58 protein-coding genes and 1 tRNA gene (1 of these 59 running past the window's edge) are annotated in these 55,394 nt (G+C 64.6%); 34 read left to right on the plus strand and 25 right to left on the minus strand.

Annotated elements, in window-relative coordinates; all coding sequences use genetic code 11:
* The coding region (locus tag DL899_RS14005; RefSeq protein ID WP_162685584.1) for a transposase at nt 1-302 on the plus strand (302 nt) is incomplete at its 5' end.
* Between the two features lie 109 nt (nt 303-411).
* Here the strand turns inward: DL899_RS14005 and DL899_RS14010 are convergent.
* From DL899_RS14010 to purB, 5 genes are all read right to left on the minus strand, one after another.
* Complete coding sequence (locus DL899_RS14010) at nt 412-2,319, minus strand: acyltransferase family protein (protein WP_162685585.1); 1,908 nt, start codon at nt 2,317-2,319, stop codon at nt 412-414.
* Nucleotides 2,320-2,387: 68 nt separating this feature from the next.
* Nucleotides 2,388-3,449, minus strand: a complete 1,062-nt coding sequence (locus DL899_RS14015; protein WP_111734992.1) for an IS630 family transposase — start codon at nt 3,447-3,449, stop codon at nt 2,388-2,390.
* 579 nt (nt 3,450-4,028) lie between these two features.
* Nucleotides 4,029-5,126: a flagellar motor switch protein FliG gene (locus tag DL899_RS14025; protein WP_111735055.1), complete on the minus strand. Its 1,098-nt coding sequence runs from the start codon at nt 5,124-5,126 to the stop codon at nt 4,029-4,031.
* A 122-nt stretch (nt 5,127-5,248) separates the two neighbouring features.
* Complete coding sequence (locus DL899_RS14030) at nt 5,249-5,410, minus strand: chitin-binding domain-containing protein (RefSeq protein ID WP_111734994.1); 162 nt, start codon at nt 5,408-5,410, stop codon at nt 5,249-5,251.
* 79 nt (nt 5,411-5,489) lie between these two features.
* Nucleotides 5,490-6,797 carry an adenylosuccinate lyase gene (gene purB, locus DL899_RS14035; protein ID WP_111734995.1) on the minus strand — a complete coding sequence of 436 codons (1,308 nt, stop codon included), beginning with the start codon at nt 6,795-6,797 and terminating at the stop codon, nt 5,490-5,492.
* Between the two features lie 81 nt (nt 6,798-6,878).
* Between purB and DL899_RS14040 the strand changes: the two genes are divergently transcribed.
* Both DL899_RS14040 and DL899_RS14045 read left to right on the plus strand, forming a co-directional pair.
* Entirely contained in the window at nt 6,879-7,292 is a 414-nt protein-coding gene (locus DL899_RS14040) for a DUF6314 family protein (RefSeq protein ID WP_239494713.1), read from the plus strand.
* Between the two features lie 195 nt (nt 7,293-7,487).
* A complete protein-coding gene (locus DL899_RS14045) occupies nt 7,488-8,255 on the plus strand; it encodes a heme-dependent oxidative N-demethylase family protein (RefSeq protein ID WP_111734997.1) in 768 nt (255 codons plus the stop codon).
* Here DL899_RS14045 and DL899_RS14050 read toward each other — a convergent pair.
* From DL899_RS14050 to DL899_RS14065, 4 genes are all read right to left on the minus strand, one after another.
* On the minus strand, nt 8,243-8,950 hold the full coding sequence (locus tag DL899_RS14050; RefSeq protein WP_162685586.1) for a hypothetical protein: 708 nt from the start codon (nt 8,948-8,950) through the stop codon (nt 8,243-8,245). The two genes, DL899_RS14045 and DL899_RS14050, sit on opposite strands and share 13 nt — an antisense overlap.
* A 123-nt stretch (nt 8,951-9,073) precedes the next feature.
* Nucleotides 9,074-9,958, minus strand: coding sequence for a hypothetical protein (locus DL899_RS14055; protein WP_111734999.1), 885 nt, complete (start codon nt 9,956-9,958; stop codon nt 9,074-9,076).
* A gap of 298 nt (nt 9,959-10,256) precedes the next feature.
* Entirely contained in the window at nt 10,257-11,663 is a 1,407-nt protein-coding gene (gene glnA / locus DL899_RS14060; protein WP_111735000.1) for a type I glutamate--ammonia ligase, read from the minus strand.
* Between the two features lie 48 nt (nt 11,664-11,711).
* Nucleotides 11,712-12,050 carry a P-II family nitrogen regulator gene (locus DL899_RS14065; protein WP_111735056.1) on the minus strand — a complete coding sequence of 113 codons (339 nt, stop codon included), beginning with the start codon at nt 12,048-12,050 and terminating at the stop codon, nt 11,712-11,714.
* Between the two features lie 175 nt (nt 12,051-12,225).
* Between DL899_RS14065 and DL899_RS14070 the strand changes: the two genes are divergently transcribed.
* Complete coding sequence (locus DL899_RS14070) at nt 12,226-13,767, plus strand: NAD(P)H-hydrate dehydratase (RefSeq protein WP_111735001.1); 1,542 nt, start codon at nt 12,226-12,228, stop codon at nt 13,765-13,767.
* A gap of 68 nt (nt 13,768-13,835) precedes the next feature.
* On the opposite strand, the gene DL899_RS14075 is transcribed toward DL899_RS14070, so the two are convergent.
* Nucleotides 13,836-14,324: a Hint domain-containing protein gene (locus DL899_RS14075; protein ID WP_111735002.1), complete on the minus strand. Its 489-nt coding sequence runs from the start codon at nt 14,322-14,324 to the stop codon at nt 13,836-13,838.
* A gap of 165 nt (nt 14,325-14,489) precedes the next feature.
* On the opposite strand from DL899_RS14075, the gene DL899_RS14080 reads away from it, so the two are divergent.
* Nucleotides 14,490-14,574 (plus strand) — tRNA-Leu (locus DL899_RS14080).
* Between the two features lie 38 nt (nt 14,575-14,612).
* Here the strand turns inward: DL899_RS14080 and DL899_RS14085 are convergent.
* Nucleotides 14,613-15,689, minus strand: a complete 1,077-nt coding sequence (locus DL899_RS14085) for a Hint domain-containing protein (RefSeq protein ID WP_111735003.1) — start codon at nt 15,687-15,689, stop codon at nt 14,613-14,615.
* Between the two features lie 221 nt (nt 15,690-15,910).
* Between DL899_RS14085 and tig the strand changes: the two genes are divergently transcribed.
* Nucleotides 15,911-17,242 carry a trigger factor gene (gene tig, locus DL899_RS14090; protein WP_111735057.1) on the plus strand — a complete coding sequence of 444 codons (1,332 nt, stop codon included), beginning with the start codon at nt 15,911-15,913 and terminating at the stop codon, nt 17,240-17,242.
* A gap of 86 nt (nt 17,243-17,328) precedes the next feature.
* Here the strand turns inward: tig and DL899_RS14095 are convergent, their stop codons facing one another.
* From DL899_RS14095 to rpsF, 4 genes are all read right to left on the minus strand, one after another.
* Nucleotides 17,329-18,711, minus strand: a complete 1,383-nt coding sequence (locus tag DL899_RS14095) for a hypothetical protein (RefSeq protein ID WP_111735004.1) — start codon at nt 18,709-18,711, stop codon at nt 17,329-17,331.
* 240 nt (nt 18,712-18,951) lie between these two features.
* Entirely contained in the window at nt 18,952-19,572 is a 621-nt protein-coding gene (gene rplI, locus DL899_RS14100) for a 50S ribosomal protein L9 (protein ID WP_111735005.1), read from the minus strand.
* Between the two features lie 12 nt (nt 19,573-19,584).
* On the minus strand, nt 19,585-19,812 hold the full coding sequence (gene rpsR / locus DL899_RS14105; protein WP_005852865.1) for a 30S ribosomal protein S18: 228 nt from the start codon (nt 19,810-19,812) through the stop codon (nt 19,585-19,587).
* A gap of 28 nt (nt 19,813-19,840) precedes the next feature.
* On the minus strand, nt 19,841-20,194 hold the full coding sequence (gene rpsF / locus DL899_RS14110) for a 30S ribosomal protein S6 (protein WP_111735006.1): 354 nt from the start codon (nt 20,192-20,194) through the stop codon (nt 19,841-19,843).
* A gap of 250 nt (nt 20,195-20,444) precedes the next feature.
* On the opposite strand from rpsF, the gene DL899_RS14115 reads away from it, so the two are divergent.
* Nucleotides 20,445-20,945 (plus strand): hypothetical protein, encoded by a 501-nt coding sequence (locus DL899_RS14115; protein WP_111735007.1) that lies wholly within the window; start codon nt 20,445-20,447, stop codon nt 20,943-20,945.
* A gap of 177 nt (nt 20,946-21,122) precedes the next feature.
* Nucleotides 21,123-21,695 carry a YceI family protein gene (locus DL899_RS14120; protein ID WP_111735008.1) on the plus strand — a complete coding sequence of 191 codons (573 nt, stop codon included), beginning with the start codon at nt 21,123-21,125 and terminating at the stop codon, nt 21,693-21,695.
* A gap of 84 nt (nt 21,696-21,779) precedes the next feature.
* Here DL899_RS14120 and DL899_RS14125 read toward each other — a convergent pair whose 3' ends face one another.
* Entirely contained in the window at nt 21,780-23,009 is a 1,230-nt protein-coding gene (locus DL899_RS14125; protein WP_111735009.1) for a cytochrome b/b6 domain-containing protein, read from the minus strand.
* Nucleotides 23,010-23,172: 163 nt separating this feature from the next.
* On the opposite strand from DL899_RS14125, the gene fabD reads away from it, so the two are divergent.
* The 23 genes from fabD to DL899_RS14240 all read left to right on the plus strand — a co-directional run bounded on the left by fabD (nt 23,173) and on the right by DL899_RS14240 (nt 43,129).
* Nucleotides 23,173-24,114 (plus strand): ACP S-malonyltransferase, encoded by a 942-nt coding sequence (gene fabD / locus DL899_RS14130; protein WP_111735010.1) that lies wholly within the window; start codon nt 23,173-23,175, stop codon nt 24,112-24,114.
* Nucleotides 24,115-24,130: 16 nt separating this feature from the next.
* Nucleotides 24,131-24,868, plus strand: coding sequence for a 3-oxoacyl-[acyl-carrier-protein] reductase (gene fabG, locus DL899_RS14135; protein ID WP_111735011.1), 738 nt, complete (start codon nt 24,131-24,133; stop codon nt 24,866-24,868).
* A gap of 244 nt (nt 24,869-25,112) precedes the next feature.
* Entirely contained in the window at nt 25,113-25,346 is a 234-nt protein-coding gene (locus DL899_RS14140; RefSeq protein WP_111735012.1) for an acyl carrier protein, read from the plus strand.
* Nucleotides 25,347-25,543: 197 nt separating this feature from the next.
* A complete protein-coding gene (locus DL899_RS14145; protein ID WP_111735013.1) occupies nt 25,544-26,287 on the plus strand; it encodes a 1-(5-phosphoribosyl)-5-[(5-phosphoribosylamino)methylideneamino] imidazole-4-carboxamide isomerase in 744 nt (247 codons plus the stop codon).
* Nucleotides 26,288-26,404: 117 nt separating this feature from the next.
* Nucleotides 26,405-27,664 (plus strand): beta-ketoacyl-ACP synthase II, encoded by a 1,260-nt coding sequence (fabF, locus tag DL899_RS14150; protein ID WP_111735014.1) that lies wholly within the window; start codon nt 26,405-26,407, stop codon nt 27,662-27,664.
* A complete protein-coding gene (gene mltG, locus DL899_RS14155) occupies nt 27,664-28,824 on the plus strand; it encodes an endolytic transglycosylase MltG (protein WP_111735015.1) in 1,161 nt (386 codons plus the stop codon). The genes fabF and mltG overlap by 1 nt, the downstream gene beginning before the upstream one ends.
* A 225-nt stretch (nt 28,825-29,049) precedes the next feature.
* Nucleotides 29,050-29,379, plus strand: coding sequence for a hypothetical protein (locus DL899_RS14160; protein WP_111735016.1), 330 nt, complete (start codon nt 29,050-29,052; stop codon nt 29,377-29,379).
* Nucleotides 29,327-30,670 (plus strand): DNA-packaging protein, encoded by a 1,344-nt coding sequence (locus DL899_RS14165; protein ID WP_476705488.1) that lies wholly within the window; start codon nt 29,327-29,329, stop codon nt 30,668-30,670. Before DL899_RS14160 ends, DL899_RS14165 begins: the two co-directional genes overlap by 53 nt.
* 94 nt (nt 30,671-30,764) lie before the next feature.
* The gene (locus tag DL899_RS14170; RefSeq protein ID WP_111735017.1) at nt 30,765-31,967 is read left to right on the plus strand and encodes a phage portal protein; all 1,203 of its coding nucleotides are present in this window, start codon (nt 30,765-30,767) and stop codon (nt 31,965-31,967) included.
* On the plus strand, nt 31,957-32,196 hold the full coding sequence (locus DL899_RS14175) for a GTA head formation protein, RCAP_rcc01685 family (RefSeq protein ID WP_111735018.1): 240 nt from the start codon (nt 31,957-31,959) through the stop codon (nt 32,194-32,196). The genes DL899_RS14170 and DL899_RS14175 overlap by 11 nt, the downstream gene beginning before the upstream one ends.
* Before the next feature lie 27 nt (nt 32,197-32,223).
* Nucleotides 32,224-32,778, plus strand: coding sequence for an HK97 family phage prohead protease (locus DL899_RS14180; protein WP_111735019.1), 555 nt, complete (start codon nt 32,224-32,226; stop codon nt 32,776-32,778).
* Nucleotides 32,779-32,813: 35 nt separating this feature from the next.
* Nucleotides 32,814-33,995: a phage major capsid protein gene (locus tag DL899_RS14185; protein WP_111735020.1), complete on the plus strand. Its 1,182-nt coding sequence runs from the start codon at nt 32,814-32,816 to the stop codon at nt 33,993-33,995.
* Between the two features lie 162 nt (nt 33,996-34,157).
* Nucleotides 34,158-34,757 (plus strand): head-tail connector protein, encoded by a 600-nt coding sequence (locus DL899_RS14190; RefSeq protein WP_111735021.1) that lies wholly within the window; start codon nt 34,158-34,160, stop codon nt 34,755-34,757.
* On the plus strand, nt 34,754-35,095 hold the full coding sequence (locus tag DL899_RS14195) for a head-tail adaptor protein (RefSeq protein WP_111735022.1): 342 nt from the start codon (nt 34,754-34,756) through the stop codon (nt 35,093-35,095). Before DL899_RS14190 ends, DL899_RS14195 begins: the two co-directional genes overlap by 4 nt.
* Complete coding sequence (locus DL899_RS14200) at nt 35,092-35,505, plus strand: DUF3168 domain-containing protein (RefSeq protein ID WP_111735023.1); 414 nt, start codon at nt 35,092-35,094, stop codon at nt 35,503-35,505. The genes DL899_RS14195 and DL899_RS14200 overlap by 4 nt, the downstream gene beginning before the upstream one ends.
* Before the next feature lie 24 nt (nt 35,506-35,529).
* Nucleotides 35,530-35,943, plus strand: a complete 414-nt coding sequence (locus DL899_RS14205) for a phage major tail protein, TP901-1 family (RefSeq protein WP_111735024.1) — start codon at nt 35,530-35,532, stop codon at nt 35,941-35,943.
* Nucleotides 35,944-35,957: 14 nt separating this feature from the next.
* Complete coding sequence (locus DL899_RS14210; protein WP_111735059.1) at nt 35,958-36,281, plus strand: gene transfer agent family protein; 324 nt, start codon at nt 35,958-35,960, stop codon at nt 36,279-36,281.
* The gene (locus DL899_RS14215; protein WP_111735025.1) at nt 36,278-36,481 is read left to right on the plus strand and encodes a rcc01693 family protein; all 204 of its coding nucleotides are present in this window, start codon (nt 36,278-36,280) and stop codon (nt 36,479-36,481) included. The genes DL899_RS14210 and DL899_RS14215 overlap by 4 nt, the downstream gene beginning before the upstream one ends.
* Nucleotides 36,474-37,136 carry a phage tail tape measure protein gene (locus DL899_RS14220; protein ID WP_111735026.1) on the plus strand — a complete coding sequence of 221 codons (663 nt, stop codon included), beginning with the start codon at nt 36,474-36,476 and terminating at the stop codon, nt 37,134-37,136. Before DL899_RS14215 ends, DL899_RS14220 begins: the two co-directional genes overlap by 8 nt.
* Nucleotides 37,137-37,152: 16 nt before the next feature.
* Nucleotides 37,153-37,785, plus strand: a complete 633-nt coding sequence (locus tag DL899_RS14225) for a DUF2460 domain-containing protein (protein WP_111735027.1) — start codon at nt 37,153-37,155, stop codon at nt 37,783-37,785.
* On the plus strand, nt 37,782-38,672 hold the full coding sequence (locus DL899_RS14230; protein ID WP_111735028.1) for a DUF2163 domain-containing protein: 891 nt from the start codon (nt 37,782-37,784) through the stop codon (nt 38,670-38,672). The genes DL899_RS14225 and DL899_RS14230 overlap by 4 nt, the downstream gene beginning before the upstream one ends.
* Entirely contained in the window at nt 38,669-39,112 is a 444-nt protein-coding gene (locus DL899_RS14235; RefSeq protein ID WP_111735029.1) for an NlpC/P60 family protein, read from the plus strand. Before DL899_RS14230 ends, DL899_RS14235 begins: the two co-directional genes overlap by 4 nt.
* A gap of 3 nt (nt 39,113-39,115) precedes the next feature.
* On the plus strand, nt 39,116-43,129 hold the full coding sequence (locus DL899_RS14240) for a baseplate multidomain protein megatron (RefSeq protein ID WP_111735030.1): 4,014 nt from the start codon (nt 39,116-39,118) through the stop codon (nt 43,127-43,129).
* A gap of 6 nt (nt 43,130-43,135) precedes the next feature.
* Here the strand turns inward: DL899_RS14240 and DL899_RS14245 are convergent, their stop codons facing one another.
* Nucleotides 43,136-43,474, minus strand: coding sequence for a TraR/DksA family transcriptional regulator (locus DL899_RS14245; RefSeq protein WP_111735031.1), 339 nt, complete (start codon nt 43,472-43,474; stop codon nt 43,136-43,138).
* 84 nt (nt 43,475-43,558) lie between these two features.
* On the opposite strand from DL899_RS14245, the gene cysE reads away from it, so the two are divergent.
* Nucleotides 43,559-44,386, plus strand: a complete 828-nt coding sequence (cysE, locus tag DL899_RS14250) for a serine O-acetyltransferase (protein ID WP_111735032.1) — start codon at nt 43,559-43,561, stop codon at nt 44,384-44,386.
* A 67-nt stretch (nt 44,387-44,453) separates the two neighbouring features.
* Here cysE and DL899_RS14255 read toward each other — a convergent pair whose 3' ends face one another.
* The 6 genes from DL899_RS14255 to DL899_RS14280 all read right to left on the minus strand — a co-directional run bounded on the left by DL899_RS14255 (nt 44,454) and on the right by DL899_RS14280 (nt 50,182).
* Nucleotides 44,454-45,164, minus strand: coding sequence for a hypothetical protein (locus DL899_RS14255; protein ID WP_111735033.1), 711 nt, complete (start codon nt 45,162-45,164; stop codon nt 44,454-44,456).
* Between the two features lie 174 nt (nt 45,165-45,338).
* Nucleotides 45,339-45,671, minus strand: a complete 333-nt coding sequence (locus DL899_RS14260) for a carboxymuconolactone decarboxylase family protein (RefSeq protein WP_111735034.1) — start codon at nt 45,669-45,671, stop codon at nt 45,339-45,341.
* A gap of 151 nt (nt 45,672-45,822) precedes the next feature.
* Nucleotides 45,823-47,157, minus strand: coding sequence for a pyruvate dehydrogenase complex dihydrolipoamide acetyltransferase (locus DL899_RS14265; RefSeq protein ID WP_111735035.1), 1,335 nt, complete (start codon nt 47,155-47,157; stop codon nt 45,823-45,825).
* Nucleotides 47,158-47,228: 71 nt separating this feature from the next.
* A complete protein-coding gene (locus DL899_RS14270) occupies nt 47,229-48,674 on the minus strand; it encodes a pyruvate dehydrogenase complex E1 component subunit beta (RefSeq protein ID WP_111735036.1) in 1,446 nt (481 codons plus the stop codon).
* A gap of 16 nt (nt 48,675-48,690) precedes the next feature.
* On the minus strand, nt 48,691-49,701 hold the full coding sequence (gene pdhA / locus DL899_RS14275) for a pyruvate dehydrogenase (acetyl-transferring) E1 component subunit alpha (RefSeq protein WP_111735037.1): 1,011 nt from the start codon (nt 49,699-49,701) through the stop codon (nt 48,691-48,693).
* Between the two features lie 181 nt (nt 49,702-49,882).
* Nucleotides 49,883-50,182 (minus strand): FtsB family cell division protein, encoded by a 300-nt coding sequence (locus DL899_RS14280; protein WP_111735038.1) that lies wholly within the window; start codon nt 50,180-50,182, stop codon nt 49,883-49,885.
* 136 nt (nt 50,183-50,318) lie between these two features.
* Here DL899_RS14280 and DL899_RS14285 point away from each other — a divergent pair, with 136 nt between their 5' ends.
* Nucleotides 50,319-51,953: an acyl-CoA dehydrogenase family protein gene (locus DL899_RS14285; RefSeq protein ID WP_111735039.1), complete on the plus strand. Its 1,635-nt coding sequence runs from the start codon at nt 50,319-50,321 to the stop codon at nt 51,951-51,953.
* 109 nt (nt 51,954-52,062) lie between these two features.
* On the opposite strand, the gene DL899_RS14290 is transcribed toward DL899_RS14285, so the two are convergent.
* Both DL899_RS14290 and DL899_RS14295 read right to left on the minus strand, forming a co-directional pair.
* Nucleotides 52,063-52,494: a c-type cytochrome gene (locus DL899_RS14290; protein ID WP_111735040.1), complete on the minus strand. Its 432-nt coding sequence runs from the start codon at nt 52,492-52,494 to the stop codon at nt 52,063-52,065.
* A 102-nt stretch (nt 52,495-52,596) separates the two neighbouring features.
* Entirely contained in the window at nt 52,597-54,135 is a 1,539-nt protein-coding gene (locus DL899_RS14295; protein ID WP_111735041.1) for a trimethylamine methyltransferase family protein, read from the minus strand.
* A gap of 407 nt (nt 54,136-54,542) precedes the next feature.
* Between DL899_RS14295 and cysS the strand changes: the two genes are divergently transcribed.
* Nucleotides 54,543-55,394 carry the 5' portion of a cysteine--tRNA ligase gene (cysS, locus tag DL899_RS14300; protein WP_111735042.1) on the plus strand. 522 nt of this gene lie beyond the right edge of the window, so the window shows 852 of its 1,374 coding nt (coding positions 1-852); it begins with the start codon at nt 54,543-54,545; its stop codon lies beyond the right edge, outside the window.

Here is a 55,394-nt window from a genome sequence, read left to right on the forward strand (position 1 = left end):
TGGCCGATAACCTGCCCAGTCCAAAAGTGCTGCTGGCAGATCGCGGATATGACGCCAACAGCATCAGGGCGGGTATGGAAGAGCGCGATGTCCTGCCGGTCATCCCGATGCGCAAGTCACGAAAAAAGGGCTTTGGTGTGGCCCGTTCGCTCTATCGCCTGCGCAACCTGGTCGAGCGGTGCTTCAACAAGCTCAAGAACGCCCGACGCGTCGCAACACGCTACGACAAGACGGCCAAAAGCTTCTTGGGCTTCATCGATATTACCTCTATCCGCCTTTGGCTCCGTCATTTGTCAACATGAGCTAGGGCGCCAAGAAGGAGCAGGAATCGCATTCGGCGGCCAACATCCAGCGAGTGAATTATATTGCCAACGACAGGAAAATCTTGAACTTGGAGGCCAGAAACACGCTTTAAAGTCCTGAAGCCTGCAATTTCCCGGTGAGATATGCATCGGCAGATGAGCCAAAATGGTGACTGTCGCGAAAAAATGGCCTCCCGTCAGTGTTGCTGACACGACAGGTCTCTTCACTATCATCGCACCAGAGCTGACCAAGCTGTATAATGTATGCCCCCATATCTGCCATGGCATCGGCGAATGCTTTGTCCTTGTGTTGCACGGCTTCATATTCTATTTTGGTTTCCTTCAGGCAATCCGCTATCGTGGCCGGGCTTGTAAAGGTATTGATAAAATTTCCACATTTAGATTCAACTCGCGGATGCGAGCCGATTATAAATATCTGTCCGGACTGCTTCGAGAAATGACTAACCGTCTTTTCCACGAGAACACGCCATTCTTCCGGAGAATAGGCTGAATTATTTTTTCCGGGTAGGTTGATGATGTCTCCTCCATAAGAGTCCCACGCCTGAGAAAAGACAATCCTTTCATACGGTCCTGTTAATTCAAATAATTGCGTCCGAAGCTCGTCGCAGGATATGTCCGAAAAGGAATCTTCGTATTCGGCAGATTTGAGCAGCACGCACCCCCCGCGCGAGATTACGTCGATCTGATCGGCATCATAGCCCCAGTATTGCGACAGAGGCAGTACGTATTGTTGCAGTAGACTATCTCCGAAGAACAGTATTTTCCCCTCGGAGGAGGCACCTTTGTAGATCCCTCTATTGAAATTATTGTGAAAGCTTGAAGACAGAGATTCCGAGATCGAATACGCATATGGGTTCAGGATAGAAAGCCGCTGAGGCAAACCTTGGCTCTTTGCCGTCCACAAGCCTAGGGCACCCATCGACAGAATTATGGATACCAGTGAGATAATAGCATCCCCCCCGCGGCGGGTCTTTGCCATGCGTCTTATCGGCGTCTCAATGAACAGGTAGGTCAGGTAGGAGAGGCAGAAACCCAGCGCCATAACGATGAGCAACATGGTCAGTGGATCGATAGAAGGATTCCACAGAGTCATGAAAGAGATGATTGGCTGATGAAAAAGATACAAGGGATATGACACCAGCCCTATGGTCACAAGAGCCCTCTGGGACAAGAGCCTGCCGACTGATGTCTCTCCAGAATAGACAATAAGAACAAGGGCGGGGACCACAACTAACAAGGCGTTAATCCCCGGAAACTTCACCTTTTCGCTAAGCAAGACCGACAACACCAATATAGTGGCTAGAGACAGGAATGTGATCACCGAGCGAAACTGGGGCTTGATGAGAGGCACGCTTTTCCTGTTGATCAGATACACGGCCACCACCGCCCCCGAGAGAAGCTCGAACGCGCGAAACTGGGGCATAAAATAAGAAGCAACATCCCGCGACGATGCGCCATACTCTGAAATGATAATAGACACCGAGAGGAGCGTGAGGAGCGATGGCATCAGGTTTCGCTTGAAGACCGTATAGACAAGCAGAAGAATGAACGGCCAGACAACATAGAACTGCTCTTCAACGCCTAGCGACCACATATGCAGCAATGGCTTGTAGGTTTCATCTTGGACAAAATAATTTGCACCACCCGCATCATGCAAATTCTTGATGCCAAAGGCGGAGAAGAAGATATCCTTTCCCAGACTGTCGAATTCCTGGGGCCCGTAAAACAAGAAAGCGAGTATGTAGGTGACAAGCAAGGTTATGAACAGTGCGGGCAAGAGCCGAGCAAACCTGCGGCGGTAGAATTTGGCGAAACTGAACCGGCCACTTTCCAGAAGCTCCCTGTAGATCAGGCTTGTGATCAGGAAGCCACTGATAACAAAAAAAACGTCTACTCCGATAAAACCACCGGGAAGCCAGTCATTCTGAACGTGAAAAACGATAACCAGTATGACTGAAATAGCCCGTAAGCCGTCAATTTCTTTGGAATAATTCAAGATAATATCCGATTTAACCTCTGTCCGATTTATGGGACTTGCCCCGCTTTAATATGGATATACCGCGCTCACCCCAAAACCCGAAATTTTTCGTGAGTGCCGACGCGGAAGCTGTCTGACACGTGATCGCGGAATGCTTTCCACTGATTGGGAACCGTTTCTCGAAAAAACCGCAGGATCGCATTCGCGAACTGCTTTTGCGTCGGGTAGTATTGGTTGTGGGTCACGCATTGGTGCATGATGGCCCATAATCGTTCGATCGGGTTCAGGTGCGGGCAATAGGGCGGCAGTTGGATCAGGTGGATGCGGCAACCTGACCGCGCCAGGAAGTCTCGAGCGTCTGGCCCTTTGTGGTAAGCGGCGTTGTCCCAGATCACGTGGATTAGGCGTTTGTCCGGATTGCGTGCCTCGATCTTGGAGAGAAGCTGCGCGGCGCTGACCCCGCCCACGGTGGTCGGCTCGACAAAGGGCGCATCGAAGGTCTCTAAGTTGAGCGCGCCATGGATGTTCACGCGCCCGCGCCCTGCGGTGATTGTCACGGCGGGATTTGAACCTGCTTTCACCCAGCCGTAGCTAGGCTTTGTCTGGTATTCGGGATGCACCGCATCCGCGAAGTAGACGGCCTCATCAGCACCCAAGCCGTTCAGCAGCCGCTCGTACAGAGCGATGAATTCGGCCTGTTTTTCGACGGATGCAACGCGTGGGAGCCCGTTCGGCTTCCGATACTCATACCCCAGTCGGGACAAGCGCTTGATGCAGCCGGAATGGGAGTAGTCCAAACCAAACCGACCTGAGATATGCGCCCTGATCTCCGCTGTAGAGCGGCAGAAACGCCCATCCAGCCAGACGGATAGGGCCACCTCCTGAGCCGACGTCATACGTGACTGCCCCCCTTTCCCCCCGTCGGTCGAAAGCGCGTCCCAGCCACCTTCGCGGTAGGTTTTGTACCAACCCCGAATGGTATCATCGTCCAGGTAGAGAAACTCCGCTATGGCTTGGCAGGACTTCCTGTCATCAAGCAACAAGATCGCATTCGCACGACGCGCAATGCCATGGTCTTCGCGCTGACTGCGCATGCAAGCGAAAAGCTCACGTCGCTCTGAAGGAGAGAGAAAACCGGCACGGATCATGACCTTACTTGAATCGCTCACAACTGAAGCGTCAACCTAGGAAATTCGGGTGATCCATGACACGGTGTATAAATCGAAAATTTCTTACTTTGGCAAGTCCAACTTCGACAGTTCAGCGCCAGTTTTGAGCATGCATTTGAGATTTTATCGTTACGTTTCGGGTCTTATAGTAGTCTGCCTTCGCAAATTTTCAATTCATGTCGTCACACGCGATATGAGCTACTCCCCATCGGTTGGACAGGATCTGGCGTAATTCAAGCTACTCTTTGCATCTGCTGATCGGGGTTGGTTGTTTCATTTCTCTGCCAATAGACCACGGCTGGCGGTCTGCCGCCAAGGGCCGAGTGCGGGCGTTGGCAACAAGGGTCGGCTCTGCCTGCGCGCGCGCTTTCTGTCGCTGCGTCTCTTTCAGGCCACCGAGTCCACCATCGATGCCTGGAACGGCCCCGTTGCCGGGCAGGGGCGTATCAGCCCCCTCTGCGCCTGCCCGTGGATCGAGAAGGTCTGCGCATAGATGCATCGGTATGACGGGGCTGATTTGGCGCGGCCCGCCCCAAGGGGCTGCGGGTGCGGCACCCGCTATCCGTTATCGTCGTCGCTGCGCTCGTCGGGCGTGAGCAGGTGGATTTCGCCCCGGGCCTGCAGGGTGCGGGCCGCCCCGACCACCGCCGACATCGCCGCTTCGCCCTCTTTCGTGGTGACCTTGCCGCGTTCCTCGATCTCTTCGCGCAGGGCATCGCTCATGCGCCGGGAGAGTTTGTCGAGGATGAGGTCCGCTGCTTCAGCCAGTTCGCCCCCGCTGGCACGCGCGGCCGACAGGGCCGCGACCAGGTCGGCGCGGGGCAGGTGGCGCGTGACGGCGGGGATGTCGCTGGGGTTCAGACGGCGTGGGATGTCGGCGAAGGTAAAGATCGCCTTGCGCACGAGGCGGGCAAAGTCCTGGTCGGTTTCCTCGAGCCCGGCGAGCACATCTTCGCGCGTCGCAGCCCGCGAATAGTTGAGAATTTCGCCGACCCGCTGTTCGGGCCCTTCGTCAAAGGCGGTCTTGGGCATCTCATGCAGTTGCGTCGCCAGAGCCAGGCCGATGCGATCGACGGCATCGGGGGTGGCCGCCCCGGTTTGCGAGACCGCATAGGCGATGCGTCGTGCCGCTGCGCCGGGCAGGCGGCCCAACAGGTCGGCGGCGCGGGTGACATCGAGCTTGGACAGCAGGATCGCCGCCACCTCTGGGCTTTCGGAACGCAGGATGTCCAGCAACGTGTCGGTATCGGCGTTGCAGACCTGACGCCAGGGATCGCCGAACTGGCGAACGCCGGACTCCTTGCGCAGGCGCGCGGCGGTCTGCGGGCTGATGCAGCCATCAAGCGCCAAGAGCGCCCCGGCGACGCCGCTGGGAAAGGTCAGGCCTGTCGCCTCTATCTCGGCGGCAAATTCGGCGACGACATCGGCCAGGGTGGCGCGGTCGACATAGCGCATGGCGCCCATCTGCGTTGTCAGCGCCTCTTGCAGCGGGTCGGGCAGATCGGCAAGCGGCACCTCGGTTCCCTCGCGCAGCAGAAACCGCACGACGATCGCGGCCTTCTGCCGCCGTGTCAGGCGCGCGGCGGCGGATTTGGGGCACGCTCCGGCAACGGCCCGCCCGGAGCCGGAAAGAGGGGCGATTTCGGTGGCTGGCATCGCGATACCCTGCTTGTTTCCCAAGCCACGTTAGGGACCGACGGTAAAGGAATGCCTAAACGCGAAACGGGCGGTCGTGATGACCGCCCGCCCGCTGCGGAGGAGTATGCCGTCGCCCCTAGTCAACTGGAGGTCTGCGGCACGCAGGCATTGCTATCGGGGTTGTAGGTGCTGCCTTCGGCGCAGGACATGGCCTGCTTGTCGTGGAAGGCGCAGCCGGCATAGGCCGACACCGCCGATGCGGCCATGATCGCCGCCGAAATCAGCACGGTTTTCATGTTCATGTCGATCTCTCCCTGCTTGACGCAAGTGCCATCATACCACGAAACGCCCCGAAACAGGAAAGTTTGCGGAATCGAAGACTCAGCTTTCCCCGAACACCCGCTTGAAAATCGTGTCGACATGGCGGGTGTGATAGCCGAGGTCGAATTTCTCTTCGATTTCCTTGGGGCTTAGCGCGGCAGTCACGTCGGGGTCATTCAGCAGCTCGGTCTTGAAGTCGCAGCCCTGTTCCCAGACCTTCATCGCGTTGCGCTGCACCAGGGAATATGCGTCCTCGCGGCTGACGCCGGCCTGGGTCAGCGCCAGCAGCACCCGCTGGCTCATCACCAGGCCGCGGAAGCGGTGCATGTTTTCCAGCATCCGGTCGGGATAGATCACCAGCTTGTCGATCACCTGGGTCAGGCGCGCCAGCGCGAAATCCAGCGTAACGGTGGTGTCGGGGCCGATGTTGCGTTCGACCGAGGAATGCGAAATGTCGCGTTCGTGCCAGAGGGCCACGTTTTCCAGCGCCGGGATAACCGCCGCGCGCACCAGCCGGGCCAGGCCGGTCAGGTTTTCGCTCAGCACCGGGTTGCGCTTGTGCGGCATGGCAGAGCTGCCTTTTTGCCCCTTGGAAAAGAATTCCTCGCCTTCCAGCACCTCGGTGCGCTGCATGTGACGAACCTCGATGGCGACGTTCTCGATCGACGAGGCGACCACTGCCAGCGCCGAGAAAAACGCGGCGTGGCGGTCGCGCGGGATGACCTGGGTCGAAATCGGTTCGGGCTTGAGCCCCAGCTTGGCGCAGACATGTTCCTCTACGCGCGGGTCGATATTGGCGAAGGTGCCGACCGCGCCCGAGATGGCGCCGGTGGCGATCTCGTCACGGGCGGTGCGCAGACGCGCAAGGTTGCGGTCCATCTCGGCGTAAAAGCGCGCGAAGGTCAGCCCCATCGTGGTGGGTTCGGCGTGGATGCCGTGGCTGCGCCCGATGCGCACGGTCATCTTGTGTTCGAACGCGCGGCGCTTGAGCGCGGCGAGCAGCGCCTCGACATCTTTGATCAGGATATCGGCGGCGCGGGTGAGCTGAATGTTGAAGCAGGTATCCAGCACGTCAGAGCTGGTCATGCCTTGGTGGACGAAACGCGCCGCGTCTGCGCCGACGATTTCGGACAAATGGGTCAGAAAGGCGATGACGTCGTGCTTGGTGACGGCCTCGATTTCGTCGATGCGGGCGACGTCGAATTCGGCGTCTTTCGCCTTCCACACGGCCTTGGCGTTTTCCTGCGGGATCACGCCCAGATCGGCCATTGCGTCACAGGCGTGGGATTCGATTTCGTACCAGATGCGGAACCTGGTGGCGGGTTCCCAGATCTGAACCATCTCGGGACGGGAATAACGGGGTATCATGGGCGCGTCTTTCCGGTTTGTGTCGCTGTTGCGCGCGGGTTTAGACTTATGCCGGGCAAGCGGCAAGGAGGCAGGCGGGCAGTGACACCGGAACTGGCTAATTTCAGGGGTACCTGGCGGATTTCGCGACGTGTCGTCGCGGCCAATGGCCCGAACGCGCGGTTTTCCGGGCTGGCGGAGTTCACGGCGGACGAGTCAGGGCTGATCTGTGACGAAACCGGAGAGTTGCGGCTGGACGGGCAGACCCCGGTCAGGGCCGAGCGGCGCTATTTGTGGCGGCCGGGTACCGCCGGGACGATCGAGGTGCAGTTTGCCGACGGGCGGCCGTTTCACCGGTTCGATCCGGGCGCCGGCACGCCCTGTGCGCGCCATGACTGTGCGCCCGATGTCTATGAGGTGCGCTATGATTTTCGCCGCTGGCCGGTCTGGTCGAGCCGCTGGCGGGTCAGGGGATCGCACAAGGATTACGCTATGATGACGATCTGCCAGCGGTAGCGACGGTGAAAATGTTACCGTGTCCCTGTCGCCATGTTCTTGACAAATTGTGCTGTCAGGGTTGACACTGTCCCTAGTGGCAGTTCCGGCCGTTCGCGGCCAAACGCAGAGAAGAACCAACTAGAAGCGGTGCAGCCCGGCTGTGCCGCTTCCTTTCGTTTTGCGGCCCGTGGGCGAGCGTGGCAGATTGGTGCCATGACCGAGATCGTACAGACCGAAACGCCCTATGATCCCGATGTATCCAGGGGCCTGCCGGGCATGGCGCCGCTGGCGGTAGAAGACTGGCTGCTGAGTGATGAGGCTTTTGCCGCGCAGATGGCCGAGCGCGCGCGCCTGTTGCACGAACGGCGGAACGACGTTCTGGCGGTGATGCCGGGGGCCGAAGCCGCCTGCGACGAATTACTTGAGACGGTGCTGGGCTGGCTGGCGGATCATGGTCGGGGATATGTCGTCGGGGACAGCGCCGTGCGGCGCCCCGACGGGGTGAAGGTGACCATCGACCGCACCGACCCGCTGGGTACGCTGGGGAACCTGGTGCAGGAGGACCTGTGTCTGATGGAACGGCACGGCGGCGACGAGCATGTGCTGACGGCGGCGGTGCTGTGCTTTCCGGCAAGCTGGCGGCTGGCGGACAAGATCGGTCGCCCGTTAAGCGAGATCCACGTGCCCGTGCCGGAATACGATGCCGGGCTGGCGCGGCGGGTGCAGCGATTGTTCGACGGGGCGCAGGTGGGGCGGCCGATGTGGCGGTTCAACCGGCTGAACTATGCCGAGGCTGACCTGTTCCAGCCGGTTTCGCGGCGGCAGCCCTCGGTATCGGGGGATGGGCAGCCCTATCCTTTTCTGAGAACCGAGCGGCAATGCGTGCTGCGCCTGCCCAGGACGCGCGCCTGCGTCTTTTCAATCCACAGCTATGTGCTGCGGCGGCAGGGCGCGCCTGGTGTTGGCGGTCAGACGGACTGAGCCGCCATCGGGAAGATGTCGCGCAGCATCGTATAGGTGAACATCGCCGCGCCCAGTGCCGGGACGTAGAGACACAGCGATAGTGCCAGGGTGTGCACGGTCAGGCGCAGCGGCTCGGTCGGTTCAGCGCGTTCAAGCCGAAGGTTGGCCAGCGGATTGAAATTTTGCAGACGCTCCCAGGGATAGGACCATGTGCCCTCTTCCTGCTCGTCGGCATTGGCGGACCAGCCGCCGAAATGTGCGTCGTGATTGCCGGCCGGTACTTCGCCGATATCCACCTGAAGCAGGTCGAAGGTGGTGCCGATCAGGCCGGCGCTGACGGGTTGGTGCGCCTCGCCGTGCAGGATGGCGGTGTAGGGCAGGTATTCGCGGGTGCGTTCGGCGATACGGTCCGCGAGATAGCGATAGGACCGCGGATCGATTTTCGACTCGGTTTTCTTGCCCGGGGGCGGACCCACGGCGACAACCAGGTGCGAGGCCTGGCCCCGTTCACGCCCGGGCAGCCAGCCCAGCCCAACGCGCACGCTGTCACGGTCGATCAACGCGATGTCGTCGTTGTCCCATGTCAGGGCGCGGGTGTTGGAGTCGGCCATCTTGAAAGCGATGTCGAACTCCTCGACTATGTCTTGGAAAGCGACGCTTGGGGGGCGGCGAAACTCCATCGCTACAACCGATCCGTAACCTTGCTTGTCCATCTTGTAGACCCTCCAGACGCGAAAAACTCGCGCATATTCAAGATTAACTATGAAAATTCGAAACTACTTGGGGCAAATTAAGGCGGATTTGTGGTTGATTGCATAATCCGCCCGCACGTCCGGTCAGCCGATAAGGCCCTGAATCGTGTTCATTGCGTTCGCCATCGTCCCGTAGGACTGCAGCGCGATGAAAGTGCCCGTCAGGGCGGCGGTCTGCGAGGCAAGCCGCAGGTTTTCGCCCTTGGCGAGATTGAGTATCAGCAACATTATCCCCACGGGCAGCGCAAACAGGGCCACCGCAAAGGAAATCAGCCATGCCGACAGGCGCAGAGGCGCCGCGGTCTCGATGTCTTCCATGTCGCGGGCCTGGGCCTCGGCCGCGGCCTGTTCGGCCACCACGTCGGGGTCGATCCAGTCCTCGGTGAATACCTTGCGCAGCCGGTCCGGCGTCGTGGCGTTGCCAAAGATCGCCGGGTCCTGGTCGCTGATGCGACGCTGCAGGGTGTCGTTGGTTTCCTCGATGTCCGGCAGCGGCTTGTGGCTGATCACGCGGCGCGGACGAATCTTGCCGCCGGCCGCCTGACGCTGTGGGGTCAGCCCGACGGCGCGGGCAAAATCGGCCGACGAAAGCAGGACATCCGATCCGGTCCACTTAACAAAATCGGGCGCCAGCAGTTCGTGCAGTTTCTGCAGCGTCCGCGCAAGCACCGAGTCGCGCTTGAACCGTGTCATGTGCGCGTCTTCCCGCGCTGCCAGGCGCACCGACAGAAAAGCCGGGGCGGGGGCGGGCAGGGTCGCAAAGGAGATGTCCTCTTCGGCTGACAGTGTCAGTTCGATCTGGTCCGTGATCACCCGCGCCCGGGTGTCGGAAAGGATGTGCGTCCCGGTGATCCGGTGGCCCAGGCCCTCGATGCATCCTGCCGCATGGTTGGCGATCTCGACGATGTCGAGGTCGCGGCAAGAGGTGAAGACGAGTCCTGCAATTGCCTGTTTGATGCCTGTGGTCATTTTTTTTTCTCGTTCGCGGACTGTTTCTAAGTCAACTGATTGCACCTGTTATCGCCCCGAATGTCGGGCGCAGTTTGTTGCAAATGTGAAACCAATGGGGCAATTTGTCCGTGAATTGGTGATTTTCCACACGGGCACCGAGGTGCCGTGACTGGTATATAAAGGTATGATAAATAGTCATGTTTTTGTTGTTTCCGCCTCGCGCGCCATTGTTGCGGCAGGCAGAACAGCAAGAAAACAGGGGCGCCCCGGTGGGACGCCCCTGTGAAATTTTCACCGTTTTGGCGGCGGGTCGGAATCAGCAGCTGTAGTAGAGCTGGAACTCGACCGGGTGTGGGGTCTGCTCGTACTGAACGATCTCTTCCATCTTCAGCGCGATATAGCCGTCGATCTGGTCGCGGGTGAACACGTCGCCCGCCAGCAGGAATGCGTGATCGCCGGCCAGCGCGTCAACTGCCTCGCGCAGCGAGCCGCAGACGGTGGGGATGCCTTCCAGCTCTTCGGCCGGCAGGTCGTAGAGGTTCTTGTCCATCGCCTCGCCCGGGTCGATCTTGCTCTTGATGCCGTCCAGGCCGGCCATCAGCAATGCCGAGAAGGCCAGGTAGGGGTTGGCGGCGGGGTCGGGGAAACGGGCCTCGACGCGCTTGGCCTTGGGGCTTTCGGTCCAGGGGATGCGCACGCAGCCTGAGCGGTTGCGCGCCGAATAGGCCCGCAGCACCGGCGCCTCGAACCCCGGAACCAGGCGCTTGTAGCTGTTGGTCGTGGGGTTGGTGAAGGCGTTCAGCGTCTTGGCATGCTTGAGGATGCCGCCGATGAAATACAGCGCCTCCTGGCTGAGGTCGGCATACTTGTCGCCGGCGAAAAGCGGCTTGCCGTCCTTCCAGATCGACATGTTGACATGCATGCCGGACCCGTTGTCGCCCGCGATCGGCTTGGGCATGAAGGTCGCGCTCTTGCCATAGGCCTGAGCGACGTTCTGGATGATGTACTTGTACTTTTGCAGCTCGTCGCCCTGGCGGGTCAGCGTATCGAAGATCAGCCCCAGCTCGTGCTGGCACGACGCCACCTCGTGGTGGTGCTTGTCGACCTTCATGTTCAGTCGCTTCATCGTCGACAGCATCTCGCTGCGGATGTCATGGGCGTCGTCGGTGGGGTTCACCGGGAAATAGCCACCCTTGAGGCCGGGCCGGTGGCCCATGTTGCCCATCTCGTATTCGGTATCGGTGTTCCACGATCCGTCCATCGCATCGACCTCGTAAGAGACCTTGTTGATGCTGTTGGAAAAACGCACGTCGTCGAAGAGAAAGAATTCCGCCTCGGGTCCGACAAAGAACGCATCACCGATGCCCGAGGATTTCAGATAGGCCTCGGCTTTTTCGGCGGTGCCGCGCGGGTCGCGGTTGTAGGGCTCGCCGGTGTCGGGCTCGACCACCGAGCAATGCACGCAAAGCGTCTTTTCGGCATAGAAGGGGTCGATATAGCCGCTTTCGGTATCGGGCATCAGCTTCATGTCCGAGGCTTCGATCGACTTCCAGCCGGCGATCGACGATCCGTCGAACATGAAGCCCTCTTCGAGAAAGTCCTCGTCGACCTGATCGGCCATCACTGTGACGTGCTGCAACCGTCCGCGCGGGTCGGTAAACCGGATGTCGACATAGTCGACTTCCTCATCACGGATGGTCTTGAGCATATCCTGTGCGCTCATTGTGTTTCGTCCTTTTGACTTGGTGTAACTCCGGCGGGGACCGCCGGTTCAGAGAGCTTCGGGACCGGTTTCGCCGGTACGGATGCGGATTGCCTGTTCTACCGGGCTTACGAAGATTTTGCCATCGCCGATCTTGTCGGTCTTGGCGGCTTCGATGATGGCCTCGATGGCGGGCTCAACCTGATCGTCGTCCAGGACGACCTCGATCTTTACCTTGGGCAGGAAGTCGACGACGTATTCGGCGCCGCGGTAGAGTTCGGTATGGCCCTTCTGGCGGCCGAAACCTTTTACCTCGATTACCGAGAGGCCCTGAACACCGACCTCCTGCAACGCTTCCTTGACCTCGTCGAGCTTGAACGGCTTGATGATTGCTTCGATCTTCTTCATCTCTCCGGCCTCCTTTGTGGCGGGCATGTGTTTCCACGGCGTTCGACCATTTCTATGTCCGTGGCACAATCGGATAGGGTCGGTCGGGCGCGGCGCGGCGCATGCGTCGCAGAAAATGCACATGATTTGGGCGAAGTGCCCGGAAATTATGCGAAACTGAATCGGAGGGCAGGTGATGGCCGAGTTGCTGACAGCGGCGCAGATGCGGGCGCTGGAGACCGCAGAGATTGGCTCGGGCGCGGTAACCGGGCTGGAATTGATGGAGCGCGCGGGCCGCGGCGTGGTCGAGGCCGTGTTCGAGGAGTGGCGCGACCTGGCGGCGGCGCCGCACCGGGCGGTTGTGCTGTGCGGGCCGGGCAACAATGGTGGCGACGGCTTTGTCGTGGCGCGGCTGCTGAAGGAATGGGGGTGGGCGGTGGAGGTGCTTCTCTACGGCGACTCGGAGAAGCTGCCGCCGGATGCGAAGGTGAACCATGAACGGTGGTGCGCCCGGGGCGGCACGGTAGCTGCCTGGGGCGACGGGACGGTGTTTGCGCCCGGCGGTGATGCCGCGCTGCTGGTCGATGCGCTCTTTGGTACTGGTCTGGGGCGGCCGGTTGAGGAATTCGATGCTTTTGCCCGCGCCACGCAATCGGGGCATGTGCGGGTGGTGGCGGTGGATATTCCCAGCGGGCTGTGCGCCGATTCGGGGCGCTATCTGCGCCGTGGCGACGCCCCGGCAGCGGAGTTGCGGGCCGACCTGACGGTGAGTTTTCATTCCGAAAAGCTGGGCCATCGTCTGGCCGAGGGGCCGGCGGCCTGCGGGCGCGTGATGGTCAAGGATATCGGGTTGCGGCGCGCGGCCGAGGGGGCGGTGCGCATGATTGATCGGCAGGCAGGGCAGGCGGCCTGTGCGCGGGAGGGTGACCACAAATACACCCACGGTCACGCGCTGGTGCTGACGGGCGGGGCAGGGCGGACCGGCGCGGCGCGGTTGGCGGCGCGCGGGGCGCTGCGGATCGGGGCGGGGCTGGTGACGCTGGGTGTGCCGGGCGCGGCCCAGCAGGAGGTGGCGAGCCAGATCACCGCGCTAATGCTGCGCCGGGTGGATGATCACGCGGCGCTGGCGGGCTTGCTGGAGGACGACAGGCTTAACGCGCTGTGCCTTGGGCCCGGGCTGGGGGCCGAACGGGCGCGCGATCTGGTGCCGGTGGCATGCGGTGCGCCGCGCCGTGCCGTGGTGCTGGATGCCGATGCCCTGACCGCGTTCGAGAAAGAGCCGCAGTCCCTGCTCGGCATGTTGCATGACGGCTGCGTGCTGACGCCCCATGCCGGTGAATTCGCGCGGCTGTTTCCGGATATCGCTGGCCAGTTGAATGCGATGCCCACAAAGGGCCCCGCCTATTCCAAGGTGGACGCTGCGCGCGAGGCGGCAAAGCGCGCGGGGTGTGTGGTGGTTCTGAAGGGGCCCGATACGGTGATCGCGGCGCCTGATGGGCGGGTCGTCGTCAATTCCGCCGGTTACGAGCGGGCAGTGCCATGGCTGGCCACGGCGGGCACGGGCGACGTGCTGGCGGGGTTCATCACCGGGCTTCTGGCGCGCGGGTTCACGCCGATGGAAGCGGCGGAATCAGCCGCGTGGCTGCATGTGGAATGCGCGCGCCGTTTTGGCCCCGGGCTGATCGCCGAGGACCTGACCGAGACATTGCCGGGTGTTTTGCGGGAATTGTGCGGGTGATTGGTGGAAACCCCGGGGCCGAAGCCCCGGAATTTCCACGTCTCCCGGAGGGAACGGGATAAAGCGGTTCAGGTCGAAGCGAACCGGACAAGCGTGCTGGCGACCTCGAGCCCGTCGACATAGAGAACATGCGGCGTGTCAAATTCGAGGTCATGAAGCACCATCGGCGCGGGGTCGCGCAGGGTGACGAACTCACCATCCACCAGCCGTTCGGCCGGCACCAGCGCCTGTGGCGCGCCAAACAGCGTCTCTGCGCGCCAGTCGCGCACCAGCACCGGCTGGCCGGCGGCAAGAATGGCGTCATGGTCGGGGCGGTTGTGGCCCAGCGACCCGGCGCGCACATGGACCGAGCGCGCCACGATCCGCCGAATGCGGACACGGCGCAGCACGGCGGTGCCGCTGTCGCGGGTGATGACGCGGGCGCCCGGACGAAGGTCAGAGACCTCACGTTCGCCATCGAGCGTCATGATCAGGGATGCCCCGGGTATGCCTGTATCCCGACGGGTGTCGAAGTAAGAGAGATCGACCCCGCCTTGCCGAACGAATGCCGGTTTCATGTGCGGTTCCTGCTGCTTTTCGCCTCTGTTTTTTCACCACAATATGTCAAGTTTCTGTAAATGTCGCGTAATTTCTGCGGCGTTGCCCCTGGCGGCACGGGTTGCGTGGGCGGCGGAGTTTTTGCTCGCATCGGTGCGCGCGCTTTGCTATTGACCCGCTTCGATGCGGGTGTGGCGGAATTGGTAGACGCACCAGATTTAGGTTCTGGCGCCGCAAGGCGTGGAGGTTCAAGTCCTCTCACCCGCACCACGCCCCACCCTCGGGTGTGTCGTCTAGGGCAAAGGGCCTCAGGCATTGCGGCCAGCGGGGGTGATGAGTTGCGCCTCCCATTCCTTCATCAGCGGGCGCGCGGCCTGTAGCGGCGCGTGCTCGGCCAGGTCGGGGAAAAGGGCCAGCAGCTCTTCGCGCGCGGCGCAGGGCAGGGTGTTCAGCGTCATCGGGCCGGGCAGGAAGCTTTCGGCCGCCAGCCCGTCGGCAAAGACGATCTCGTGCCGGTCGAACAGCAGGTGGATATAAGTGACGGTATCGACATCCCAGGCCGGGGCGATGGTCTGGTGATTGACCAGGTGACTGGCAGCGATCAGGTATTCGGATTCGCCGAAATGCAGCTCTGCCCGCCAGCCGCCGAGCAGCAGCCGGTGCTGCGGCGACAACAGCATGTCGCGGTCGGGCAGCCCCGGTCCCAGCGCCCCGGCGCGCAGGCGGATCGGGCGCAGATGCGGCGCCTTGGCCAGCCGCCGGGCATCCAGCGTCACCCGGCCCAGCCAGCGGATTTTCTGCGCGCCGTGGCCCTTGGTCCTGACCTTGTCACCCACTTTCAGCGTCTCGACCGGAACGCGCCCGCGCGGTGTGGCGATCAGCGTGCCGGGGGTGAAGCAGGGCACCACCAGGTCGTCGATGGGAATGGCGGGCTGACCCGTGGCGCCAGGGCCTTCGTGCGCGGAAATCACTGTCAGCGTTTCGCCCACGGGCGGCCAGCCCTGGGGTGGGCCGACGAACGCCAGGCCCTCGATCGTGCCATAGGACGGCGAGGAGTTGTTGACGTTGAAGGCTATGGCCTCGTAGGTGTTGCCGTCGCTGTCCTCCATGACGATGCGATATTCGGCCTCGACCCCGGTGTTGTTTGAATAGCTGGTGCCGTCGATGGTCTGGCGGCCCTGCAATGCCTGGTTGGAATCGTTGTCGTCGAAATTGGTGTCACTGCCGTTGTCGCGGATCGACACCTCGAGCCAGTCATTGGACAAAAGCGTAATGGTCTCACCCACCAGGTGAGCGCCGTCGCCCTGCGTGACCCCGTCAAGGCTGACACCGCCGCTGACGGCGATGTTGGATGCCTCGAGGATCCAGACCGAGTATTGTGCCATGTCATCTGCTCGTTTCGCCCGTGTGCCGGGCGATCATTATGATTGGCAATGGTTATACATTTCTTGCCGGCAACGATCAATCGAGTGCGGAATCACCGGCCGGCGGCCGTGACAATCCGGTCGCTTTGCGCTTGCACGGCGGGGGGGACACACCTAGAAGGGCCCGTGATTTTGACCGCCGCGGGCGCCCCCGCGGCCTTGATGCAATGGATGAGGACGACATGCAGGTCACCGAGACCCAGAACGAAGGCCTGAAACGCGCCTACAAGATGGTGCTGACGGCGCAGGAGCTGGACGACAAGGTTGTCGAAAAGCTGAAAGAGGCCCAGCCCGATATCGAGATGAAGGGCTTTCGCAAAGGCAAGGTGCCGCTGCCGCTGTTGAAGAAACAGTTCGGCGCACGCGTCCTGGGCGAGGCCATGCAGGAGGCCGTCGATGGCGCGATGAGTGCGCATTTCGAGGAAAAGGGCGAACGCCCGGCCGGTGAGCCTCAGGTCAAGATGACCAACGAGGACTGGAAAGAGGGCGACGACGTCGAGGTCGAGATGGCCTATGAGGCGCTGCCCGAGGTGCCCGAGGTCGATTTCAAGAAGATCAAGCTGGAACGCCTGGTCGTCAAGGCCGACGATGCCGGTGTCGACGAGGCGTTGAAGAACTTGGCCGAGAGCGCCCAGAACTTCGAGGATCGCCGCAAGGGCAGCAAGGCCAAGGATGGCGACCAGGTGGTGATCGACTTCGTTGGCCGCCTGGATGGCGAGCCGTTCGAGGGCGGCAGCGCCGAGGACTTTCCGCTGGTGCTGGGCTCTGGCAGCTTCATCCCCGGTTTCGAGGAACAGCTTGTCGGGGTGAAGGTGGACGAGGAAAAGGTTGTGCCCGTGACCTTTCCAGAGGATTACCAGGCCGAGCACTTGGCCGGCAAGGAAGTGGAATTTACCTGCACCGTCAAGGCGGTAAAGGCGCCGGCCCCGGCCGAGATGAACGACGAGCTGGCAAAGAATTACGGTGCCGACAGCCTGGATGCGCTCAAGGAGCAGATCCGTGAACGGCTGGACCAGGAATATGCCGGTGCCGCGCGGGCGGTGATGAAGCGCCGTCTGCTGGATGCGCTGGACGGGGTGGTGGAGTTCGAACTGCCGCCCAGCATGGTCGAGGCCGAGGCCAAGCAGATCGCCCACCAGCTGTGGCATGAGGAACATGCCGACGAGCAAGGCCATGACCACCCCGAGGTCGAGCCGACAGAGGAACACACCCGCCTGGCCGAGCGCCGGGTGCGGCTGGGCCTGCTGCTGGCCGAGATCGGCCAGAAGGCCGAAGTCGAGGTGACCGACGCCGAGATGACGCAGGCGGTGATGAACCAGGCACGCCAGTATCCGGGGCAGGAGCGCGAGTTCTTTGAGTTCGTGCAGCAGAACCCGCAGATGCGCCAGCAGCTGCGCGCGCCCATCTTCGAGGACAAGGTCATCGACTATATCGTCGAACTGGCCCAGGTGACCGACAAGGAAGTCAGCAAGGACGACCTGCAAAAAGAGGTCGAGGCGCTGGACGACGAATAAGGCGGAAACGCCTTGCCGGACAGATCAGGGGCCGCCCGGGCATTTCGGGCGGCCCTTTTTTGTTGATTGGCCCTTTGAAGTGGGCGTCAATGCCGGGTTTGCGTTTCTGGTCTGGCTTCTGCCCAGTTTTCCGACGGCACCTCTGTCGGCTCGTTTTCTCCTGCGCTGTCATCACTGGTGATGCTTGACTTCACAGGCTTGGGCGGCGGCGGTTGCCATGCGCGCAGGTGCTGCCCTACCAGATCATAGAAAGCGGGAACGATACGTTCGACATCTTCTATGAATGTGCGGTTGCCGGCGAAACGCTTGCCAAGGCGCTCGACGAGACGCACCTCGAATGTATGAGGCGTTGCATCCTTGTTGTCGGATTGCAGAGCCTCGGGGTCTTCACGCAAGACTGAAAGCGCGGCATCGGTTGCGGGGGCTCTCCCCGGCCAGTGTGCCAATATGAGGATGCGGGGATCGTCTTCTATGAGCATGCGCAACAGCCAGTTGACGCGCGCCTTGGTTGATTTCCTGTCTTGGGGGGCTTTGATGCGCATGGAAGCTGAAACAGTTCTCAGAGCCAGATCAGCCTTTACCTCGATGTCGCCCGCACTGTCCGGAATACGAAAGGCAGAGATCAGGCTCCGATCCGCTACCAGATTGTTTATTCCGTTTTTGATCCGTGCGGCAGGATCGTCCCTGAGTTTGCGCTCTATTACCGTTTCCACGGGTTGACCAACGTGGCGGGACAATTGCAGACACAGATCACGTTCCTCCTCGAACCAACATGCAACGCCCTCTTCCACCTCCTGGGAAGTTTTCTTGAGGGTCGCGTTATTGGTGATGGCCTGGTTAAGGTCTTTCCAACCTTTGCCCATCTGTGTGAAACGCTGAATGCCGGTGCTTGGATGGTTAAAGAACCGGCGGATTTCATCGAGAAGGAAGGCTTGTTCTGTGTCCTCGACCGCGCGTTTGTAGGCCAGGATTTCGCACTGCGTGGCAATCCATGTCCAGGACCAATGGAACAGATCGACCTTTCGCAAGAGTGTTTTTGGCACTGAGACAGGCGAATGATCCGCGCGAGCGACAAACTCGTTTGAAATGGTGATAACTGCGTCCAATCCGTTGGTGCGCGCCATCTCCAGATATCTTTGGACCTGATCTTCATCTAGTCTGGCCGTTCCGATTTTGGCCTCGACCAGCGCGCTCCAGCTCTTTTGTCCCGTCGAAACGATTATTAGCCCATCCGGGCGGTTCATGGCGTTGTCAGCCTCTTTCAGGACGACCTCTGTGAATGCTTCAATCTTCGTCCGTTTACCGACCCGCAGTCCAACCGTTGAGAATATCTCGTGAGCAAGAGATGGGATCTGTGGAAGCAGCGATAAAAATATCGACGCAATTCGTTGCTCGCGATTGGTGTCAGCAAGAACCGGAATAAGGCGTGCCGCATCTCCGCACTTTAGAAAACCGGGTAGCTCTGTCATGTTGTCCCTCCCCCCGAGATAGAAGGAAGCGTAGTGACTTATACTGTGGCCAGTCAACTTTTGGCTGAATCGGAGGGGGCCAGGCTGGTTTTACGGGTGAGATCGGTCTTTGCTGGGGGGGGCTGGTTGAGTTTCAATCAACCATGTTCCCGCAACCCGATCCCCACGAAAAAGGCCGCGCAGGGTTTGCGCGGCCTTTCGATTTCTTTGGCAAGGGTGCCCGCAGGGGCGGTGCCTTGCTTATTCCTCGTCGTCTTCGGGCAGCACCTCTTCGACCGTTTCGGCCAGATCGTCGTCGTCGGCAGCGGCAGAGCCGATGTCGTCGAACAGTTCTGCGATCTCGAAATCGGCGGCCTGCTCTTCTTCGGCGGCGGCTTCCTGAATGGTCTTGCCGCTGGCCTGCAGCTCGGCCTCTTCGGGCGAGCGGGCGATGTTGAGGGTGATCGTGACCTCGACCTCGGGGTGCAGGGTCACGGTGATGGTGTGCAGACCCAGATACTTGATCGGGCCGGGCATGACCACCTGCTTACGATCGACGGTAAAGCCGCCCTCGGTCGCCGCATCGGCGACATCGCGGGTCGTGACCGAGCCGTAGAGGGCGCCGCTGTCGGAGGCCTGGCGAATCACGATGAACTTTTGCCCATCGAGGGATTCGGCCATTTTCTCGGCCTCTTTACGGGTTTCGAGGTTGTTGGCCTCAAGCTGCGCCTTGTCGGCCTCGAAGCGGGCGATGTTGGCCTCTGACGCCGACAGCGCCTTGCCCTGCGGCAACAGGTAGTTGCGCGCAAAGCCCGACTTGACGTCGACGACTTCGCCCATCTGGCCCAGCTTGGCGACGCGTTCGAGAAGGATGACTTGCATGTGGTTTCCTCCTTACTTCACGGCGTAGGGCAGCAGGGCGAGAAAGCGGGCGCGCTTGATTGCACGGGCCAGCTCACGCTGCTTCTTGGCCGAGACGGCGGTGATGCGCGAGGGCACGATCTTGCCACGCTCGGAAATGTAGCGCTGCAGCAGGCGGGTGTCCTTGTAGTCGATCGCGGGCGCGTTGTCGCCCGAGAAGGGGCAGACCTTGCGGCGGCGGAAAAACGGTTTTGCGGCCATGATTTACTGTCCTTTCTTCAAGCGGCGTTCAGCGACGGTCGCGGCGGTCGCCACGTTCTTCGCGCTTTTGCATCTGCACTGACGGCCCTTCCTGGTGGGCGTCGACCTTGATCGTCAGCACGCGCATGACGTCGTCGTGCAGGCGCATCAGGCGTTCCATCTCGTGCACGGCCGGCGCGGGTGCGTCGGTCCGGAGAAAGGCATAGTGGCCCTTGCGGTTCTTGTTGATCTTGTAGGCCATCGTCTTGACGCCCCAATACTCGCTCTCGACGACCTTGCCGTCATTGTCCGCGAGGACGGTGCTGAAATGTTCGACGAGACTTTCGGCCTGCGCGCTGGACAGGTCCTGGCGCGCGATAAAGACATGCTCGTAAAGCGGCATGCGATCTCCACTTCTATCAAGGCGCATTTCAAAGGCGGGCCCGTGATCCTTTCGCGGCCCATCCACGAGAGACTGCGCGGTTCACAACGTTTGCGAAAGGATTGGGGCGTATACGACGGATCGGCCACTGGGGCAAGGGCCGGTTGCACGGCACGAACATGCCGGGAATTCGCCCCCGGGCCGCCCCATTGCGGGCGGTTTTGGCTGCGATGCTTCGAAGTGATCCGATACCCGGAATGGAGCCGTCATCATGACCGCATTGCCCGATCTGGCCAAGGAATTCGAGGCGTTCGATCGCCGTGTAGAACTGCGCGAGCAGGTGGGAACCGCAGCCGGACAGGGAGGATTGTGGAAAACCGGCCTGATCCTGTGTGCCGGGCTGTCGCTGTTGCTGGCCGCGGCGGGCATCTGGGCGTTTCCGTCAGCGGACAACGCCGAGCGTCTGGTCAGGCTGGGCGCGTCGCTGGGCCTGTTCGGGGCCGGCGCCGTGGTGCTGAGCTTTCTTGACACGGGCAATCAGCGCGCACGGGCGGAAATCGATACCAGGCGGCAGGAGATCCGCACCTATGATATCGATTCGCGCGGGACCGTGTTCCTGACCGGGCGCTACGGGTTTGACCAGCTGTCTGACATCAGCCTGCGCGACGGCACCTTTCAGGCCCGCGACGCAGAGGGCCGGATCGTGGTTTCGGTCCCGGTAAAGGGGCGCGCCCGGGTTCAGGCCATCCAGCGGGTCCTGTCGCAGGGCTGAGCGCCCGCTATATCGTATCCCTGACACCATTCCGTGACGTCCTGTGACAGCACCCCCGGTTGGCGGGTGCTGTTCTTTTCTCAACAGTGGGTGTTGAACACTGCCGGATTGAAATATCGTGCCCAGCCGCTAGTTTCGACGGTATTCTTTCGAACGCACCCAACAGGAGACTGCTCGATGAAAACGATTTTGACGGCCGCGGCGCTGGCCCTGATAGCCGGCGGCGCCGTAGCCGCCCCCGAGAAATATGTGCTGGACCCCAGCCACAGCCAGGTGGTGTTCAGCTATGAGCACCTTGGATTTTCGACCACCTACAACATGTTCGGTGGCTTCGAGGGCGAGATCATGTTCGACCAGGAAGACCCGGCCAATTCGTCGGTCGAGGTGGCAATGCCGGTGATGTCGATGTTTACCGGCTGGCAGGAACGGTTCGAGCATTTCATGTCCGATGATTTCTTCGGTGCGGCCGAGGGTGACATGATCACCTTCGCCTCGACCGGCATCGAGGTGACGGGCGACACCACCGCCCTGATCACCGGCGATCTGACAATGAACGGCGTCACCCAGCCGGTGGTGCTGGATGCAACGCTGAACAAGTCGGGCGATCACCCGATGGCCGGCAAGCCCTGGGCGGGCTTCGACGCCACCGCGACGCTGAAGCGGTCGGATTTCGGGCTGGATAAGTTCGCCCCGGCGGTGAGCGACGATGTTCAGGTGATGATCTCGATCGAGGCCGGCAAGGCTGAATAACCGCGCCTCTGATGCGTAGTGATGCGGCGGTCCGGCTGGTCCCGGCCGCCGCTATTCGTTTCGCGGCTTTCCAGCAGCCTCCGGTCAGCGCCGTTCGGCGGTAAGCTGAAAGGCGATGTCGACGGCAAAGCCAAGTGTGCCTTCGTCCTTTGTGCCCAGCCCAATGCCGAAATCGCGCCGGTCGACGCCGAACTGCCCCTCGGCCCTGGCGGTGTCGTTGTCGAGCACGAGCGAGAAGGGCATTTCGACCGGGACAGTGTTGTCCTTGATGGTCAGCGTGCCACGCGCGACGTGGCCGCCCTGCGCCGTATCGTCGACCAGCAGATCGGCCGTGAAGGTGGCGGTGGGGTGGGCGCCGGCGTCGAAGTATTCCGGTCCCATAGCCTGTTCCGTGACCGACCCCAGCGTCAGCGACGGGATCGAGACGGTGACCGTGACTGCGCCGTGGCGGCCATCGGCATCGGGTGTTTCGGAATAGGTTATGTCGGCCGTCCAGTCAGCGAACTGCCCGCTGACGGTCGAGCCCATCTGCGTGACCTCGATCGAAAGCGTGCCGTCGGTGACCTGCCATTCGCCTTGCGCCTCTGCCAGGGCGGGCTGTGGGGCAGCTCCCTGCGGCGCGAACCAGCCAAGCGCCGTGGCCCCGCCCAGGATGACCGCCCAGACGGTGAGGGCCGCCAGCAGCGGTAATGTGTGTCCGGGCTGGCGGGCGGTCGGTTCGCCGTCGCCCTGGCCCGGCAGCATCCGGCGCAGGGTGGCATCGCGGTCGATGACGTGGTGCTTGATCGCGCCGAGTATGTGCAGCGTCAGCGCGCCGATCAGCATCCATTGCAGCAGGTAATGCGTGGTGCCTGCGATGCCGGCGATGGTTTCGTCCTTGGGCACGAAAGGCAGCGACTGCCCGAATGGCCACCAGATGGGGGCAAAGCCGGTGGTCGCGGCGTGATGTACCCAGCCCGACAGCGGCACCGCGACGAGTGACCCGTAAAGCAGCCAGTGCACGCAGACGGCCAGGAATGCCTCTGCCGGGCGGTCGCCGTTGATCAGTCCCGGTCGGGGCTGGGACAGGGCCCAGAGGATGCGCGCGAGCGCCACGAAGAATATGGTGACGCCTATCGTCTTGTGAATCGAAAATAGCAGCGCGGTGCGCGCCGCCATGGCCTCGGTCGCGGCGATGGCGGGGTCGCGCAGGTCATGGGACATGTCGTTGGCGATCAGGCCCAGCGGTATCACGGCAAGGATCAACAGCGCCGTGAGCCAGTGAAAGCCCTTGGTGACGGCGCCATAGCCTTTGTCGGTGTTGCTCAGGGTCATGTTCGTTCGCTCCGGTTCGATGGCCGCGCAAGGCTAAGCAACCGGGCGGCAGAGACAACCACAATCGGTGCACAGCCGGCGTGCGTTCATGTGGGCGGGCGTTGCCATGTGGGCGCCGGCGCGGTATCGGGGGGAAACGCCAAGGAAGGGATTACAAAGAGATATGAGCCGAGCATTCGTATTTCCGGGCCAGGGGGCGCAGACGGTGGGCATGGGCCGGGATCTGGCCGAAGCCTATCCCGCTGCGCGGGCCGTTTTCGACGAGGTGGACGAGGCGCTGGGCGAAAAGCTCAGCACGCTGATCTGGGAAGGGGCGCAGGACGATCTGACCCTGACCGAGAACGCGCAGCCGGCGCTGATGGCGACCTCGCTTGCGGCGCTGCGGGCGCTGGAGGCCGAAGGCGTGGGGCTGGCGGCCGCCGCGATGGTGGCGGGGCATTCGCTGGGCGAATATTCCGCGCTGGCCGCCGCCGGCGCGCTGAGCGTGGCCGACACGGCGCGGCTGTTGCGCATTCGCGGGCGCGCCATGCAAGAGGCCGTGCCGGTGGGCGAGGGCGCGATGGCGGCGCTGCTGGGGCTAGATTTGGCGGCGGCGCAGGCCGTGGCCGAAGAGGCCGCCGAGGGCGACGTATTGCAGGCTGCCAATGACAACGATCCCGGACAGGTCGTGGTATCGGGTGCGCGCGCGGCTGTCGAACGTGCGGTGGAAGTGGCCAAGGCGCACGGCGCCAAGCGCGCGATGCTGCTGCCGGTCAGCGCACCGTTCCATTGCGCGCTGATGGAGCCCGCCGCGCGGGCGATGGAGGCGGCGCTGGCGGATGTGACGATTGTGGCGCCGGGTGTGCCGCTGGTGGCCAATGTGCGCGCCGAGGCGGTGAGCGACCCCGACACCATTCGCGCGCTGCTGGTCGAGCAGGTTACCGGCGCGGTCCGGTGGCGGGAATCGGTTGAATATATGGGCGGCGCCGGGGTGACGGAAATCTGGGAAATCGGCGCTGGCAAGGCGCTGAGCGGCATGGTGCGGCGCATCGACCGGAGCATCGCCACCCGTGCGGTGGGCACACCGGCGGACGTGACGGCGGCAGCCGAAAGCCTGCAAGGCTGATCAAGGGAGCACAGGAATGTTCGATCTGACGGGAAAACGCGCGCTGATCACCGGCGCGTCGGGTGGCATCGGCGGCGCGGTGGCGCGGGCGCTTCATGGCGCCGGGGCCGATGTGGGGCTGAGCGGCACGCGGCTGGAGCCGCTGCAGACGCTGGCTGCCGAACTGGGAGAGCGCGCGCATGTGCTGCCCTGCGACCTGGGCGATGGCGCGGCGGTCGATGCGCTGCCCAAACAGGCGGCCGAGGCGATGGGCGGACTGGATATCCTGGTCAATAATGCGGGCATCACCCGCGACCAGATATTCATGCGCATGTCAGACGAGGACTGGCAGTCGGTGATCGACGTCAATCTGACCGCCGCGATGCGGCTGTGCCGCGCGGTGATGCGCCCGATGATGAAGGCGCGCTGGGGGCGGATCGTCAATATCGGCTCGGTCGTGGGGACCACCGGCAACGCGGGCCAGGCCAACTATGCCGCCGCCAAGGCCGGGATGGTGGGCATGACCAAGGCCATTGCGCAAGAGGTCGCAAGCCGTGGCATCACCGCCAACACGGTGGCGCCCGGGTTCATCGCCACGGCGATGACCGACAAGCTGAACGATGACCAGAAACAGGCAATCAACGCCCAGATCCCCGCCGGCCGGATGGGCACGCCACAGGAAATCGCCGCGGCGGTGCTGTATCTTTCCAGCCCCGAGGCGGCATATGTGACCGGCGCAACGCTGCATGTGAACGGTGGCATGGCGATGATCTGAACCCTGCCGGCGGGCGCTCTCCGATACCGCCCCTGCGACAGGGAAATGATTTGCCAATCCTGCGCCATGTGCTATAGGCGGCGCAGTTTTAAACCGGGGCCGGGGCGGTGTTCCGTTTGGCCGACATCCGGTGGGCCAGGCCCGAAAAGCCGCCCGGAGGGGCACAACCTAAGGCCGCTTCCCGAAAGTGGGGCAGGGGCGGAATACGGGCCATGTTGCCCGATACAAGATGAGGAATGACAACATGAGCGATATCGCCGACCGCGTGAAGAAGATCGTTGTAGAGCACCTGGGTGTGGAAGAGGACAAGGTTACCGAGAACGCCTCTTTCATCGACGATCTGGGCGCCGACAGCCTCGACACGGTCGAACTGGTCATGGCCTTCGAAGAAGAGTTCGGCATCGAGATCCCCGATGACGCCGCCGAGACCATCCAGACCTTTGGCGATGCCGTAAAGTTCATCAAGGAAGCGTCGTAACCGCGACGCGACCCGAAGAACGGTTTCAATACCCCCGCCAGCAATGGCGGGGGTTTTTTGTTGCCGTTTTTCGCCGTCGAGGCCGCGAACGGACCCGATCATGCCGATTTGGTGTTATACTGCCGGGCATCGCACCGCCATCGTTCCGGGCGGAACCGTGCTGTGCGGTCTTTCCGAATCAAGGGGGGGCATTCGACATGATCATCTATCCCACATTGGAGCTTTATTCAGGCAAGGTTGTCTCGCTCAGGCGCGGGCGGCTGGAAGAGCCGGTGATCTGGCATGTCGACCCGGTAGAGACCGCGCGCAGCTATGCCGCCGCGGGGGCCGAGTGGCTGCATGTCACCGATATCGACGCGCTGGCGGGTGGGGACGGCAACGCAGAGTTGATCGAACAGATCATCCGCGCCGCCGGTATCCCGGTGCAGCTGGGCGGCGGCTTTCGCTCGCGCGAGATGATCGAGAGCTGGATCAACAGGGGCGCGGGCCGGATCGTTGTCGGCACCCTGGCGACGCATGACCCCGACCTGGTGCGTGAACTGGCCAAGCGGCACCCCGACCAGATCGTGCTGGCGGTCGACGTGTTCGAGGGGGCAGTGATGACCGAGGGCTGGCGCACGAAAGGCGCGTTCGACCCCGAATCTTATATCGCCGCCTTCGACGGTGCGCCGCTGGCGGGGGTGATCGTCACGGATATCGACGCGGACATCGCCGATGCCGATGCCAGCCTGGCGGTGATCAGCGGTCTGGCCGCCGCCACCCGCCACCCGGTCATCGCGCGCGGTACGGTACGCAGCGTCGATGACGTGGCGCGGCTGAAATACGTCCAGAACATCGCCGGCACGCTGGTCGGGCGGGCGTTGCTGTCAAAGGATGTCGATCTGAAGCAGGCGCTGGGGGTCGCGGCAAGCGATTCGGAACCGGTGGCGGAGTTCCTCTGATCCCGCGCGGCCGGCGGATTGCGGTCATTTGTGCAGAGCGTGAGGTTGCGCACGGGCTTGCCCACCGGGGTCAAGGCACGGTAAGAGCAGCCGATATGGTCAAAAGAGGGCTGCAGTATGCGTCGTGTCGTTGTCACGGGTCTGGGGTTGGTGACGCCGCTCGCCGACGGGGTGGAAGAAACCTGGCGTCGGTTGCTTGATGGCCAGTCGGGTGCGGGTCCGATTACCCGTTTCGATGCCAGTCGCGTCATCACCAAATACGCCTGCGAGGTGCTCTTTGGCGATGGCAGCGATGGCACCTTCAATCCCGACACGTATATGGAGCCCAAGGAGCGCCGCAAGGTCGGTGATTTCATCCTGTACGGGGTCGCGGCCGCCGACCAGGCCGTGCGCGATGCCGGCTGGACCCCCGAGGACGAGGAAAGCCGCCTGCGCACTGGCGTGATGATCGGTTCGGGCATCGGCGGGCTGGATTCGATCGCGGAAACCGCAATCCTGATGCACGAACGCGGGCCGCGACGGGTGTCGCCCTTTTTCATTCCCGGCGCGCTGATCAACCTGGTCAGTGGGCAGGTCAGCATCCGTTATGGTTTCAAGGGCCCCAATCACGCAGTTGTGACCGCCTGTTCGACCGGCGCGCACGCCATCGGCGATGCCTCGCGGCTGATCCAGCACGGCGATGCCGATGTGATGATTGCCGGTGGCGCCGAGGCGGCGATCTGTGAGATCGGAATCGCCGGGTTCAACGCCTGCAAGGCGCTGAGCACCAAGCGCGTCGACGACCCGCAGGCCGCCAGCCGCCCCTATGACGTGGACCGCGACGGGTTCGTCATGGGCGAAGGCGCCGGCGTAGTGGTTCTGGAAGAGCTGGAACATGCCCGCGCACGCGGCGCGAAGATCTATGCCGAGGTGCTGGGGTACGGGCTGTCGGGCGACGCCTATCACATCACCGCGCCCAGCGAGGACGGCAATGGCGGGCTGCGGGCGATGCAGGCCGCGCTGCGCAATGCCGGGCTGGAACCGGGCGAGGTGGATTACATCAACGCGCATGGCACATCGACCATGGCCGACACGATCGAGCTGAAGGCCGTCGAGCAGATGCTGGGAGATGCGGCAGCCAAGGCGACGATGACATCGACCAAGTCGTCGACCGGGCACCTGCTGGGTGCGGCCGGCGCGATCGAGGCGATCTTTTCGATCCTGGCGATCCGTGACCAGGTGGCGCCGCCGACGATCAACTTGGACAACCCGGCGGTCGAGACGCCGATCGACCTGGCGCCCAACGTCCGGCGTGACCGCAAGATCGCGGTGGCGATGTCCAACAGCTTTGGCTTTGGGGGCACCAATGCCTCGCTCTGCCTGGGGGCGCCACGCTGATGTGGCGAAATATCGCCTCGAACTTTTTGACGTTCCTGGTGGTTCTGGTGTTCCTGCTGGGTGGGGTGATCGTCTGGGGACAGAACCGGTATGTATCCGAGGGTCCGCTCGAGGCGTCGATCTGCCTGCGGGTGGATCGTGGCAGCAACATGCGGGTGGTGTCGCGCGAGCTGGAAGAACGCGGTGCCATCGGCAGCGGGGTTCTGTTTCGTGTCGGTGCCGGATACAGCGGCAAGGAAGACCTGCTGAAGGCCGGCAGCTGGCTGATCCCTGAGGGTGCCAGCATGGCCGAAGTGGTCGATATCGTCACCCGCGGCGGGGCGAGCACCTGCGGGACCGAGGTGGTTTATCGCATCGGCATCAATCAGGTGCGGGTCGATGTGCGCGAGCTGGACCCCGAGACCGAATCCTATATCGAGGTGGCGGCGTTCGACCTGCTGGACGAAGAGACTTCGCCGCCGTCCGCCTATGAAAAAGTGACCACCGAGCCCGACACGCGATTTCGTATCAACGTCGCGGAAGGGGTGACAAGCTGGCGCGTGACGACGGCGTTGCAGGCCGTCGGCGTGCTGTCGGGCGAGGTTGACGGCATCCCGCCCGAAGGCAGTCTGGCGCCCTTTGATTATGAGGTCGAAAAGGGCGATGACCGCGCCGCGCTGCTGGAGCGGATGACCGAGGTGCAAAAGACGCGCCTTGCCGCCGCATGGGAGGCGCGCGATCCCGACCTGCCGCTGGAAAGCCCGGCCGATGTGCTGATCCTTGCATCGCTGGTGGAAAAGGAAACTGGCGTGGCGTCGGAACGCAGGCAGGTGGCCAGCGTGTTCATCAACCGGTTGAGGCGTGGCATGCGGCTGCAGACTGATCCGACGGTGATCTATGGTATCACCAAGGGTCAGGGGGTGTTGGGCCGGGGGCTGCGGCAAAGCGAGCTGCGCCGCGCAACCCCTTACAATACCTATGTGATCGAGGGCTTGCCGCCGACGCCGATCGCCAATCCGGGCGAGGCCAGCCTGATGGCGGCGGTGAACCCGGACGATACCGATTACCTGTTCTTTGTCGCCGATGGCAGCGGCGGACACGCCTTTGCCGAAACGCTGGACGAGCATAATCGCAACGTCGCTCGCTGGCGCGAGATCGAAGCCGAACGCAGCGCCCAGTAAGGCGCTGCGCGGGGCGGGAATGCCCACGCCAATCCTTAAGAAAATCCAATCAAAACGGGCGCTTGGGTTGTTCAACTCAAGCGCAACACATTGACTTTTCCGGAGTATTCGCGCATAGGTTGAGTGCTTGTATAAAAAGACCCGGCGCGGTGCAGAGGCTGCCATCAGGCAGGTAAAGCACACCGGCGGGCAATCGAAAAACGCACGCGGCACGAGCGGGAAGGCATGATTCTGATCACACCAGACGAGGGGCCCACTGGGCTTTCCTCTTCCATCAGCGCTGTCGAGACGCAACTGGCGGATATGCGCGCCGAGATGGAAGAGATCTACGACCGGATCAAGCGGGGCGACCTGGGGGCGTTGAAAGACGCGACCAGGGCCATCGAGGAGATACGGAAATGGCTGAAAATTGCGCTGGAAGCGGAGGTGCAGCTTGAAAAACGCAAATCTCGCGAAGGGGGTGTTGCCCGTGATTTCGCCATCGACTTTGACGCCGCGCGGGCTGCGGTCCGCGGCCGCCTGGATCGTCTCAGAGGGGCGGGCGGCGGAGGATGAGTTTCTGAACGGGCTGGACGAGGGCGCGTTGCTGGCGCTGCCCTATATCTTTGATTTCTGGGCGATGGAGCACCAGTTGCCGCCTGAGGGCGAATGGCGCGCCTGGGTGATCATGGGCGGGCGCGGGGCTGGCAAGACCCGCGCCGGGGCCGAATGGGTGCGCGCCCAGGTCGAGGGGGCCAGACCGCTGGATGACGGGCGCTGCCGTCGTGTGGCGCTGATCGGTGAAACGCTGGACCAGGCGCGCGATGTGATGGTGTTCGGCGAAAGCGGCATACTGGCCACGTCGCCACCCGACCGGCGGCCCGAATGGCAGGCGACGCGGCGGCGGCTGGTCTGGCCCAATGGCGCCACCGCGCAGATATTTTCGGCGCAAGATCCAGAGAGCCTGCGCGGCCCGCAATTCGACTGTGCCTGGGCCGACGAGATGGCCAAGTGGAAAAAGGCGGGCGAGGCCTGGGACATGATGCAATTCGCGCTGCGGCTGGGCGATAACCCGCAGGTCTGCGTGACGACCACTCCGCGCGGGGTAAAGGCGCTGAAGGACCTGCTGGCGCGCGACAGCACAGTGGTGACAAGCGCGTCGACAGAGGCCAACGCCGCCAATCTGGCGCAGTCCTTCCTTGAGGAGGTGCGCGCGCGCTATGCCGGTACCCGCCTGGGGCGGCAGGAGCTGGATGGCGTGTTGGTCGAGGATACCGAGGGCGCGCTGTGGACCGGGGCGGTGCTGGATGCCTGCCGGGTTGCGGCGCCGCCGGAGCTGGACCGCGTGGTGGTGGCGATCGACCCACCGGTGACGGGTGGCCCAAAGTCGGACGAATGCGGCATCGTGGTCGCCGGGGCGGTGACGTGCGGGCCGGTGCAGTCGTGGCGAGCCTGGGTGCTGGCCGATTGCAGCGTTGCCGCCGCCAGCCCCGCCGGCTGGGCCAGAGCCGCGATCCGGGCGATGGAGCGGTTCGGCGCCGACCGGCTGGTGGCCGAGGTCAACCAGGGCGGCGACCTGGTCGAAGAGGTGATCCGCCAGGTCGACCCGCTGGTGCCGGTGCGCAAGGTGCGCGCCAGCCGGGGCAAGGCGGCGCGGGCCGAGCCTGTGGCGGCGCTATATGAACAGGGGCGGGTGCATCACTGCGGCGATCTGGGCGCGCTGGAGGAGCAGCTTTGTGCGATGACCGCGCAGGGCTTTGCCGGGCGTGGCAGCCCTGACCGGCTGGATGCGCTGGTCTGGGCGCTGAACGATCTGATGATCGAACCGGCGGCCAAGTGGCGCCGGCCGCGGGTGCGCGCGGTCTGATAAAGTTTTCGTAAACCTTTCAACGTCTGATGCCCATCAAGCGCGGTCAGAGTGCAGCGCCGCATGAGGCATGGAAACGAGGAGACCCCCGGAGATGATCTTGGATTTCTTCCGTCAGGGCAGGGTGGCGCCGGAGCCGCCCGAGCAGAAGGCCAGCGCCACCGGGCCGGTCGTAGCCTGGCACGGCGCCGGCCGCGTGGTCTGGAGCCCGCGGGACACGGTGACGCTGACGAAGACGGGGTTTTCCGGCAACCCGGTCGGATTTCGCTGCGTCAAGATGGTGGCAGAGGCCGCCGCGGCGCTGCCGCTGGTGCTGCAGGACAGTACTGAGCGCTATGCCGAGCATCCGCTGCTGAGCCTGATCGCGCGGCCGAACCCGGCGCAGGGCCGGGCCGAGCTGTTCGAAGCGCTTTATGCGCAACTGCTCTTGACCGGCAATGCCTACCTGGAGGCGGTCGGCGGTGCCGAGGGGCAATTGCCGCTGGAGCTGCATGTGTTGCGCTCGGACCGGATGAGCGTGGTGCCAGGGCGCGATGGCTGGCCGGTAGGGTATGAATACGCCGTTGGCGGGCGCAAGCACCGTTTCGACATCGGCGAGGGGCCGGCGCCGGTCTGTCACCTGAAGAGCTTTCACCCCCAGGACGATCATTACGGGCTGTCGTCCATGCAGCCGGCGGCGCAGGCGATCGATGTGCACAACTCGGCGGCGCGCTGGTCCAAGGCGCTGTTGGACAATGCCGCGCGACCCTCGGGCGCGATCGTCTATCGCGGGGCCGAGGGGCAGGGCAGCCTGAGCCCCGACCAGTACGACCGGCTGGTGAGCGAGATGGAAAGCCACCATCAGGGCGCGCGCAATGCCGGGCGGCCGATGCTGCTGGAAGGGGGGCTGGACTGGAAGCCGATGGGGTTTTCGCCCTCGGACATGGAGTTCCAGAAAACCAAGGAAAGCGCCGCGCGCGAGATCGCGCTGGCCTTTGGGGTGCCGCCGATGCTGTTGGGGATTCCGGGCGACGCCACCTATGCCAACTATCAGGAGGCCAACCGCGCCTTTTACCGGCTGACGGTGTTGCCGCTGGCGGCGCGGGTTACGGCACGGATGGCGGAGTGGCTGGTCCGGTTTACCGGCGAGGCGCTGGAACTGGGCCCCGACCTGGACCGGGTGCCGGCGCTGGCGACCGAGCGCGATGCGCAGTGGCGCCGCGTGGCCGCTGCTGATTTCCTGACCGGGGCGGAAAAGCGCGCATTGCTGGGTCTGCCGGCCCTGGCAGAGGGCGACGAGGCCGCAGATGCCCGATGACAGGCGGCGCGAACGCTATGGTTTCGAGTCGTTCGAATGCGCCCCGGCGCTGCGGTTGGAGGCGCAGGAGCGGTTCTTTGCCCTGCAGCACGATGCGCTGGTGCAGCGTCTGGACAAGATAGAGATCTCGCTGGAGCGGCTGGAACGCCGGTTATGGCTGGCGGTTTTCGGGGCGGCGGCGGCGCTGCTGGCGCAGGCGGTTCTGCCGCTCTTGACGGCGAACCCCTGAGACGGGCCGAGAGAAAGGAAAGACGGGATGAACACGGATTGGCAGCTGGAGCGGAAATTCTGCCGCTTTGAAGGAGAGCTGGCGGTGACCGACGACAGCGTGATCGAGGGTTATGCCAGCTTGTTCGGCAGCCGCGATCGCGGCGGCGACATCGTCGAAAAGGGCGCCTATGCCCGGTCGCTGGCGCGGCTCGCGGCCGAGGGGCGGCAGGTCAAGATGCTATGGCAGCATGACCCGGCCCAGCCCATCGGCGTGTGGAACGAGGTGCGAGAGGATGACAAGGGCCTGTTCGTCAGGGGGCAGCTGCTGGAATCGGTGGCGCGGGCGCGCGAGGCGGCAGCACTGATCGCGGCGGGGGCCATTGACGGGCTGAGCATCGGCTATCGCACCATCCGGGCGGTGAAAAACGGCGAGGGCCGGCGGCTTTTGCGGGAACTGGAGCTGTGGGAGGTGTCGCTGGTGACCTTTCCGATGCTTCCCAGTGCGCGGGTGAGGGCCAAGGGCGACCCCCTGGCCGACGATGCCCTGCGCGAGCTGGCTGCGGCCCTTAGGGACGCGCGCCGGGAGTTGGTGCGACTGTAGGCGCGCCGTAACTATCAAGAGAACGGAAAAGAGCGATGAGCAAGACCGAGACGAATTCTCGGGCCGGGGAAGATCTGTCTCCGGTCGCTGAGGTCAAATCCGCCGTGGCGGGTTTTATGAAGGAACTCAAAGGCTTTCAGGCCGACATTCACAAGCGGTTTCAAGAACAGGAAGACGAGATGACAAAGATCGAACGCAAGTCCCTTTCCCTGCGGCGCCCTGTGCTGGAGGCTGGCGCCGACCTGGAGGCGCCGCACCGCAAGGCATTCGACGCCTATCTGCGCTCGGGCGATGACGATGCGCTGCGCGGGCTGGAGATGGAGACCAAGGGCCTGAGCACCGCCGTTGCCGGCGATGGCGGCTACCTGGTCGATCCCGAAACCGCCCAGCGGATCAAGAGCGTGCTGTCGTCGACCGCGTCGATCCGGGCCATCGCCAATGTCGTGCGGGTCGAGGCGACGTCCTATGACGTGTTGATCGACCACAGCGAGATGGGCCACGGCTGGGCCACGGAGAGCGGCAGCGTGAGCGAGACCACCACCCCCAGCATCGACCGCATCTCGATCCCGCTGCACGAGCTGAGCGCGTTGCCCAAGGCCAGCCTGCGTTTGCTGGACGACAGTGCCTTTGACATCGAGGGCTGGCTGGCGGGCCGCATCGCCGACAAGTTTGCCCGGGCCGAGGCCGACGCCTTTGTCAACGGTGACGGCATCGACAAGCCAACCGGGTTTCTTACCCATCCGGGGGTGGACAACGACGTCTGGAGCTGGGGCAATCTGGGCTATGTGCCGACCGGTGCGGACGGGGCCTTTGACGGGGCCGATGCCATTGTCGACCTGGTGTATTCGCTGGGGGCGGAATACCGCGCCAATGCGGCATTCGTGATGAACTCGAAAACCGCGGGCGTTGTGCGCAAGCTCAAGGATGCCGATGGCCGGTTCCTGTGGTCTGACGGGCTGGCCGCGGGCGAACCGGCGCGCCTGTTGGGGTACCGTGTGCTGATCGCCGAGGACATGCCCGATATCGCCAGCGACGCCATGGCGATCGCGTTCGGCGATTTTTCCTCTGGCTACACCGTTGCCGAGCGGCCCGACATGCGCGTGCTGCGCGACCCATTCAGCGCCAAACCGCACGTGCTGTTCTATGCCACCAAGCGTGTGGGCGGCGATGTCAGTGATTTCGCCGCGATCAAGCTGCTGAAATTTGCCGCGGCGTAGTCGCCGCATGGCCCGGGCGGGGCGTGTCCCGCCCGGGAATGCGCACCGAGTCCGAACAAGGATACCGGCGCCCGGCTTTCTCTTCCGGCCGGGTGTGGCCAGGGCGTGCTGTCAGGGTTGCGCCGGGGGCGCGGGAGGGCCGGAGGTTTCTGGAGTAAACCGATGATTTTGAGCGAAAAAACAGGGATTCCGCAGGCCGCGCTGCCGCTGGATGAGTTCAAGGCGCATCTGCGGCTTGGCACCGGCTTTTCGGATGACGATGTGCAGGACGCGGTACTGGAAGGGTTCTTGCGCGCGGCGCTCTCGGCGATCGAGGCGCGAACCGGCAAGGCGCTGATCGCGAGGGATTTTACCTGGACGCTTTGGCGCTGGCGCAGCCGCGAGGGGCAGGTGCTGCCGGTGGCTCCAGTGACGGCGGTGACAGGCATGGTGCTGCGCGACAGTGCCGGCGGCGAGGCGGTGGTCGACACGGCGCGTTACCGTTTGGAGGAAAACACCCACCATCCGGTGCTGCGCCCTGCCGGCGCGCTGCTGCCAGAGATACCCACGGGCGGGGCGGTGGTGATCTCGTTCACCGCCGGGATGGGAGGCGCCTGGGGCGATCTGCCCGCCGATCTGGGGCAGGCGGTGCTGATGCTGGCGGCGCATTACCACGAATACCGCCATGAGACGGCGCTGGGCCAGGGCTGCATGCCCTTCGGCGTGACCAGCCTGATCGAACGCTATCGCGGGGTGCGGGTCTATATGGGGTCGGCGTCATGAGCGCGCCGGTACGTCTGAACCGCCGGCTGGTGCTGGAGCGGGCCGAGCGGGTGCCCGACGGCGCCGGGGGCTTTGCTGAAAGCTGGGTCGAGGTCGGCACGCTTTGGGCCGATATCCGTGCCCGCACGGGCCGCGAGCGCGCGGGCGGAACGGTGGGTGTGTCCGAGACGGGCTATCGCATCGTGGTGCGCGCGGCGCCGCATGGCGCGTTGTCGCGCCCCGTTCCCGGGCAACGTTTGCGCGCCGGCACGCGGGTCTTTGCCATCGAGGCGGTGGCAGAGGCCGATCCGCAGGGCCGTTACCTGACCTGTTTCGCAACCGAGGAGGTGGCGCCATGAGTTATGGCATCGCGGCGGGGCTGCAACGGGCCGTCTATGAGCGGCTGAGCAACGACCAGGCGTTGGCGGCACTGGTGGGCACGGCGATTTTCGACGCGCCGCCGCCGGGCCCGTTGCCGCCCATCTATGTGACGCTGGGACCCGAAGAGGCACGTGCGCGCGGCGACGGATCGGGGCAGGGGGCCTGGCACAGTTTTACCGTTTCGGTGGTGAGCGGCGCGGCCGGTTTCCTGGCCGCCAAGGAGGCCGCGGGTGCGATCAGCGACGGGCTGGCCGATGCGCCGCTGAACCTGGCGCGCGGGCGGCTGGTGGCGCTGCATTTCGACCGGGCGCGCGCCCGACGCGAGGGTGGCGATGACCTGCGCCGGATCGACCTGCGCTTTCGCGCGCGGGTGGAAGAGACAACCTGACACACTGATTTCGGAGACAAGGACATGGCAGTACAGAACGGCAAGGACCTGCTGGTCAAGATCGACCTGACCGGGTCGGGCAATTTCCAGACGGTGGCGGGGCTGCGTGCGACGCGCATCAGCTTCAACGCAGAGGCGGTGGATGTTACCAGCCTTGATTCCGCCGGCGGCTGGCGCGAATTGCTGGCCGGGGCGGGGGTGAAATCGGCCTCGGTCAGCGGCTCGGGCATCTTTCGCGACGAGGCCAGCGACGAACGCGTGCGCCAGATCTTCTTTGACGGCGAAATGCCTGATTTCCAGGTGGTGATCCCCGATTTCGGCACCATCGAGGGGCCATTCCAGGTTGGCGGTATCGAATACTCCGGCGCCCATGACGGCGAGGCCAGCTATGAGCTGTCGCTCGCCTCGGCGGGGCGGCTGACCTTTACCGCGCTGTGACCGTGGCGGGCGCGGTGGCCAATCCATACGCGGGCGAGGTGGCGCTGGTCATCGACGGCGAACGCCATGTGCTGAAGCTGACGCTTGGCGCGTTGGCAGAGCTGGAGGCCGCGCTGGAAACCGGCACGCTGGTCGAACTGGTTGAACGGTTCGAAAGCAGCGCCTTTTCCAGCCGTGACGTGCTGGCGCTGATCGTGGCGGGGCTGCGCGGCGGGGGGTGGCGCGGGCAGGCCACCGACCTGGTTTCGGCGCGGATCGAGGGCGGGGCGCTGGGGGCCGCGCGGGCGGCGGCAGAGCTGCTGGCGCGGGCCTTCATGGCGCCGGGGGCGGGGGCATGAGCGCGTTCGACTGGTCGGCCCTGATGCGGGCGGGAATGCGCGGTCTGGGGCTCAGCCCGGCAGAGTTCTGGGCGCTGACACCGTCAGAGTTGGAACTGATGCTGGGCGGGCCCGGCGGCACCGCGCCGCTGATGCGCGACCGGCTGGACGAGCTGATGCGGGATTTTCCCGACGGTTCAGGGGGTATGGGAAATGGATAGTTTCGGGCAGGGCGACGATTTCGATCTGCAGATCGAGGCGATGGAGGACAATCTCGGCCACGCCGCCGGCATGGCGGCGGCTTTTAATGCCGAGATGGCGCGCATGCGCGAAACCTTTGCCGGCACCGGGCAGGACGTGGCGACGCTGGAGCGCGGGATCAGCCGGGGGCTGAATTCGGCCATACGCGGCGCGGTGGTCGAGGGCGACAGCCTGTCAGAGGCGCTGCGCACCTTGGCGCAGTCGATGATCAACGCCTCCTTCAACGTCGCGATGCGGCCGGTGACGGATCATGTCGGCGGGCTGGTTGCGCAGGGCGTGGGGGCGCTGGTTGACGGAATCCTGCCTTTTGAAAAGGGTGCGGGCTTTGCCCTGGGGCGGGTGATGCCGTTTGCGCGCGGCGCGGTGATCAGCGGGCCGACGACCTTTCCCATGCGGCGCGGTCTGGGCCTGATGGGCGAGGCCGGGCCAGAGGCGATTATGCCGCTGACCCGCGGCAGCGATGGCAAGCTGGGGGTGCGGGCCGAGGGCGGCGGCCGGCCCGTCAGCGTGGTGATGAACGTGCACACGCCTGACGCCGAGGGCTTTCGCCGCAGCCGCGGGCAGGTCGCGGCGGAACTGAGCCGCGCCATCGCCCGTGGCAATCGCAACCGCTGACAGGGAGGGGGCAGAGATGGGTTTTCACGAGGTGCGTTTCCCGACATCGCTGAGCTTTGGTTCGATCGGCGGGCCGGAACGCCATACCGACGTGGTCACGCTGGCCAACGGGTTTGAAGAACGCAACACCCCTTGGCGGCATTCGCGCCGGCGCTATGACGCCGGGGTGGCGCTGCGCAGCCTGGACGATATCGAAACGCTGATCGCTTTCTTCGAGGCTCGTCAGGGGCAGGTCTGCGCATTCCGCTGGAAAGACTGGACCGATTACAAATCCTGCCCTGCGCGCGAGGAACCGGCGGCGGATGACCAGCTGATCGGGGTCGGTGACGGGGCCACCACGGCGTTTCAGTTGATCAAGCGTTATCGTTCCGGACCGCATGTCTATGACCGCCCCATTGCCAAGCCGGTCGTGGGCACGGTGCGGGTGGCGCTGGGTGATGTGCCCCAGCGCGAGGGCGTGCATTACACGCTCGACACCACCACCGGCATGATCATCTTTGCCAGCCCGCCGGGCAAGACCGCGCAGGTCAGCGCCGGGTTCGAATTCGACGTTCCGGTGCGCTTTGGCACCGACCGGATCGAGACCAGTATTGCCAGTTTTCAGGCCGGTGACGCGCCTAGCGTGCCGGTGGTCGAGGTGCGGGTATGAGCGGGCTGGATACGGCGCTGCGTGCGCATCTGGAAAGCGGGCACACGACGCTGTGCCATTGCTGGACGGTGCGGCGGCGCGACGGGGTCGAGATGGGGTTTACCGACCATGACGGGCCTCTCGAATTCGACGGGATCGCTTTTCGTGCCGATACCGGGCTGAGCGCGCTGGCCCTGCAACAGGGCACCGGCCTGTCGGTCGATAATACCGAGGCGCTGGGCGCGCTGAGCGACGCCGCCATCCGCGAGGCCGATATCGAAGCTGGCCGCTATGACAGGGCCGAGGTGCGCGCCTGGCTGGTGAACTGGCAGGACGTCTCGCAGCGGGTGCTGATGTTTCGCGCCCGCATCGGCGAGATGCGCCGCGCCGGCGGGGCGTTCGAGGCCGAATTGCGCGGGCTGACAGATGCGCTGAACCAGCCAGAGGGGCGGGTCTATCAAAAGCCCTGCGGCGCAGTGCTGGGGGACAGCGCGTGCAGGGTCGATCTGTCGACCCCCGATCACAGCGTCGAGGTGGCCGTGGTATGGGTCGACGAACGCCGGGTCTTTGGCCTGGGCGACCTGGATGGCTGGGCGTCGGGCTGGTTCCGGTTCGGGCGGTTGGTGGTGCTGGATGGCGCGGCTGAGGGGCTGTCGGGCAGCATCAAGCATGATCGGCTGGAGGGGGGCGCGCGGACGGTCGGGCTGTGGCATCCGCTGCGCGCCGCCGTCGCGCCGGGGGACCGGGTGCGCCTGGTGGCGGGCTGCGATAAGCGGGCGGAGACATGCCGTTTCAAATTCAACAACTTTCTGAACTTCCAGGGGTTTCCCGACATTCCCGGCGATGACTGGTCTCTGACGGACCCCAGCCGCGAACGCCGTCTGGACGGCGGGAGCCGCCGGTCATGAGCGAGCAGGGTCTTGCGGCGGTGCGGCTGGCACGCGGCTGGATCGGTACGCCCTACCGCCACCAGGCATCGTGCCGGGGGGCGGGGGCGGATTGCCTGGGGCTGGTGCGCGGGGTCTGGCGCGAACTGGTGGGGGCCGAGCCCGAGGGCGTGCCCGCCTACAGCTTCGACTGGTCCGAGGTGACGGGCGAGGAATCGCTCTGGCACGCGGCGCGGCGGCATTTCGTGCCGCGTCCGCCGGGGCGCGAGGCACCGGGCGATCTGCTGCTTTTCCGGATGCGGTCGGGCGCGGTGGCCAAGCACCTGGGGTTGCAGGCCGAAACCGGTGCGCAGGCCAGTTTCATCCATGCCTATAGCGGGCATGGGGTTGTAGAAAGCCCGCTCAGCGCCCCCTGGCGGCGCCGGATCGTGGCGCGCTTTGCTTTTCCGCAGGAGGGTTAGGGAATGGCGACGATATTGCTTTCCGCCGCCGGTGCCGCCATCGGCGGGTCAATTGGCGGCACGGTGCTGGGGCTGTCGATGGCGGCGGTGGGCCGGTTTGCCGGTGCCGCCATCGGGCGGTCGATCGACCAGCGGCTGATGGGGCAGGGCTCTGACGTGGTCGAAACCGGCCGCGTCAGTCGCCTGCGCCTGACCGGCACCGGCGAGGGTGACGCCATCGCGCGGGTTTACGGCCGCATGCGGGTGGCCGGCAACGTCATCTGGGCGACCGAGTTCAAGGAAAGGGCGACCGTGACCGGCGGTGGCGGCAAGGGCGCGCCGGCGCAGCCGACGCAGGTGAGCTACAGCTATTCGGTGAGCCTTGCGATTGCACTTTGCGAAGGCGAAATCGCCGGCGTCGGGCGCATCTGGGCCGACGGGGTCGAGCTGGAGCGCGACAGTCTGAACATGCGGGTCTATCCCGGCTCTGACGACCAGTTGCCCGATGCCGGGATCGAGGCGGTCGAGGGCGCGGGAACGGTGCCGGCCTATCGCGGCACCGCCTATGTGGTGATCGAGGATCTGCAACTGGCCGAGTTCGGCAACAGGGTGCCGCAGTTCACCTTCGAGGTGATGCGCCCGGTGGCGCGTGGGCTGGAGGGGGCAGAACTGGACCCCGCCCATGCGGTGCGTGGCGTGGCGCTGTTGCCCGGCAGCGGCGAATATGTGCTGGCCACCAGCGGGGTGACGGCGGGTGCGTCGATCCTCGACGCATTACTGGCCAACATGAACACCCCCTCGGGGCGAACCGATTTCGAGGTCGCGCTGGATGACCTGCGCGCCGAGATGCCCGGCTGCAAGGCGGTGTCGCTGGTGGTCAGCTGGTTCGGCGATGATCTGCGCTGCGGCGAGTGCACCATCCGTCCAAAGACGGAGGGCGGGTTCGGCGACGGGCTGAACACGCCGTGGCAGGTGGCGGGGCTGACGCGGGCCAGCGCAAGCGCGGTGCCGCGTGACGGTGACGGCAACCCGGTTTATGGCGGCACCCCCACCGACCAGTCGGTGATCGACGCGATCAAGGCGACGACCGGCGAGGGGCTGGAGGTGATGTATTACCCCTTTGTCCTGATGGACCAGGTGGCCGGGAACGGCCGCCCCGACCCCTATAGTGACGCCCCTGATCAGCCTGCATTGCCCTGGCGGGGGCGGATCACCGGCTCTGTCGCGCCCGGCCGCGCGAACAGCCCCGACGGCACCGCCGCGGCCGAGGCCGAGGTGGCGGCCTTTTTCGGCACCGCCACAGCCACCGATTTCGCGCTGGCGCAGGACGCGCCGCCGCCCGAACCGGACCCCTATTACCAGGGCGGCGAAAGCCTGGAATACGGGCCGCTGCGCTATACTGGGCCGGTGCGCCAAAGCCCGGTCATCTATTCCGGGCCCAATGAGTGGGGCTATCGCCGCTTCGTCCTGCACCAGGCGATGCTGTGCAAGGCCGCCGGTGGGGTCGAGAGCTTTTGCATCGGCTCCGAGCTGTGCGGGCTGACAACACTGCGCGGCGAGAACGGCAGCTTTCCGGCGGTGGCGCATCTGATCGCGCTGGCGGCAGAGGTGCGTGCCATTCTGGGGCCGGAGGTCAAGATAGGCTATGCGGCCGACTGGTCGGAGTATTTCAGATACGCCCCGCAGGACGGCAGCGGTGATCGGTATTTTCACCTCGATCCGCTCTGGGCCGACGCCAACATCGACTTTGTGGGCATCGACAATTACATGCCGCTCTCGGACTGGCGCGACGGCGACGATCACGCCGATGCCGGTTGGGGCGCGATCCACGACCTGGAATATCTGAAGGCCAACATCGACGCCGGTGAAGGCTATGACTGGTACTATCCCAGCAACGAGGCCCGCGCAGCGCAGCGGCGCGAGCCGATCACCGACGGCGCCTATGGCGAACCCTGGATCTGGCGCTACAAGGATATCCTGAACTGGTGGAGCCGGTCGCATCATGAACGTGTGGGCGGGCAGCGGTCCGAGACGCCCACGGCCTGGGTGCCGCAGTCAAAACCGATCCGCTTTACCGAATATGGCTGTCCTGCGGTGGACAAGGGCACCAACCAGCCCAACGTGTTTTTCGACCCCAAGTCCTCGGAATCGGCGCTGCCGCATCATTCCGACGGGCGGCAGGATGAGCTGATCCAGCGCCAGTACCTGCGCGCGATGGCTGCCTATTGGGGGGACGAGGCCAACAACCCGGTGTCCGAGGTATATGGCGGGCCGATGGTGGACATGGACCATGCCTATGTCTGGGCCTGGGATGCGCGCCCCTATCCGTTCTTTCCCAACAACACCGAACTCTGGCGGGATGGCGAGAATTGGCTGCGGGGGCACTGGATCACCGGGCGGGTTTCGGCCTGGCGGCTGGCCTCTGTGATCGAAGAGGCCTGCGCCCGCGCCGGGGTCAACGACTGCGACACCTCTGCCCTGCACGGGCTGGTGCGCGGCTATCTTGTCGAGCAGGTGGCCGAGCCGCGCGCGGTGATCCAGCCGCTGGCACTGGCCTATGGGTTCGACGCGGTGGAACGCGATGGCAAGCTGGTCTTTCGCGGCCGCAGCGGGCGTGCTGATTTCGAAGTCGATCCCGACAGCACGGTGCGCGATGCGGAAATGGACGGCGTGATCGAGCGCACCCGTGGCGGCGAGGTGGAACTGGCCGGCCGCGTGCGCCTGCGCTTTGTCGAGGCGGGTGCGGATTACGATGTGATTTCCGAAGAGGCGGCGCAAGAAGACAGCACCACGCCGACGGTGTCGACCTCGGAAATCCCGCTGGCGATGACCCGTGCAGAGGGGCGCCAGACCGTTGCGCGCTGGCTGTCCGAGGCGCGCGTCGCCGCCGACACGCTGCGCCTGGCGCTGCCGCGTTCGCAACTGTTGGTGGGCGCCGGCGACGTGATCTCGCTGCCGGAGGAGGGCGGCTTTGGCTATTACCGCATCGACCGGGTCGAACATCTGGCCCACGCCCAGAAGCTGGAGGCGGTGAGGATAGAACCCGAAAGCTATCGCCCCGCGCCGGTGGATGCCGTGCTGGGGCCGAGTCGGGGCTTCGATGCGCCGGCGCCGGTGACGCCCTTTTTCCTCGACCTGCCGCTGATGACCGGCGACGAGGTGCCCTATGCGCCCCATGTGGCGGTGACAGTCCGTCCCTGGCCGGGGGCGGCGGCGATCTATGCCTCTGACACCGGTGCCGATTTCCGGCTCGACCAGATCATCGAGGCACGCACCCCCATCGGGGTGACGCAATCGCCGCTGCTGCCGGCGCCGGCGGGGGTATATGATCGCGGTGCGCCGCTCAGGGTCGAGATGCTGCATGGTGCTCTGGAAAGCGTCGACGAGGCGCGGTTCCTGCGCGGGGCCAACCTGTGCGCCATCGGCGACGGCACCCCCGACGGGTGGGAGCTGTTGCAGTTCCGCGAGGCCGAACTGGTGGCGCCTGATACCTACCTGCTGAGCCACCGGCTGCGCGGGCAGTTGGGCACGCAGACCACGGCGATCTGGCCGGCGGGGTCGTACCTGGTGCGCCTTGACGGTTCCGCCCGGCAGATCGGGCTGAACCCCGGCCAGGCAGGTCTGGAACGGCACTATCGCGTCGGCCCGGCGTCAAGGCCGGTCAGTGATGCATCCTATGTCCAGACCGTGCAGGCGTTTTCCGGTGCCGGGCTGCGGCCGCTCAGCCCGGTGCATCTGCGCCTTTCGGGGCAGCCCGGACAGGACCGGACGCTTGGCTGGGTCCGGCGTACGCGCATCGGCGGCGATCGTTGGGACACGCCAGAGGTGCCGCTGGGCGAAGAGGCCGAGCGCTATCTCGTGCGCGTGGTGCAGGGCGAAACCACGCTGCGCGAGGAAACCACGTCAGTGCCGGAATGGACCTATACCGCCGCCGCGCAGTCGGGTGACGGGCCGGGTGGCGCGGTCGAGTTCCAGGTGGCGCAGGTTTCGGCCCATTACGGGGCGGGGCGGTTCGCGCGACTGGCGGTGGTCCTGTGATCCGGCTCAGCCAGAGGCGCAACTGACACAGCGCGTCGCCGCCGGGTCGAGCCGCAGCCGCCCCGGTGCGATTTCCTCGCCGCAATCCTCGCAATAGCCGAACTCGCCCTCGTCAAGCCGCGCCAGCGCGGCCTGCAGCCGGGCGCGTTCAGTCTGGCGACGGGCGCCGGTGGCGCGTGCCATCGCCTGGTTTTGCAGCGCGTCCATGCGGCTGAGGCGGCCCACCGCCTGCTGGTCCAGCTCTACCGTGGCTTGCCCGGCGCGGCCCAGTTCGTCCTCTGAATCGAGGGCCTTGAGCCGTGCCAGGATTGTTGCGCGCCATTCGCTCTCGGTCTTGTGATCCATGCGGCCCATTGCCCCTTGGCGGCTTTGCGTTTTACCCGCGCTTTCCCTCTGGTATAGTGCATGCCACTGCAAAGGAGCAACGACATGGCCGAAACCCGCGCGCAACTGGCCGAGCTGGACCCGGTTTGGGCCCGAATCCGCATCGAGGCCCAAGAGGCCGTCGAGCAGGAACCACTGCTGGGCGGGGTGGTGCATTCCTCGATCCTGCACCACAGGACGCTGGAATCGGCGCTGGCCTATCGGGTGTCGATGAAGCTGACCTCGAACGAGATGTCGGAACAGATCCTGCGCGAGATTTGCGATGCCGCGCATGCCGACGATGCCGCCATCGGGGCAGCGGCGCGCGCCGACATCGTCGCGGTCGAGGATCGCGACCCGGCCTGCGACCGCTTCATCCAGCCGTTGCTGTTCTTCAAGGGTTTCCAGGCCGTGCAGGCGCACCGCGTGGCGCATTGGCTGTGGCAACAGGGCCGCCGCGACATGGCACGCTTTCTTCAGATGCGCGGGTCAGAGGCGTTCGGCGTTGATATCCACCCCGCTGCGCGGATCGGCAAGGGGATCATGATCGACCATGCCCATTCCATCGTCATTGGTGAAACCGCGGTGGTGGGCGACAACGTGTCGATGCTGCATTCGGTGACGCTGGGCGGCACCGGCAAGGAAGAAGAGGACCGCCACCCCAAGATCGGCGACGGCGTGCTGATCGGCGCCGGCGCCAAGGTGCTGGGCAATATCCGCGTCGGCCACTGCTCGCGCATCGCCGCCGGATCGGTGGTGTTGCAGGAGGTGCCGCCGTGCAAGACCGTGGCCGGCGTGCCGGCCCGGATCGTGGGCGAGGCGGGCTGCGATCAGCCCTCGGTGGCGATGGATCAGTTGCTGGGCGTGCGTGGCAGCGACGAAACCGACGGCTGACATACCGGCTGTTGCAACGGATTTGAAATGATGTCGCCCCGGGCCTGACCCGGGGCACAGGATTTCCTCAGCGGTCCTGGCGTTCGGTGGTCCGGTGTTCGGCGTTCGCCTGGCGTTCCTTCATCTGGCGTTTGTAGGCGAAAACCTCGTCGCGCGGGGTCCAGTTGTAACGCGTATCCTCGCGCGCGATCTTCCACGTCAGCTTGCCGCCCTCGCGCCAAGGGTCCAGCACGATGGCATCTTCCATCGCGCCGCCGCGCCGCCCCAGAAGGGTGGTGCTGTGTTCCAGCCGGATATTGTTGTAGTTGGCGATGGCACGGTGGATTTCCAGGGTTCTGAACCGCTCCATCTGCAGGCGGATATCGAGGTCATGCGCCCAGTGCCAGCACAGGCCGCGCGGCTTTTGGCCGAAATTCACCTTGGTGTTGTGCACCAGCGGCGAATCCTCGATCTCGTATTCAACGACCAGCTGATCGACATAGGTATAGACGACTCGCGCGGCGCGCGCCGCCTCTCTGGGGTCGACATCGGGGCCGAGGTCGACGAACGCCTGTGTCAGCTTGGCGATGTCTTCGGCATGGCGCGCGATCGAGGCATCGCGAAACGCCTTGTCGAACAGCTTGGGCGGGGCCACCACGCGCACGCCGCTGCCGCTGGCGGCGGCCTCGGACCAGGCAGAATCGAGCGTGCTGGTATCGCTGCGCGTTCCCGGTACATCGGACCGGCCCTGCGCCGATGCCGGCACGGCCATCGCGCCAGTCGCCAGGGCAAAAATCACCGTCCTTGCGGCGTTTGCCCAAGTGCATTTCGATCTTATACGCAAAACTGTCCCCCAACAGGCCTAAAAACGTCTTTCAGGGGTACCTTTCCCGGGCAGGCATGTCGAGACCGGGCAGGTAAATTCTGGCCCGCGCCGTGGCGCGCAGGCACCATTTTTTTGATCACGTTCCCGTCAAGCGAGCTGGTCGTAGGCCTCGATCGCCTTGGCGCCGTACATATAGCCCGGTCCGCCATTCATCATCACGCAGACATTCACGGTCTCGGCCACCTCTTCACGGGTGGCGCCGGCGCGAATCGCCGCCTTGACGTGAAAGCCGATGCAATCGGCGCATTGCTTGGACACCGCGATGGCCAGCGCGATGAGTTCCTTTTCCTTGGTTCCAAGCGCGCCCTCGGCCAGCGAGGCGTTGTGCAGGTCGTGAAACCCCTTGGCGACATCGGCCTGTTCCTTGCGCATCGGGCCAAGGATCGAGCTTGTGTGTTTGAGGGCGGCTTTCCAGTCCATATCTGTGTCCTTTCATTCGGTTGTTCAGGGCTTAGTACGGATGCAGGGACGTGAATTTGACGCAGGTCAACCTGGCGGCGGAAAGCTGGGCAGCGGGGAAGATGAAGCCGCGCACCCGGCGTTGCCGCCTGCCGTTTCGCTGATACCGGCCTCAGGCCAGCATCGCCATCGGGTGTTCGAGGTTGTCGACGATGTGCTGCAACAGCTTGGCCCCCAGCGCGCCGTCGATAACCCGGTGATCGACGCTCAGTGTCACCGACATGACCGTGGCCACCGTCAGTTCGCCATCCTTGCCCACAACCGGCTTTTTCACCCCGGCACCCACCGCCAGAATGCCGCCATGGGGCGGGTTGATGACGGCGTCGAAATTGTCGATCCCGTACATGCCCAGGTTCGAGATGGCAAAGCTGCCGCCCTGGTATTCATGGGGTGCCAGCTTGCGGTCGCGGGCGCGGGCGACGAGGTCTTTCATCTCGGCCGACAGCGCCGACAGCGACTTCATCTCGGCATCTTTCAGCACCGGGGTGAAAAGCCCGCCCTCGACCGCGACAGCCACCGCCACGTCAGATGGCTTCAGCTTCAGCACCCGGTCGCCGGCCCAGACGGCGTTGGCGTCGGGCACCGCCTGCAGCGCCAGCGCGCAGGCCTTGATGATGAAGTCGTTGACCGACAGCTTGACGCCGCGCGGCTGCAACTGCTTGTTGAGCTGGCCACGGAATTCCAGCAGCGCATCCAGCCGGATATCGCGGCGCAGATAGAAATGCGGGATCGTCTGCTTGGCCTCGGTCAGGCGCGCCGCGATGATGCGGCGCATGCCGTCCAGCTTGACCTCTTCGTATTCGCGCCCCTCATACATCGCGGCGACGGCATCCGCCGAAGGCCCTGCCGGGGCGGCCGGTGCAGAGGCAGCGGTGGCGGGTGCGGCGGCGGGTTTTTCAACCGGTTGCGCAGGTGCGGTGCTGGCGCCCTCGACATCGGCCTTGACGATGCGGCCATGCGGGCCAGAGCCCGCGACCTGATTCAGGTCGAGCCCCTTTTGCGCGGCGATGCGACGCGCGAGCGGGCTGGCAAAGATACGTTCGCCCTTGTCGCCGGTGGGCGCTGCGGGGGCAGGGGCGGCCTGCACCGGCTCGGGTGCGCTCGCGCCCCGGGCCTGACCCGGGGCCTCGTCGTTCTTTTCGGCCCGGTCAGTTTCGGGTACCGCCTCGGCGGCCGGGGCGGCGCTGATGTCGTCCGCGCTTTCGCCCTCTTCCAGCAGCACGGCGATGGGGGCGTTGACCTTGATGCCCTCGGCGCCCTCGGCCACCAGCAGCTTGCCGATGGTGCCCTCGTCGACGGCCTCGAATTCCATCGTCGCCTTGTCGGTCTCGATCTCGGCCAGAATGTCGCCGGCGGCGACGGTGTCGCCCTCTTTCACCAGCCACTTGGCAAGTGTCCCTTCCTCCATCGTCGGGGACAGGGCGGGCATCAGGATTTCCGTTGGCATCTCAGCGTTCCTCAATCACGTCATCTGGTCGAATGGCGGCCGGGCAGGGCGGCCGCTGTATGGCATCGGCGCTACCTGTAGGTGACCTGCTTCACCGCCTCGATCACCTCGGCGGTCGAGGTCAGCGCCAGCTTTTCAAGGTTGGCGGCATAGGGCATCGGCACGTCCTTGCCGGTGCAGGTGACCACCGGCGCGTCCAGCCAGTCAAAGGCGCGCTGCATCAGCACCGAGGCGATGTGATCGCCGATCGAGCCCACGGGCCAGCCTTCTTCGACAGTGACGCAGCGGTTGGTTTTCTGCACGCTGGCGATAACCGTGTCGTAATCGAGCGGACGCAGCGTGCGCAGGTTGATCACCTCGGCCGAAATGCCCTCTTCCGCCAGCTTTTCGGCGGCTTCCATGGCGTAGGTCATGCCGATGCCAAAGCTGATGATGGTTACGTCCTCGCCCGTGCGTTCGACCATGGCCTTGCCAAAGGGGATGGTGAAATCCTCGATGTCGGGCACGTCGAAGCTCTTGCCGTAGAGGATTTCGTTTTCCAGAAAGATCACCGGGTTGGGATCGCGGATCGCGGTTTTCAGCAGGCCCTTGGCGTCGGATGCCGACCACGGCTGAACCACGCGCAGCCCCGGCACCTGCGCATACCAGGCGGCATAGTCCTGGCTGTGCTGGGCGGCGACGCGCGCGGCGGCGCCGTTGGGGCCGCGAAAGACGATCGGGCTGCCCATCTGCCCGCCCGACATATACAGCGTCTTGGCGGCCGAGTTGATGATCTGGTCGATGGCCTGCATGGCAAAGTTGAAGGTCATGAACTCGACAATGGGGCGCAGCCCGCCCCAGGACGCACCTACCCCGATGCCGGCAAAGCCGTGCTCGGTGATCGGCGTATCGACCACGCGCTTGGCGCCGAATTCATCCAGCAGCCCCTGAGTAATCTTGTAGGCACCCTGGTATTCGGCCACCTCTTCGCCCATGACGAACACGGTGTCATCGCGGCGCATCTCCTCGGCCATGGCCGAGTTGAGCGCCTCGCGCACGGTCATGGTTTTCAGCGGCGTGCCCTCGGGCCAGTCGGGTTCAGACGCAGGCTGTACCTGTCTCGCACCCGATGCGGGACCTCCAGCCGCTTCTGCCTCGGCTGGCGCGGCGGCCTTTGCCGGGGCAGAGCCGCTCGCGCCCCGGGCCTGACCCGGGACCTCGTCGTTCTTTTCGGCCCGGTCAGTTTCGGGTTCTGCCTCGGCGGCCGGGGCGGTGCTGATGTCCTCGGCGCTTTCGCCCTCTTCCAGCAGCACGGCGATGGGGGCGTTGACCTTGATGCCCTCGGCGCCCTCGGCCACCAGCAGCTTGCCGATGGTGCCCTCGTCGACGGCCTCGAACTCCATCGTCGCCTTGTCGGTCTCGATCTCGGCCAGAATGTCGCCGGCGGCGACGGTGTCACCCTCTTTCACCAGCCATTTGGCAAGCGTCCCTTCTTCCATCGTCGGGGACAGGGCGGGCATGAGAATTTCGGTTGGCATCTCGGTCGTCTCCCTCTCACGCGTTCTGCGGCGCCGCGTCGGCGATGATGTCGGTCCAGAGCTCCGCCTCGGCGGGCTCGGGGCTGTCCTTGGCGAAATCTGCGGCCCCGTTGACGATGGCCTTTATTTCCTTGTCGATCGTCTTGAGGTCGTCCTCGCTGGCATGACCGCCCGACAGTAGCAGGTCGCGCACATGTTCGATGGCGTCCTTTTCCTCGCGGATTTTCTGCACCTCTTCGCGGGTGCGGTACTTGGCCGGGTCGGACATGGAATGGCCGCGATAGCGGTATGTCTTGACCTCAAGGATATAGGGCCCTTTGCCGGCGCGGCAGTGCGCCACCGCCTTTTCGCCCGCCGCCTTGACCGCCAGCACGTCCATGCCATCAACCGCCTCGCCGGGGATGCCGAATGCCTCGCCCCGCGTGTGGATGTCGGGGGTCGAGGTCGACCGCCGCTGCGCCGTGCCCATGGCGTACTGGTTGTTCTCGATCACGAACACCACCGGCAGTTTCCACAGCGCCGCCATGTTGAAGGTCTCATAGACCTGGCCCTGGTTGGCCGCGCCGTCGCCGAAATAGGTGAATGTCACGCGGTCATTGCCCAGGTACTTGTCAGCAAAGGCCAGCCCCGCGCCCAGCGGCACGTTGGCGCCGACGATGCCGTGCCCGCCGTAGAAGTGCTTTTCGGTCGAGAACATGTGCATCGACCCGCCCTTGCCCCTGGAATACCCATCCTCGCGTCCGGTGAGTTCGGCCATCACGCCCTTGGGGTCCATCCCGCAGGCCAGCATGTGGCCATGATCGCGGTAGGTGGTGATCCGCTTGTCGCCTTCCTCGGCCGCTGCTTCCAGCCCGACGACAACCGCCTCTTGCCCGATATAGAGGTGGCAGAACCCGCCGATCAGGCCCATGCCGTATAGCTGACCTGCCTTTTCCTCGAATCGGCGGATAAGCAGCATGTCGCGGTAGAATTGGCGCAGTTCGTCTGCGGAAATGTTTGGTTTTCTTGAGGTTTTCCGGGCGGCCATTGGCGGCGTCCTCCTCCGGTTTCGAGATAGTTTAGCGTTAAACTATCCATAACACGAGAAAAGCGCATCTGGCGAGGGGAAATTGTTTCGCCCCCGCGCGCATGACAGTGTCGCCCGCATGCGCGGCGGTGGCAAGCGGCTCTTGCCGGGATGTCTGCGTTGGGGTGGGGTGAGAGGCGCCCTAGCGGATCACGATCTCGTCGGCGCGGATCATGCCCAGCACGTCGCGCGCCTGCTGGTCCAGCAGGTCGAGGTCGAGATAATCGTCAGAGAGGCGCCGGGTAAGGTTTTCCATCCGCGCGAGTTCGGTTTCCAGCCGGTCGAGCTGAACCTTGAGCGCCTTTTCCCCGGCCTCGATTTCGGCCCGGCGAAAGATGCCATAGTCGCCCCGCACGGCGGCGAAGGTGAAATAGACCACCATGCCCAGAACGATCAGGACATAGACGATCGCGCCAAGGGCGGGCCGGTTCAAGGTGGTCATCGGGTTTGCACTCTGCCTCTTGTGCCGCCTCTTGCTGGGCGGATCGCTAAACCCTGCCACAGACGGATGGATTTGTGAATCCCCCTTTCCCGGTTGGGGTCGGTCGCGCTAGCATCAGGGCGGGAGCGAGTCTTTCATGCCACAATTGCCGCCCAGTGACGACCTGTCGACCCACGAGGTGACCAACCAGCCGCCCGCGCGCGATGATGTCGACCTGTGGGCGGGCGACGCGGCGCTGCGCGACCATGCTACCGCCGCCGGGGCGGATGTGGCGCATCTGGCGGGCTATGGCGCCATGTTGGGCCGCGCCGAGATGCGCCAGGCTGGCCGCGATGCCAACCACCACCCGCCCGAGGCGGTGTTGTTCGACGCAGGTGGGCGGCGGCTGGACGAGGTGGCGTTTCACCCCGCCTGGCACCGGCTGATGGCGGCGGGGCTGGAGGGGGGCTATGCCGCCATTCCCTGGCAGGGCGCGGCGGGCGGTCACGCCACCCATGCCGCGATGGTCTATCTGACCACCCAGGTCGAGCCGGGCGTTTGCTGCCCGATGACGATGACCTATGCCGCGGTGCCGGCGCTCAGGGCCGATGCGGGGCTTTTTGCGCAATGGGGGCCGAAGCTGACCGCGCGCGGCTATGACCCGTTGATCCGGCCGCTGGCGGAAAAGAGCGCCGCGACGATGGGCATGGCGATGACCGAAAAACAGGGCGGATCGGACGTGCGCGCCAACACCACGCGGGCCGAACGCACCGATGATGGCTGGCGGCTGACCGGGCACAAGTGGTTCTGCTCGGCGCCGATGTCGGATGGGTTCCTGACCCTTGCGCAGGCCCCCGGTGGCCTGACCTGTTTCGTGGTGCCGCGCTGGCTGGAAACGGGGCGCAACGCCATTCGCATCCAGCGGCTGAAGGACAAGCTTGGCAACCGCGCCAACGCCTCGGCCGAGATCGAGTACGCCGGCGCGCTGGCGCACAGGCTGGGGAACGAGGGCGAGGGCGTGCGCACCATCATCGAGATGGTTCACCACACCCGCCTCGATACCGCGATGGCGCCCGCCGGTCTGATGCGCGCCGCGCTGGCCGAGGCGCTGCACTGGGTGCGCCACCGCAGTGCGTTCCAGCGCCGGCTGATCGACCAGCCCTTGATGCGGGTCGTGCTGGCCGACCTGGCGCTGGATTGGGAGGGCACGCTGGCGCTGGGTATGCGGGTGGCGCGGTCCTTTGACGGCGCGGACGAAGAGGACCGCGCCTTTGCCCGGCTGGGCGTGGCGCTGGCCAAGTTCCTGGGCAACAAGCTGTGCCCCAACATCATTTACGAGGCGATGGAGGTGATGGGCGGCATGGGCTATGTCGAGGACACCGCGATGCCGATGCTGTACCGCGAGGCGCCGCTCAATTCCATCTGGGAAGGGTCGGGAAACGTCATCTGCCTGGACATATTGCGCACGCTGGCGCGGATGCCGGCCGCTGCCGATGCGGTCGATGCCGAACTTGACGCCATGACCGGCCGCGACCGCCGCTATGATGCGGCGCTGGCGGCGCATCGCGCGCGCTTTGCCACGCTGCCAAACGAGGGCCAGGCGCGCGCATTCGTCGAAAGCCTGGCCACGCTGCTGACGGCGGCGGCGCTGCTGGGGCAGGCCCCGGCGGCGGTGGCAGAGGGCTATGTCGCGACCCGTCTGGGCGGCGGGCGCGGGCGGGTGGCCGGGGCACTGGGTGAGGGAAGCGAGGTCGACACAACCGCGATCCTGGCGCGGCTCGGCGAGGGCTGAGGGCATGGTGTCCGATTGAACCGTTTTCGTCCGGCCCGCTTGCGAGCCGGGCATGCGCCCGCCTGTGCGGTCGCATGCTCGCAGTTTTCTGGTCAGGTGCTTACCGCTCTCACTCGATCCCGTTCTCGCGCTGCAATTCGCGGATATAGGCCACGATATTGGCGATGTCGGCTTTGGTCAGCCCATCGACCGGGGGCATGTTGCCGAATTCCCAGTGATGCGCCTGCACGCCCCGGTTGGCGGCCATCAGGAATGCGGTATCGCCATGGTGGCCGGGTTCATAGATGCGGTGCACCAGCGGTGGCCCCTTGCCCAGGTGGCCGGCGGCATCCTTGCCGTGGCAGCTGGCGCAGTTGGCCTCGAACGCGGCCTTGCCAAGCGCGGCCTTGCCCGCCAGCGTGTCGGGCAGCGTGACGGCGACCATCGCCGTGCCGGCGGAGGTTTGCGGCGCGGGCGGCGGGGCGTCGGGTTTGGAAAAGAGATAGACACCGCCCGCGACCAGCAGGATCGCGGCGGGATAGATCACGGCTCTGGCGTTCATTCGGGGCCTTTCTGCAGCGCTCGGGGGCGCGCCCATCTTTGGCGCGCCCCCTTTTAGCCCCTTCCAGCAGGGGAAAGGTCAAGCCCCGGTTTGCCCACCTGCTCAGGCTGGCAGGTGGATGGGAAAACGCGCGCGGATCGCGGTATCCGTTGCCGGGTCGAACCGGGCCGGGTCGCGCTCGGCCAGGATCGCCTCTTTGCGGGCGGTGGCGGCGGCGTTCAGGTCGGGCTTGCCGGTCTCGGCCCATTCCTTGGGTGACATGCGCCCGGCGGTGGCGGGATAGACATAGTCGCTCTGCATCCGCTTGAGCGTCTGGGCCGTGCCCAGGTAATGCCCCGGTCCGCCCAGGCAGACCTCGCGCACCTGGTCCAGCGCCAGGGTTTCGTCATCCACCTCGATCCCGCGCACGCAGCGCAGGGCGTGGCCGATCAGGTCATCGCCCAGGATCAGCGATTCGTGGCAGAACCCCAAAAGCGAGGCATGCATGCCTGCCGCCTCGTACACCATGTTGAGCCCCGAAAGCCCGGCCATGACGTTTGAACACATCGCCTCCCATCCGGCCTGCATGTCGGGCAGCTTGGCGTCGGTCATCCCTGCTGCCGCGCCCCCCGGCAAGCCGTAATAGCGGTGCATCTGCGCGCAGCCCGACGTCAGCAGCGCCTGTTCGCCCGATCCGCCGGTCATCGCCCCCGACCGCAGGTCGAGCCCGAAAGGCCAGGTGCCAAAGATCGCCGGCGCGCCGGGGCACACGGCGTTCACATAGACCAGCCCGGCCAGGCATTCGGCCACCGACTGCGCAATTGCGCCCGCGATGGTCGAGGGCGTCGTGGCCCCCGCCATCCCTGCCGAGAGCAGCAGCACCGGCATGCCGCCCTCGATGCAGGCCTCCATCGTCTGGCAGGCCTCGGTGGCGAACTTCATCGGCGGGACGACGAAGCAGTTGGAGTTGCTGACGAAGGGGCGTTCGCGCCAGGCGGCCTCGCCCCCCGCAATCATGTGCAGCAGCGCCAGCGCGTCGGGAACGTTGGCCGGGTCGGAAAACGAGGTGCCGACATGCTTGGTCGTGCCCGAACAGCAGGCGTAAAGCGTGTTCAGGTCCATCTCGCGGTTGTCGGACAGGTCGCGCGCGACCATCGGGCGCTGCACGAAATGGATGTTGTCCAGCCGGTCGGCGATGCGCACGGCGTCGTGCAGGTCGGCCAGCGTGCTGTCTCGATAGGACCGCCCGTCGACATCGACCAGGCTGACCGCCGCGCCGGCGGTACCGAAATGCACCCGCGCGTTGCCCAGTTTCAGATCGTGGCGCAGGTCGCGGCCGCAAAGCGTGATCTCGCGGTTGGCGCGTGCGATCGTGTCCTCGACCAGGGCGGCGGGAAAGCGCAGCCGCCCGTCATCGCCCAGCACCGCGCCGGCACGGGTCAGGTGGGCGACGCCGCTTTCGGGCGCGTCGGCAAGGCCGACCTCGTCGAGCAGGGTCAGGGCGGCCTGGTGGATTTTCTCGATGTCGGTTTCGGACAGCACGTTGAGCGCCCGACATTCCATGCCGGGGCGGATGGCGCGCTGCGATGCCTCGGGCGGGGCGGTGCGTGCAGCGTGGCGTGCGGCACGGCCACCGCTGCGGCGGGCGAGCTGTTGTGTCATCTGTTGCTGTGTCCTCTTGTCGCGTGGGTCCGGGGCGTGGTTGTCAGCCCAGGCCCGGGCGACCGCGCGCCGCCTTGCCGCGCGTCGCACCGATGGTGCGTTCGATCAGAACAATAACGCTTGTTGGCGTCATGGCCCGCCTCCCTGCGATCCCAATATCTAGGAAAAACCGATTCCCTTTGGCCGGTCTGTCCCGAACGCGACAGATGTCGCAAACGGAACATGCCAGCGCTTCGGGCGCTTGACCGCGGCCGTTCGCGCGCCTAGTGTCGCCGCCATGACCGGAACCGCCATCATCATTTGCTGCTGCATTATCCGCTGACATACGTCGCGCGGGCCGGTCTTCTGTTTCATCTTTGCCAACCAGTTGATAAGCCCGCCGCGGCAACGCGTGCGCGAGGGCTTTCATGACGACCATCAGGCTTTACAACACTAGGACCCGGACGAAAGAGACGTTCACCCCGCTCGATCCGCAAAACGTGCGGATGTATGTCTGCGGGCCGACGGTCTATGACCGGGCGCATCTGGGCAACGCCCGCCCGGTGGTGGTGTTCGATGTACTTTACCGTCTTTTGCGCCATGAATACGGCGCCGATCACGTCACCTATGTGCGCAACTTCACCGACGTTGACGACAAGATCAACGCGCGGGCGGCCCAGACCGGGCGCCCCATTTCCGAGATCACCGCCGAAACGACGCAGTGGTTTCTGGACGACATGGGCGCGCTGGGGGCGCTGGAACCCGACGCGATGCCCCGCGCGACGCAATACATTCCGCAGATGATCAGGATGATCGAGGGCCTGATCGCCAGCGGCCACGCGTATGAGGCCGAGGGTCACGTTCTCTTCGCCGTCGAAAGCTATGCCGAATACGGGCAGCTGTCAGGGCGTACGGTCGATGACATGATCGCCGGCGCGCGGGTCGAGGTCGCACCCTACAAGCGCAACCCGATGGATTTCGTGCTGTGGAAGCCATCCACCCCCGATCTGCCGGGCTGGGACAGCCCCTGGGGCCGGGGGCGGCCGGGCTGGCACATCGAATGCTCGGCCATGAGTTACGAGCTGCTGGGCGAGAGCTTTGACATCCACGGCGGCGGCAACGACCTGATGTTCCCCCACCACGAGAACGAGATCGCCCAAAGCTGCTGCGCCCATCCCGAGGGCAAGTTCGCCCGCTACTGGCTGCACAACGAGATGCTGCAGGTCGAGGGCAAGAAGATGTCCAAGTCCCTGGGCAATTTCTTTACCGTGCGTGACCTG

It is taken from the genome of Roseovarius amoyensis (genome assembly GCF_003260265.1).
In the GTDB taxonomy this organism is placed as follows: Bacteria; Pseudomonadota; Alphaproteobacteria; order Rhodobacterales; family Rhodobacteraceae; genus Roseovarius; species Roseovarius amoyensis.

Coding starts and splice junctions, on each gene's coding strand:
- DL899_RS14015 (WP_111734992.1), bottom strand. CDS start 3,449: ATGATCCGTGCCGGTTTTCTCTCTCCTTCAGAGCGACGTGAGCTTTTC.
- DL899_RS14025 (WP_111735055.1), bottom strand. CDS start 5,126: ATGCCAGCCACCGAAATCGCCCCTCTTTCCGGCTCCGGGCGGGCCGTT.
- DL899_RS14030 (WP_111734994.1), bottom strand. CDS start 5,410: ATGAACATGAAAACCGTGCTGATTTCGGCGGCGATCATGGCCGCATCG.
- purB (WP_111734995.1), bottom strand. CDS start 6,797: ATGATACCCCGTTATTCCCGTCCCGAGATGGTTCAGATCTGGGAACCC.
- DL899_RS14045 (WP_111734997.1), top strand. CDS start 7,488: ATGACCGAGATCGTACAGACCGAAACGCCCTATGATCCCGATGTATCC.
- DL899_RS14050 (WP_162685586.1), bottom strand. CDS start 8,950: ATGGACAAGCAAGGTTACGGATCGGTTGTAGCGATGGAGTTTCGCCGC.
- DL899_RS14055 (WP_111734999.1), bottom strand. CDS start 9,958: ATGACCACAGGCATCAAACAGGCAATTGCAGGACTCGTCTTCACCTCT.
- glnA (WP_111735000.1), bottom strand. CDS start 11,663: ATGAGCGCACAGGATATGCTCAAGACCATCCGTGATGAGGAAGTCGAC.
- DL899_RS14065 (WP_111735056.1), bottom strand. CDS start 12,050: ATGAAGAAGATCGAAGCAATCATCAAGCCGTTCAAGCTCGACGAGGTC.
- DL899_RS14070 (WP_111735001.1), top strand. CDS start 12,226: ATGGCCGAGTTGCTGACAGCGGCGCAGATGCGGGCGCTGGAGACCGCA.
- DL899_RS14075 (WP_111735002.1), bottom strand. CDS start 14,324: ATGAAACCGGCATTCGTTCGGCAAGGCGGGGTCGATCTCTCTTACTTC.
- DL899_RS14085 (WP_111735003.1), bottom strand. CDS start 15,689: ATGGCACAATACTCGGTCTGGATCCTCGAGGCATCCAACATCGCCGTC.
- tig (WP_111735057.1), top strand. CDS start 15,911: ATGCAGGTCACCGAGACCCAGAACGAAGGCCTGAAACGCGCCTACAAG.
- DL899_RS14095 (WP_111735004.1), bottom strand. CDS start 18,711: ATGACAGAGCTACCCGGTTTTCTAAAGTGCGGAGATGCGGCACGCCTT.
- rplI (WP_111735005.1), bottom strand. CDS start 19,572: ATGCAAGTCATCCTTCTCGAACGCGTCGCCAAGCTGGGCCAGATGGGC.
- rpsR (WP_005852865.1), bottom strand. CDS start 19,812: ATGGCCGCAAAACCGTTTTTCCGCCGCCGCAAGGTCTGCCCCTTCTCG.
- rpsF (WP_111735006.1), bottom strand. CDS start 20,194: ATGCCGCTTTACGAGCATGTCTTTATCGCGCGCCAGGACCTGTCCAGC.
- DL899_RS14115 (WP_111735007.1), top strand. CDS start 20,445: ATGACCGCATTGCCCGATCTGGCCAAGGAATTCGAGGCGTTCGATCGC.
- DL899_RS14120 (WP_111735008.1), top strand. CDS start 21,123: ATGAAAACGATTTTGACGGCCGCGGCGCTGGCCCTGATAGCCGGCGGC.
- DL899_RS14125 (WP_111735009.1), bottom strand. CDS start 23,009: ATGACCCTGAGCAACACCGACAAAGGCTATGGCGCCGTCACCAAGGGC.
- fabD (WP_111735010.1), top strand. CDS start 23,173: ATGAGCCGAGCATTCGTATTTCCGGGCCAGGGGGCGCAGACGGTGGGC.
- fabG (WP_111735011.1), top strand. CDS start 24,131: ATGTTCGATCTGACGGGAAAACGCGCGCTGATCACCGGCGCGTCGGGT.
- DL899_RS14140 (WP_111735012.1), top strand. CDS start 25,113: ATGAGCGATATCGCCGACCGCGTGAAGAAGATCGTTGTAGAGCACCTG.
- DL899_RS14145 (WP_111735013.1), top strand. CDS start 25,544: ATGATCATCTATCCCACATTGGAGCTTTATTCAGGCAAGGTTGTCTCG.
- fabF (WP_111735014.1), top strand. CDS start 26,405: ATGCGTCGTGTCGTTGTCACGGGTCTGGGGTTGGTGACGCCGCTCGCC.
- mltG (WP_111735015.1), top strand. CDS start 27,664: ATGTGGCGAAATATCGCCTCGAACTTTTTGACGTTCCTGGTGGTTCTG.
- DL899_RS14160 (WP_111735016.1), top strand. CDS start 29,050: ATGATTCTGATCACACCAGACGAGGGGCCCACTGGGCTTTCCTCTTCC.
- DL899_RS14170 (WP_111735017.1), top strand. CDS start 30,765: ATGATCTTGGATTTCTTCCGTCAGGGCAGGGTGGCGCCGGAGCCGCCC.
- DL899_RS14175 (WP_111735018.1), top strand. CDS start 31,957: ATGCCCGATGACAGGCGGCGCGAACGCTATGGTTTCGAGTCGTTCGAA.
- DL899_RS14180 (WP_111735019.1), top strand. CDS start 32,224: ATGAACACGGATTGGCAGCTGGAGCGGAAATTCTGCCGCTTTGAAGGA.
- DL899_RS14185 (WP_111735020.1), top strand. CDS start 32,814: ATGAGCAAGACCGAGACGAATTCTCGGGCCGGGGAAGATCTGTCTCCG.
- DL899_RS14190 (WP_111735021.1), top strand. CDS start 34,158: ATGATTTTGAGCGAAAAAACAGGGATTCCGCAGGCCGCGCTGCCGCTG.
- DL899_RS14195 (WP_111735022.1), top strand. CDS start 34,754: ATGAGCGCGCCGGTACGTCTGAACCGCCGGCTGGTGCTGGAGCGGGCC.
- DL899_RS14200 (WP_111735023.1), top strand. CDS start 35,092: ATGAGTTATGGCATCGCGGCGGGGCTGCAACGGGCCGTCTATGAGCGG.
- DL899_RS14205 (WP_111735024.1), top strand. CDS start 35,530: ATGGCAGTACAGAACGGCAAGGACCTGCTGGTCAAGATCGACCTGACC.
- DL899_RS14215 (WP_111735025.1), top strand. CDS start 36,278: ATGAGCGCGTTCGACTGGTCGGCCCTGATGCGGGCGGGAATGCGCGGT.
- DL899_RS14220 (WP_111735026.1), top strand. CDS start 36,474: ATGGATAGTTTCGGGCAGGGCGACGATTTCGATCTGCAGATCGAGGCG.
- DL899_RS14225 (WP_111735027.1), top strand. CDS start 37,153: ATGGGTTTTCACGAGGTGCGTTTCCCGACATCGCTGAGCTTTGGTTCG.
- DL899_RS14230 (WP_111735028.1), top strand. CDS start 37,782: ATGAGCGGGCTGGATACGGCGCTGCGTGCGCATCTGGAAAGCGGGCAC.
- DL899_RS14235 (WP_111735029.1), top strand. CDS start 38,669: ATGAGCGAGCAGGGTCTTGCGGCGGTGCGGCTGGCACGCGGCTGGATC.
- DL899_RS14240 (WP_111735030.1), top strand. CDS start 39,116: ATGGCGACGATATTGCTTTCCGCCGCCGGTGCCGCCATCGGCGGGTCA.
- DL899_RS14245 (WP_111735031.1), bottom strand. CDS start 43,474: ATGGATCACAAGACCGAGAGCGAATGGCGCGCAACAATCCTGGCACGG.
- cysE (WP_111735032.1), top strand. CDS start 43,559: ATGGCCGAAACCCGCGCGCAACTGGCCGAGCTGGACCCGGTTTGGGCC.
- DL899_RS14260 (WP_111735034.1), bottom strand. CDS start 45,671: ATGGACTGGAAAGCCGCCCTCAAACACACAAGCTCGATCCTTGGCCCG.
- DL899_RS14265 (WP_111735035.1), bottom strand. CDS start 47,157: ATGCCAACGGAAATCCTGATGCCCGCCCTGTCCCCGACGATGGAGGAA.
- DL899_RS14270 (WP_111735036.1), bottom strand. CDS start 48,674: ATGCCAACCGAAATTCTCATGCCCGCCCTGTCCCCGACGATGGAAGAA.
- pdhA (WP_111735037.1), bottom strand. CDS start 49,701: ATGGCCGCCCGGAAAACCTCAAGAAAACCAAACATTTCCGCAGACGAA.
- DL899_RS14280 (WP_111735038.1), bottom strand. CDS start 50,182: ATGACCACCTTGAACCGGCCCGCCCTTGGCGCGATCGTCTATGTCCTG.
- DL899_RS14285 (WP_111735039.1), top strand. CDS start 50,319: ATGCCACAATTGCCGCCCAGTGACGACCTGTCGACCCACGAGGTGACC.
- DL899_RS14290 (WP_111735040.1), bottom strand. CDS start 52,494: ATGAACGCCAGAGCCGTGATCTATCCCGCCGCGATCCTGCTGGTCGCG.
- DL899_RS14295 (WP_111735041.1), bottom strand. CDS start 54,135: ATGACACAACAGCTCGCCCGCCGCAGCGGTGGCCGTGCCGCACGCCAC.